The 57,671-nt window shown below is 38.2% G+C and carries 54 protein-coding genes and 1 tRNA gene (1 of these 55 running past the window's edge); 28 read left to right on the top strand and 27 right to left on the bottom strand.

The features are described 5' to 3' along the window. From BLR60_RS18645 to BLR60_RS18630, 4 genes are all read left to right on the top strand, one after another. Nucleotides 1-947, top strand: the 3' portion of a protein-coding gene (locus BLR60_RS18645; protein ID WP_090502581.1) for a glycosyltransferase family 4 protein. 256 nt of this gene lie to the left of the window's left edge; only the last 947 of its 1,203 coding nucleotides appear in the window; its start codon lies off the left edge, out of view; its stop codon occupies nt 945-947. 258 nt (nt 948-1,205) lie between these two features. Beyond that, a complete protein-coding gene (gcvT, locus tag BLR60_RS18640) occupies nt 1,206-2,285 on the top strand; it encodes a glycine cleavage system aminomethyltransferase GcvT (RefSeq protein WP_090502579.1) in 1,080 nt (359 codons plus the stop codon). Between the two features lie 36 nt (nt 2,286-2,321). Next, the gene (locus tag BLR60_RS18635) at nt 2,322-3,386 is read left to right on the top strand and encodes a PDDEXK nuclease domain-containing protein (RefSeq protein WP_090502577.1); all 1,065 of its coding nucleotides are present in this window, start codon (nt 2,322-2,324) and stop codon (nt 3,384-3,386) included. A 9-nt stretch (nt 3,387-3,395) separates the two neighbouring features. Continuing rightward, a complete protein-coding gene (locus tag BLR60_RS18630) occupies nt 3,396-4,112 on the top strand; it encodes a 2-phosphosulfolactate phosphatase (RefSeq protein ID WP_090502575.1) in 717 nt (238 codons plus the stop codon). 111 nt (nt 4,113-4,223) lie between these two features. On the opposite strand, the gene BLR60_RS18625 is transcribed toward BLR60_RS18630, so the two are convergent. Together BLR60_RS18625 and gldB are read right to left on the bottom strand one after the other, a co-directional pair. Then, nucleotides 4,224-4,994, bottom strand: coding sequence for a patatin-like phospholipase family protein (locus BLR60_RS18625; protein ID WP_090502573.1), 771 nt, complete (start codon nt 4,992-4,994; stop codon nt 4,224-4,226). Between the two features lie 59 nt (nt 4,995-5,053). Then, entirely contained in the window at nt 5,054-6,088 is a 1,035-nt protein-coding gene (gldB, locus tag BLR60_RS18620; protein ID WP_090502571.1) for a gliding motility lipoprotein GldB, read from the bottom strand. 30 nt (nt 6,089-6,118) lie between these two features. Between gldB and BLR60_RS18615 the strand changes: the two genes are divergently transcribed. Next, entirely contained in the window at nt 6,119-6,787 is a 669-nt protein-coding gene (locus BLR60_RS18615) for a porin family protein (RefSeq protein WP_090502570.1), read from the top strand. Between the two features lie 49 nt (nt 6,788-6,836). Then, a complete protein-coding gene (locus BLR60_RS18610; RefSeq protein WP_090502567.1) occupies nt 6,837-8,477 on the top strand; it encodes an NAD+ synthase in 1,641 nt (546 codons plus the stop codon). Between the two features lie 125 nt (nt 8,478-8,602). On the opposite strand, the gene BLR60_RS18605 is transcribed toward BLR60_RS18610, so the two are convergent. The 7 genes from BLR60_RS18605 to rsmI form a co-directional block, all read right to left on the bottom strand. Next, nucleotides 8,603-9,019, bottom strand: a complete 417-nt coding sequence (locus BLR60_RS18605; RefSeq protein ID WP_090502565.1) for an OsmC family protein — start codon at nt 9,017-9,019, stop codon at nt 8,603-8,605. 204 nt (nt 9,020-9,223) lie between these two features. Then, a complete protein-coding gene (locus BLR60_RS18600) occupies nt 9,224-9,973 on the bottom strand; it encodes a M57 family metalloprotease (protein WP_090502563.1) in 750 nt (249 codons plus the stop codon). A 129-nt stretch (nt 9,974-10,102) separates the two neighbouring features. After that, on the bottom strand, nt 10,103-10,609 hold the full coding sequence (gene lspA / locus BLR60_RS18595) for a signal peptidase II (RefSeq protein ID WP_090502685.1): 507 nt from the start codon (nt 10,607-10,609) through the stop codon (nt 10,103-10,105). Nucleotides 10,610-10,613: 4 nt separating this feature from the next. Beyond that, entirely contained in the window at nt 10,614-11,075 is a 462-nt protein-coding gene (locus BLR60_RS18590) for a DinB family protein (protein WP_090502561.1), read from the bottom strand. Then, nucleotides 11,068-12,696: an apolipoprotein N-acyltransferase gene (gene lnt, locus BLR60_RS18585; protein ID WP_090502558.1), complete on the bottom strand. Its 1,629-nt coding sequence runs from the start codon at nt 12,694-12,696 to the stop codon at nt 11,068-11,070. Before lnt ends, BLR60_RS18590 begins: the two co-directional genes overlap by 8 nt. A 421-nt stretch (nt 12,697-13,117) precedes the next feature. Continuing rightward, nucleotides 13,118-13,771: a PH domain-containing protein gene (locus tag BLR60_RS18575; RefSeq protein WP_090502556.1), complete on the bottom strand. Its 654-nt coding sequence runs from the start codon at nt 13,769-13,771 to the stop codon at nt 13,118-13,120. A 38-nt stretch (nt 13,772-13,809) separates the two neighbouring features. After that, nucleotides 13,810-14,523, bottom strand: coding sequence for a 16S rRNA (cytidine(1402)-2'-O)-methyltransferase (rsmI, locus tag BLR60_RS18570; protein ID WP_090502554.1), 714 nt, complete (start codon nt 14,521-14,523; stop codon nt 13,810-13,812). Between the two features lie 97 nt (nt 14,524-14,620). On the opposite strand from rsmI, the gene serS reads away from it, so the two are divergent. Further along, the gene (gene serS / locus BLR60_RS18565) at nt 14,621-15,892 is read left to right on the top strand and encodes a serine--tRNA ligase (RefSeq protein WP_090502553.1); all 1,272 of its coding nucleotides are present in this window, start codon (nt 14,621-14,623) and stop codon (nt 15,890-15,892) included. Between the two features lie 183 nt (nt 15,893-16,075). On the opposite strand, the gene BLR60_RS18560 is transcribed toward serS, so the two are convergent. The 5 genes from BLR60_RS18560 to fabV form a co-directional block, all read right to left on the bottom strand. Continuing rightward, entirely contained in the window at nt 16,076-16,390 is a 315-nt protein-coding gene (locus BLR60_RS18560) for a hypothetical protein (RefSeq protein ID WP_090502551.1), read from the bottom strand. A gap of 94 nt (nt 16,391-16,484) precedes the next feature. Next, nucleotides 16,485-17,171: an SIMPL domain-containing protein gene (locus BLR60_RS18555; RefSeq protein WP_090502549.1), complete on the bottom strand. Its 687-nt coding sequence runs from the start codon at nt 17,169-17,171 to the stop codon at nt 16,485-16,487. 510 nt (nt 17,172-17,681) lie between these two features. Continuing rightward, nucleotides 17,682-18,134, bottom strand: coding sequence for a cold-shock protein (locus tag BLR60_RS18550; RefSeq protein WP_029277369.1), 453 nt, complete (start codon nt 18,132-18,134; stop codon nt 17,682-17,684). Between the two features lie 227 nt (nt 18,135-18,361). Continuing rightward, the gene (locus BLR60_RS18545; protein WP_090502547.1) at nt 18,362-18,898 is read right to left on the bottom strand and encodes a GNAT family N-acetyltransferase; all 537 of its coding nucleotides are present in this window, start codon (nt 18,896-18,898) and stop codon (nt 18,362-18,364) included. Nucleotides 18,899-19,014: 116 nt separating this feature from the next. Continuing rightward, on the bottom strand, nt 19,015-20,208 hold the full coding sequence (gene fabV / locus BLR60_RS18540; RefSeq protein ID WP_090502545.1) for an enoyl-ACP reductase FabV: 1,194 nt from the start codon (nt 20,206-20,208) through the stop codon (nt 19,015-19,017). 744 nt (nt 20,209-20,952) lie between these two features. Here fabV and BLR60_RS18535 point away from each other — a divergent pair. Both BLR60_RS18535 and BLR60_RS18530 read left to right on the top strand, forming a co-directional pair. After that, a complete protein-coding gene (locus BLR60_RS18535; RefSeq protein ID WP_090502541.1) occupies nt 20,953-21,660 on the top strand; it encodes a DUF2490 domain-containing protein in 708 nt (235 codons plus the stop codon). An 85-nt stretch (nt 21,661-21,745) separates the two neighbouring features. Continuing rightward, nucleotides 21,746-22,636: a hypothetical protein gene (locus tag BLR60_RS18530; RefSeq protein ID WP_244155699.1), complete on the top strand. Its 891-nt coding sequence runs from the start codon at nt 21,746-21,748 to the stop codon at nt 22,634-22,636. Nucleotides 22,637-22,882: 246 nt separating this feature from the next. Here BLR60_RS18530 and BLR60_RS18525 read toward each other — a convergent pair whose 3' ends face one another. The 6 genes from BLR60_RS18525 to BLR60_RS18500 form a co-directional block, all read right to left on the bottom strand. Continuing rightward, entirely contained in the window at nt 22,883-23,329 is a 447-nt protein-coding gene (locus tag BLR60_RS18525; protein ID WP_090502537.1) for a DUF1572 family protein, read from the bottom strand. Nucleotides 23,330-23,339: 10 nt separating this feature from the next. After that, nucleotides 23,340-24,104, bottom strand: coding sequence for a hypothetical protein (locus BLR60_RS18520; RefSeq protein ID WP_090502535.1), 765 nt, complete (start codon nt 24,102-24,104; stop codon nt 23,340-23,342). Between the two features lie 595 nt (nt 24,105-24,699). Further along, nucleotides 24,700-25,431, bottom strand: coding sequence for a head GIN domain-containing protein (locus BLR60_RS18515; RefSeq protein WP_090502533.1), 732 nt, complete (start codon nt 25,429-25,431; stop codon nt 24,700-24,702). Nucleotides 25,432-25,539: 108 nt separating this feature from the next. Further along, nucleotides 25,540-27,195: a M1 family metallopeptidase gene (locus BLR60_RS18510; protein ID WP_090502683.1), complete on the bottom strand. Its 1,656-nt coding sequence runs from the start codon at nt 27,193-27,195 to the stop codon at nt 25,540-25,542. Nucleotides 27,196-27,314: 119 nt separating this feature from the next. Next, the gene (locus BLR60_RS18505) at nt 27,315-29,180 is read right to left on the bottom strand and encodes a CocE/NonD family hydrolase (RefSeq protein WP_090502531.1); all 1,866 of its coding nucleotides are present in this window, start codon (nt 29,178-29,180) and stop codon (nt 27,315-27,317) included. A 64-nt stretch (nt 29,181-29,244) separates the two neighbouring features. Next, nucleotides 29,245-31,116, bottom strand: coding sequence for a CocE/NonD family hydrolase (locus tag BLR60_RS18500; protein ID WP_090502529.1), 1,872 nt, complete (start codon nt 31,114-31,116; stop codon nt 29,245-29,247). 353 nt (nt 31,117-31,469) lie between these two features. Between BLR60_RS18500 and BLR60_RS18495 the strand changes: the two genes are divergently transcribed. From BLR60_RS18495 to BLR60_RS18450, 11 genes are all read left to right on the top strand, one after another. Further along, nucleotides 31,470-32,282: a DUF6515 family protein gene (locus BLR60_RS18495; RefSeq protein WP_090502526.1), complete on the top strand. Its 813-nt coding sequence runs from the start codon at nt 31,470-31,472 to the stop codon at nt 32,280-32,282. 216 nt (nt 32,283-32,498) lie between these two features. Beyond that, nucleotides 32,499-33,659: an esterase-like activity of phytase family protein gene (locus BLR60_RS18490; protein ID WP_090502523.1), complete on the top strand. Its 1,161-nt coding sequence runs from the start codon at nt 32,499-32,501 to the stop codon at nt 33,657-33,659. Between the two features lie 23 nt (nt 33,660-33,682). Further along, nucleotides 33,683-34,348 carry an HAD family hydrolase gene (locus BLR60_RS18485; RefSeq protein WP_090502521.1) on the top strand — a complete coding sequence of 222 codons (666 nt, stop codon included), beginning with the start codon at nt 33,683-33,685 and terminating at the stop codon, nt 34,346-34,348. A 46-nt stretch (nt 34,349-34,394) separates the two neighbouring features. Further along, the gene (locus tag BLR60_RS18480; RefSeq protein ID WP_090502681.1) at nt 34,395-35,003 is read left to right on the top strand and encodes a DUF2306 domain-containing protein; all 609 of its coding nucleotides are present in this window, start codon (nt 34,395-34,397) and stop codon (nt 35,001-35,003) included. Nucleotides 35,004-35,038: 35 nt separating this feature from the next. Next, nucleotides 35,039-35,224, top strand: a complete 186-nt coding sequence (locus tag BLR60_RS25120) for a cyclic nucleotide-binding domain-containing protein (protein ID WP_208600676.1) — start codon at nt 35,039-35,041, stop codon at nt 35,222-35,224. A 60-nt stretch (nt 35,225-35,284) separates the two neighbouring features. Then, the gene (locus BLR60_RS25115; protein ID WP_208600675.1) at nt 35,285-35,599 is read left to right on the top strand and encodes a cyclic nucleotide-binding domain-containing protein; all 315 of its coding nucleotides are present in this window, start codon (nt 35,285-35,287) and stop codon (nt 35,597-35,599) included. A 53-nt stretch (nt 35,600-35,652) separates the two neighbouring features. Further along, nucleotides 35,653-36,009 (top strand): bleomycin resistance protein, encoded by a 357-nt coding sequence (locus BLR60_RS18470; RefSeq protein ID WP_090502519.1) that lies wholly within the window; start codon nt 35,653-35,655, stop codon nt 36,007-36,009. 361 nt (nt 36,010-36,370) lie between these two features. Next, nucleotides 36,371-37,777, top strand: a complete 1,407-nt coding sequence (lpdA, locus tag BLR60_RS18465) for a dihydrolipoyl dehydrogenase (RefSeq protein WP_090502517.1) — start codon at nt 36,371-36,373, stop codon at nt 37,775-37,777. Between the two features lie 554 nt (nt 37,778-38,331). Continuing rightward, entirely contained in the window at nt 38,332-39,150 is an 819-nt protein-coding gene (gene thiD / locus BLR60_RS18460) for a bifunctional hydroxymethylpyrimidine kinase/phosphomethylpyrimidine kinase (protein ID WP_090502679.1), read from the top strand. Continuing rightward, nucleotides 39,147-39,800: a TenA family protein gene (locus tag BLR60_RS18455; protein ID WP_090502514.1), complete on the top strand. Its 654-nt coding sequence runs from the start codon at nt 39,147-39,149 to the stop codon at nt 39,798-39,800. The genes thiD and BLR60_RS18455 overlap by 4 nt, the downstream gene beginning before the upstream one ends. 108 nt (nt 39,801-39,908) lie before the next feature. Next, nucleotides 39,909-41,114, top strand: coding sequence for an MFS transporter (locus BLR60_RS18450; RefSeq protein ID WP_244155698.1), 1,206 nt, complete (start codon nt 39,909-39,911; stop codon nt 41,112-41,114). 529 nt (nt 41,115-41,643) lie between these two features. On the opposite strand, the gene BLR60_RS18440 is transcribed toward BLR60_RS18450, so the two are convergent. The 5 genes from BLR60_RS18440 to BLR60_RS18420 all read right to left on the bottom strand — a co-directional run bounded on the left by BLR60_RS18440 (nt 41,644) and on the right by BLR60_RS18420 (nt 49,030). Beyond that, nucleotides 41,644-42,447 carry a hypothetical protein gene (locus BLR60_RS18440; protein ID WP_090502510.1) on the bottom strand — a complete coding sequence of 268 codons (804 nt, stop codon included), beginning with the start codon at nt 42,445-42,447 and terminating at the stop codon, nt 41,644-41,646. 214 nt (nt 42,448-42,661) lie between these two features. Beyond that, on the bottom strand, nt 42,662-45,856 hold the full coding sequence (locus BLR60_RS18435; protein ID WP_090502508.1) for an efflux RND transporter permease subunit: 3,195 nt from the start codon (nt 45,854-45,856) through the stop codon (nt 42,662-42,664). 65 nt (nt 45,857-45,921) lie between these two features. Beyond that, nucleotides 45,922-46,989 (bottom strand): efflux RND transporter periplasmic adaptor subunit, encoded by a 1,068-nt coding sequence (locus BLR60_RS18430; RefSeq protein ID WP_090502506.1) that lies wholly within the window; start codon nt 46,987-46,989, stop codon nt 45,922-45,924. Between the two features lie 2 nt (nt 46,990-46,991). Then, nucleotides 46,992-48,332: a TolC family protein gene (locus BLR60_RS18425; RefSeq protein ID WP_090502503.1), complete on the bottom strand. Its 1,341-nt coding sequence runs from the start codon at nt 48,330-48,332 to the stop codon at nt 46,992-46,994. An 86-nt stretch (nt 48,333-48,418) separates the two neighbouring features. Continuing rightward, nucleotides 48,419-49,030 carry a TetR/AcrR family transcriptional regulator gene (locus BLR60_RS18420; RefSeq protein WP_090502501.1) on the bottom strand — a complete coding sequence of 204 codons (612 nt, stop codon included), beginning with the start codon at nt 49,028-49,030 and terminating at the stop codon, nt 48,419-48,421. Between the two features lie 167 nt (nt 49,031-49,197). Between BLR60_RS18420 and BLR60_RS18415 the strand changes: the two genes are divergently transcribed. The 4 genes from BLR60_RS18415 (at nt 49,198) to BLR60_RS18400 (ending at nt 51,813) form a co-directional block, all read left to right on the top strand. Next, nucleotides 49,198-49,629 carry a sterol desaturase family protein gene (locus tag BLR60_RS18415; protein WP_090502499.1) on the top strand — a complete coding sequence of 144 codons (432 nt, stop codon included), beginning with the start codon at nt 49,198-49,200 and terminating at the stop codon, nt 49,627-49,629. Nucleotides 49,630-49,647: 18 nt separating this feature from the next. After that, the gene (locus tag BLR60_RS18410; RefSeq protein WP_090502497.1) at nt 49,648-50,097 is read left to right on the top strand and encodes a hypothetical protein; all 450 of its coding nucleotides are present in this window, start codon (nt 49,648-49,650) and stop codon (nt 50,095-50,097) included. A 41-nt stretch (nt 50,098-50,138) separates the two neighbouring features. Then, nucleotides 50,139-51,155 (top strand): UDP-N-acetylmuramate dehydrogenase, encoded by a 1,017-nt coding sequence (gene murB, locus BLR60_RS18405; RefSeq protein WP_090502495.1) that lies wholly within the window; start codon nt 50,139-50,141, stop codon nt 51,153-51,155. A gap of 127 nt (nt 51,156-51,282) precedes the next feature. After that, nucleotides 51,283-51,813 (top strand): RNA polymerase sigma factor, encoded by a 531-nt coding sequence (locus BLR60_RS18400; RefSeq protein WP_090502493.1) that lies wholly within the window; start codon nt 51,283-51,285, stop codon nt 51,811-51,813. Nucleotides 51,814-52,352: 539 nt separating this feature from the next. On the opposite strand, the gene BLR60_RS18395 is transcribed toward BLR60_RS18400, so the two are convergent. Next, on the bottom strand, nt 52,353-53,834 hold the full coding sequence (locus BLR60_RS18395) for a phytoene desaturase family protein (protein ID WP_090502491.1): 1,482 nt from the start codon (nt 53,832-53,834) through the stop codon (nt 52,353-52,355). Nucleotides 53,835-54,473: 639 nt separating this feature from the next. Here BLR60_RS18395 and BLR60_RS18390 point away from each other — a divergent pair. The 3 genes from BLR60_RS18390 to BLR60_RS18380 all read left to right on the top strand — a co-directional run bounded on the left by BLR60_RS18390 (nt 54,474) and on the right by BLR60_RS18380 (nt 56,227). Next, nucleotides 54,474-55,004 (top strand): hypothetical protein, encoded by a 531-nt coding sequence (locus BLR60_RS18390; protein ID WP_090502489.1) that lies wholly within the window; start codon nt 54,474-54,476, stop codon nt 55,002-55,004. Between the two features lies 1 nt (nt 55,005). Next, nucleotides 55,006-55,695, top strand: coding sequence for a lycopene cyclase domain-containing protein (locus tag BLR60_RS18385; RefSeq protein WP_090502487.1), 690 nt, complete (start codon nt 55,006-55,008; stop codon nt 55,693-55,695). Nucleotides 55,696-55,984: 289 nt separating this feature from the next. Next, complete coding sequence (locus tag BLR60_RS18380; RefSeq protein WP_090502486.1) at nt 55,985-56,227, top strand: cytochrome b5 domain-containing protein; 243 nt, start codon at nt 55,985-55,987, stop codon at nt 56,225-56,227. A 136-nt stretch (nt 56,228-56,363) separates the two neighbouring features. Here BLR60_RS18380 and BLR60_RS18375 read toward each other — a convergent pair whose 3' ends face one another. Continuing rightward, on the bottom strand, nt 56,364-57,284 hold the full coding sequence (locus tag BLR60_RS18375; RefSeq protein WP_090502484.1) for a PfkB family carbohydrate kinase: 921 nt from the start codon (nt 57,282-57,284) through the stop codon (nt 56,364-56,366). Nucleotides 57,285-57,428: 144 nt separating this feature from the next. On the opposite strand from BLR60_RS18375, the gene BLR60_RS18370 reads away from it, so the two are divergent. Then, a tRNA-Asn gene (locus BLR60_RS18370) sits at nt 57,429-57,502 on the top strand. The last annotated feature ends 169 nt before the right edge of the window (nt 57,503-57,671 follow it).

Raw genomic sequence — 57,671 nt, 5'->3', positions numbered from 1 at the left:
CGTACAATGTTTCCCGGTACTACAGCGAAGATGCTGCGCGGCAGCTGGAAAATCTCTTACGGGAAAATGTATTCGATATTATCCAGTTCGAAGGTCTTTTTGTGGTGCCCTATTTAGATGTGGTTAAAGCAAATAGTAATGCAAAGCTGATTTACCGGGCACATAATATCGAATTTACATTGTGGGAACGTCTTTCGCTTTCAGAAAAGTTTCTCATTCGGCGCAAATACTTGGCTTTTTTGGCACAACGGCTTAAAGCTTACGAAACGGATCAGATTAACCGCTTTCACCACATTTTTGCCATTTCCGAACCCGATCGTCAAAGTATATTAAGGTTTGGTTGCGAAATTCCGATGTCGGTTTTTCCCGTTGCCATCGATTTGGAAAAATATAAGGTAGACAAGACCAAAACCAGTTTTCCTACGCTTTTTCATTTGGGTGCAATGGATTGGCGACCCAATCAGGAAGGTTTAGAGTGGTTTTTAGATGATATCTGGCCGGACATTGAAAAGTTAAATAAAGATCTCCGGTTTTATATTGCGGGGAAAAATATGCAGAAACATTTTTTCGAATATGATTCAGAGAACCTGATCGTAGAAGGAGAGGTGTTTGATGCCGTAGAGTTTATGAATTCTAAAGCAATTATGATTGTGCCCTTAATTTCTGGTACCGGAATGCGGGTGAAGATTATTGAAGGCATGGCGATGAAAAAATGTATCATTGCTACAACCACTGCAGCTGAGGGAATTAATTACAGGCATGGACATGATATCTTAATTGCTGATTCTGCAGATGAATTTTACCGGTCAATCTTACAATGTGTCATCAATCCTAAACGTTGGGCAGAAATAGGAGAGAACGCCAGGAAAACAGTCGAAAATGATCATGGCGTGCATTTAATCTCTAGTAAAATGCTGAAGATTTATGAGGAATTGGTGAGTGCATAGGTAGATTTATTGAGTTGACAACTTTTAATAAGCATCAAGAATGAAAGTTGCCAAATCTGGGAATCTTTTTAATAGATGCTGAAACGAGTTCAGCCTTACGGATGAATAGAAAAATCACCTTGAAACGCCCTTAAAATTAACCTCAAAATTTTGTCTTTTTCTTAGTAGTTTTGCCCACGGAGCATAAGAATGAAATCACCATAATCGTGGTTTAAATTATAATCACTTCATTATTCATAAAAAAAATAAAATTTACGGATGAAAAACACCGCATTAACAGAAAAACACATCGCTTTAGGCGCTAAAATGGTTCCATTTGCAGGTTACAATATGCCTGTTACTTACGAAGGTATTAATGCCGAACATGCAACAGTTCGTAATGGAGTAGGTGTTTTTGATGTGAGTCACATGGGTGAATTTATTCTTAAAGGCGAAAATGCATTAGACCTGATTCAAAGCGTGACCAGTAACGATGCTGCCAAGTTGTATGATGGAAAAGTGCAGTACTCTTGTTTGCCAAATAAAGATGGTGGTATTGTTGATGATCTTCTGGTTTATAAGATAGACGATAAAACCTATATGTTGGTGGTAAATGCATCAAATATCGAAAAAGATTGGAGCTGGATACAGCAATTTAATACAGAGGGTGTAGAAATGCACAATATTTCCGATCAAACTTCTCTTTTAGCCATTCAAGGACCAAAGGCGGCGGATGCTTTACAAAGCCTAACCGAGGTTGATCTGGCTTCGATGGAGTATTATACTTTTGTGAAAGGCACTTTTGCTGGTATTGATAATGTGGTGATTTCTGCAACTGGCTATACCGGTGCAGGTGGCTTTGAGATTTATTTCGAAAACCAATATGCTGATCAGATCTGGGATGCCATTTTTGAAGCTGGTGCGCCATATAACATTAAGCCAATTGGTTTAGGTGCACGCGATACTTTACGTTTAGAAATGGGTTTCTGTTTATACGGAAATGATATTGATGATACGACTTCGCCAATTGAGGCCGGTTTAGGTTGGATTACTAAATTTTCCAAATCTTTTACTAATTCAGAAGCTTTGTTAGCACAAAAAGAAGCGGGTATTCAAAAGAAACTAGTGGGCTTTGAAATGATCGATCGTGGCATTCCGCGCCATGATTATGAAATTGCTGATGCCGACGGAAATATTATCGGTAAAGTAACTTCTGGTACGCAGGCCCCTTCTTTGCAAAAAGCAATCGGGATGGGCTACGTTGCAAAAGATTTCGCTAAAGAAGGAACCGAAGTTTTTATTTTAATCCGTAATACGCCAATTAAAGCTAAAGTGGTTAAGTTTCCTTTTTATAAGTAAGAACTATAAGTTAAAGCAGCAATATTTTTTGAAGTAATGGAACTGGAAGAAAATAAATATAATGAGCTGCTTTACCAAATTGGATCAACTTTAAAAACGGCGAGGCAGAATGCGATAAAAGCAATTAATTTTGAACTAATTATTGCCAATTGGAAAATTGGAAGATATATTGTTGATTTTGAACAACACGGCAAACAGAGAGCCGAGTACGGTAAAGAATTGTTGGTAACGCTTTCTGCAGATTTGAAGTTGAAATTTGGCAAAGGATTTAGCCGGTCAAGTTTGCAGCTTATGCGGTTGTTCTATATAAACTATCCCAAATTTCAACCCTTAGCAGATGAAGATTTAATTCGCCAGACACCGTCTGGCGAATTCTCAAAACGCCAAACACCGTCTGGCGTTTTACTAAGCTGGAGTCATTATGCAGAACTTCTAACGGTTTCTGATGAACTCGCCAGAAATTTCTATGAAACCCAGGCCATAAAAGAAAATTGGAGTTTTAGGGAGATGAAACGCCAGATTGATTCAGCTTTATTTCAAAGGCTTGCGCTCAGTAAAGATAAAAGCGGTGTACTTACTTTGGCTAAAAAAGGACATATACTCAATAGTACTGACGATTTGGTACGAGACCCCTATGTGTTCGAATTCTTAAACATCCCGGTGGGAGGTATCATTAAAGAATCTGGACTAGAAAAAAAACTTATTGATAATTTACAGAAATTTTTGCTGGAGCTTGGTAAAGGTTTTTCATTTGTTGCCAGGCAGTTTAAAATAACAGTAGATAACGAGCACATGTTTGTTGATATTGTATTTTATCACAGAATATTAAAATGTTTCGTACTTATCGACCTGAAGACAAAAAAGGTTAAGCATCAGGATATTGGGCAAATGAATTTTTACCTTAACTATTTTAAGGAAGAAGAAAATGTTGAAGGTGATAATGACCCGATCGGGATTATTATTGCTGCAGATAAAAATGAATTTTTGGTTAAATATGCTACAGGAGGACTTTCTAATAAAATATTCGTCTCCAAATATCAACTCTATTTACCTGATCAAAAACTTCTGGAAGAAAAGGTAAAAGAAATAATTAATAAATAATCTCGTCAAATGTCAAAAAAAATAGAAGTTTGTTTAACGCCAGCCTTGATCGATTTATACGATATTGAGCAGAGCATTGTGGTAGTGATCGATATTTTAAGGGCTACTTCTTCTATTACCTATGGGATAGATAATGGTGCTGAAGCAATTATTCCGGTAGCCCAGGTTGAAGATTGTTTAAACTATCGCGACAGCGGATTTTTATTGGCCGCAGAACGAAATGGAGAAGTTGTAGCAGGTTATGATTTCGGTAATTCGCCATTCTCTTATACGCGAGAAAAAGTAAATGGAAAAACGGTTGTTCTAACCACTACAAACGGTACTAAGGCTTTGCATTTGGCACAGAAAAGGGCCTATCAGGTAGTGATAGGATCATTCTTGAACTTAGATTCTCTTTGTCATTATTTGAAAAGCCAGGATAGAAATGTGCTTTTACTTTGTGCAGGCTGGAAAGATCAATTCAATTTAGAAGATACGCTTTTTGCAGGTGCGGTGGTCGGCAATCTTCGCCAGAATTTTGAACATTTTGATGATTCTAGTGTGGCTGCCGAAGATTTATATGGCTTGGCTAAAGGAGATCTGAGGAAATACCTTTACAAATCATCGCATAGCCATCGCCTGGCTCAGTTAAATATAGAAGATGATGTTGTTTTTTGTTTACAGCTAAATCTGTGCAAAACAATTCCGGTATTGGAAGGCGAACGTTTGGTGGCCTTAAAAAATTAAATTCTCTGTAGTATAGTTATTGTTCGCGATAAAATCGCAATTCTCCTCATTCCCGTTACAAACGGGGGACGATAGACTTTTTAGAAAAAAAATATTAGGAAAATCAATTTCTTATTTTGTAATTAATTCAGAAATGGTTGGACTGTTTTTAATGGTAATTAGGGCTTCTTCGTGTGCCAGCCAGTAAATGTCTTCTGCCCGTTTCATGTCGAATGTACTAATGGCCCCTAAACCTTTAGGTTCGATCAATACATTGCAAAATCTCGCTTTTCTCTCCATATCATGATTGATAGACATGATACCTGCACGGCCCATTAGATTGGTGATACCTGTTATTTTATCAACTGGTTTAAGGTGGTTACAGGATGAGCCTATAATAAAATCGCAGTCGTCCATTAAAGGTTCAACCGGAAAATTATTTAAAATGCCGCCATCCACATACATCTGACCATCGATCATAATGGGTTTAAAAATGCCAGGGATACAACTTGAGGCATGAATAGCCCTGATTAGTGGTCCTTTTGTAAAGTAAACCAACCGGCCTTCGCTAAAATTTACAGCAGCAATGGTTAAAGGTATTTTTAGCTTATCAATTGAATCTTCAGGGAAATATTCTTTTAAAATTAAAGCAGTATTTTCAATATTAATTAAGCCCAGCGAACCCACTGCCGGACGTACAAAACGCCAAAGTTTTGTTTTAAGGAAAATACTTAACCCTTCTTCCGGATCTATACCTGCCGCAAAAAAGGCTCCGGCAATGGCTCCTGCACTTGTTCCGCTAATATGACTAAAGGTAATGCCTAAATTACTAAAGGCCTTTAAAACGCCTAAATGCGCTATCCCCCTAATACCTCCGCCTGATAATACAATGCCAACTTTCATTTTTTATGGGTTAATTGTTCGAACTGTTTAATCGGTTAACTGATATTGCTAACTGAAAACTACTTCTGTTGTTTCGGTTTATACTTCGATTGATCTAAAATTTTCTGCGCATCATGATCTGCCATTAACTGTTGCAAAGTAATATCAGGATTCGTTTTCATATATTTTTTAACGATCTGCCACCCCATCCATACGCCCAATTTTGGTGCCGAATCTCTATTTTCGCCTAAACCTGGCGTAAAAGGCCCTTCAGATAAAAATACCTGGATTTTTTGATAGTCGGTTTCATACAGATAATTGTTCTCTAAAAAATATGCCCAAATATCCCCTTCAAAGTTTTGTGCCCAGTCTAACTGCTGTTGGGTATATCCGATTTTGGTAGAATCGCCTACATTTTCGGGCAAAACCTGGTCAAGAAAGTATAAAATCTTTCCCTGAAAAATCATTTTAGCTAACAAAGTTCTATTATCATCAGGCTCTGCGAAAAGCTCTTCATGTGCATAGGTTTCAGTTACACGGGGCACAATATATTCTGGTGTAAATCTCCTGGAAAGATATAACGGCACACTTTGCACAATAGCCCGGTAAAATTTGCTGTCTTTGCCCAGAAACATGTCTAAACCAATTCCCAGATAGTTATCGCCTACTGGCATCTGGTAAGCAAAACCTGAGGTAAAGGAAATGAATTTTGGAATCTTTGCCTTTGGGTAATAATATTTAATGTATTTAAAAGTCTCGTTTAAACCCTCTTCCTGTGCTTTTAAATTTGGAAAAACACTATCAACTTCCTTGCTTAAATCGATGTAGGCCTGATCGTGGTATAAATTAGTCAATGATTCGGTGTTGGAATATTTACTGTCTAAAATCCGATGGATAAAATCATCATAAAACACGCCATATTTTAAAGCAAGTTGTTTATCTATATCAATCACATCTTTGTTTTTTCCATTAAAGAGCTCCTGATCAAATCTTTCAACTTTGATGTTTACCTGTATATTGCTTACATCTGGACGGTTGCGATGTCTGCAGGAAATAAATGTGATGGCAAAAAGAAAAATTAGATAAATTTGCCAGTGTTTTACGTTATACATCATGTATCACAAATATATATAAACACCTATAGCATGAAAAGAATATCAACCATTTTAATTTTATCTGTTTTAAGTTTTGGCGCCTGGGCGCAAAATTCACCTTTAACCAGTTACGGGTTCAGGTTAGGTTTAACTGCTACCCCAACATTTGGTTGGATTAAACCCGAGCAGGGAAAAACAAACGGAATAGGTTTGGGCTTTTCTTATGGATTAATTGGTGATTTTAATTTTGCGCCAAATTATAGTTTTTCTACAGCGCTGACCATTACTTCTATTAATGGTAAAAGTACAGAGGCCAATGTTTTACCTTATTATGCACCCGGTTCTGCACCTAAAGCTTACGATTTAAAATATAAATTACAATACATAGACCTGCCTTTAACCATTAAATTAAAAACTGTAAAAACTGATGGAAAACGTTGGTATGGCCAGTTCGGCTTGTCTAATTCAATCAACATTAGCGCAAAACAAGATGCAGTTACAGGCGGGACAGTTGTTGGCGATAATTTAAACGTATCTGACCACATCAAACTTTACCGTGCCGGGTTAATTATTGGTGGAGGCGGGGAATTTGATATTTCTGGCAATACCAGTATTGTTGCCGGTTTAACTTTTAATAATGGTTTTACTAATATTGTAACAGATAAAGCCAGAGATGTTAGGAGTCATTATTTAGCGCTTAATTTCGGCGTATTCTTTTAATCTGGATAGCTGTCTTGATACTTGATACTCACTACTTGATACATTAAACATGAAAATAGCTTTAGCACAACTTAATTACCACATCGGGAACTTTGAGGCCAACACTAAAAAAATAACCGAAAATATTCAATTGGCGAAAGACAAAGGAGCTGATCTGGTTGTTTTTGCAGAATTAGCTATCTGTGGTTATCCCCCAAGAGATTTTCTGGAATTTGATGAGTTTATAGCCTTGTGCGAAGGCGCAGCTCAGGAAATAGCAAAGCACTGTACGGATATTGCCTGCATTGTTGGCTTGCCGATTAAAAATGAAGTATTACAGGGAAAAGACCTGTATAATGCCGCTTATTTTATGGAGGAAGGAAAAATTAAGGCAATTGTTAAAAAAGCCTTATTGCCAACCTACGATGTGTTTGATGAATATCGCTATTTCGAACCTGCCACACAATTTAACTGTATTGATTTTAAGGGTAAAAAAATTGCTTTAACCATTTGCGAAGACCTTTGGAATATTAATGATAATCCATTATATGTTTCAAATCCAATGGACGAGCTGATTAAAGAGCAGCCCGATGTAATGATTAATATTGCAGCATCACCTTTCTCTTATACCCATGATGATGAACGTATAAAAGTATTGGCTGATAATGCAAAAAAATATCACCTGCCTGTATTTTATGTAAACCAGGTTGGTGCGCAGACTGAGATTATTTTTGATGGCGGTTCTTTGGTCTTCGACGCTGATGGAACCATGAAAGCGGAAATGAAATATTTTGAAGAAGATCTTCAGGTATTTGATCTGGAAGAGGTTGAAAATGTGCGGAATAAACATCCACAATCGGAAAGATTAACGGATATTGAACAAATTCATGATGCGCTGGTTTTAGGGATAAAAGATTATTTTAAGAAATCTGGTTTTAGTAAAGCTGTTTTAGGCCTGTCTGGCGGAATTGATTCGGCTGTGGTTTGTGCACTGGCCTGCCGCGCATTAGGTGCAGAGAATGTAATGGCTGTTTTAATGCCATCTAAATTTTCATCCGACCATTCTGTACAAGATGCTTTAGATCTGGTTAATAATATTGGTTGCATGCACGAAATTGTGCCAATTAAAGACGTTACCGAGGCTTTTGATCATATGCTGGCACCCGCTTTTAAAGGTTTGCCTTTTAACCTGACAGAAGAAAATATCCAGGCTCGGATTCGCGGCATCATAAACATGGCGATGAGTAATAAATTTGGCTATATTTTATTAAATACCTCTAACAAAAGCGAATGTGCGGTAGGCTATGGTACGCTTTATGGCGATATGTGCGGTGCAATTGGCGTTATCGGTGATGTATATAAAATGCAGGTTTTTGAGCTGGCCAAGTACATTAATAAGGAATGCGAGATCATACCCATTAATACGATTGTTAAACCACCTTCGGCAGAATTGAGACCTGATCAGAAAGATTCAGATTCTTTGCCTGAATATGAAATCCTCGATAAAATATTATACCAGCACATCGAAAAAAAACAAGGCTCAAAAGCCATTATTTCGCAGGGTTTTGATGAAGCATTAGTATTGCGAATTTTAAAGATGGTCAATATAGCCGAGTTTAAACGTTACCAAACACCACCTATTTTAAGGGTATCGCCTAAGGCTTTTGGTATGGGAAGAAGGATGCCAATTGTAGGAAAATATATGGCTTAGGTTGTTTCTAAAATTGTAATGTTGGAGGTTCGAAAGTTTTTTTGATTAGTTTAGTCGTTAGTTAACTTGTTTAACAGCAGCTATAAACCTCACAGGTTTTTAAAACCTGTGAGGTTTAAAATTTATTAAGCTAAAGTAGCATCAACGGTAATGCTTGTATTCAATAATTTAGAGATCGGGCAGTTTTTTTCTGCATCTGCTACCAGTTCATCAAATTTTTCCTGTGTTAAATCAGGTACAGAAGCTGTTAAAGTTAAATGCGATTCTACAATTTCACCTTTTGATGGATCAAGGTTAATTTCACATTTAGTTTCCAGTTTATCAGCTGTAAATCCTGCCTCAGTTAAGTTAGCAGATAATTTCATGGTAAAACAACCCGCATGTGCAGCAGCAATTAATTCCTCTGGATTTGTACCCACACCATCTGCAAAGCGAGTGTTGAAAGAATATTGAGTGTTATTTAAAGTAGTGCTTTGTGTAGTAATATTACCACTACCTTCTTTGATAGAACCTTGCCATACGGCTGTTGCATTTCTTTTCATGATCGGATCTTATTTTTAGATTGTTTAACACCTAAAGATAAAAATATGTTTGTGTAAAGCTGCCAATTCTTTGTTAAGAAATCCTTGTTCTAAAAATTATTTCCCAATCTTTTTTAATAAGCACTTTAAAAAAAAGAGGAGCTGTTTCACAGAACAGCTCCTCTTTCATTACGATCTTTTTAGGTTATTTATCTGATTTTTAAATTATAAAGGATACAATACTGCAGTAGCTTGTTTATCTTTAGTAGATAAAACAGTAGCACCACTTCCGCATTGCCCGCCATTCATTAACGATTGTGCATCTGTTCCTCCAACGCCAGGAACATTGGTTGTGGTAGATTGGTTCGTATGCTTAAATGAAATGGTATGACCAAACTCATGGGTAATGGTTCTGGTACGCTGCGCAAAAGAATTATTTTGGATAAGGGCCTGGTTGATCCAAACGGTATTACCAGCTTTACCATTTGATGTTGACAGATATGCTTGTCCACAGGTAGAACTTCCAATTGTATTATCCACTTTAATCAGGATATCATATACCGTTCCGGTTGTGATTACAAATTTTAGCTTAGAATTGGGTACCGTATTCCATTGGTTAATTGCAGAATTGATTTCGCTGGTCATGCTGGTTATCGAAGGATCAATTTTTACGCGGATGTTTGTGCTGTTGGTTACGATATAACCGTTATAATATTGTTCTGTAATCGCTTTTCCATAATCAGCCGGAACTTCCATTTTTTTACTAAATACAATATCTCCATCAACTACATAATTATCGCCGTTATCTACGATCTGCGCATCTGTAAACCCGAGATTTTTAATATAAGCCAGCACTTTTTGATTTTGATTAGTTTGAATTTCCGCTTCAGCAGGGATATCATTTTTTTTGGTACACGAGAGGATAACTGTTGATAGCATGGCAATCAAAGCAGCTTTTTTTAATAAGTTTTTCATTGTTTAGGTTTTTAGTTAGATCGTAATTAAGTATTGCATAGTTAAATATAGTCATAAAAATATGATTTTGTATTTTTACGGCTATCATTTTGTAGTCTTAATTAGTCTTATCGGGTCTAGCCTTTTTCCCTAATTTATATCCTGTTTTAACTGATTACTTCTGATTGATTGTAACAGCAATGTACCTACACCGATCATAATTGAAATATCGGCGAAGTTAAAAACACCTGTTTGAAAGAAGTAAAAATCCATATGCATAAAATCGGTAACCGATCCATGTACAATCCGGTCATATAAATTGCCAATACCACCACCAATCAGAAAACACAGCGCAATTTGCATTGTCATGGTTAAATTACGTTTGGCAAATAGAAAATATAGCCCGTAAACCAAAAATAATAAGGGTAAACCCGTTAAAATAATGAGCCTGAAAATATAGGGCATGTTATCGCCCAGACTTAAAAATGCACCACTGTTTTCTACTTTTGTTAAAGTGAAACGATCTTTTATAATGCTGATATGTTCATAATCACTGATTTCGGTACGCACAATTCTTTTAGAGATCTGATCGCAGCCAAAATTTAGGGTTAATAATAAGAGCAATACCGACCAGCGGAGATTTTTTATTTTTTGCATGATTTTATCTGATAATATCGGCATCAACCGGTGTATAGCCTAAATGCCTGCTTAATGACATGATTTGCCCCTTGTGATGAAACTCGTGGGTAATAACATGAGTAAATAACTGTAATGGATTTACGGTTAAAATTGAGCCGTTTCTATCCAATTCCATTTCATGCAGCTCATTTCCTTTAAATTTTTCGGTAAATAAGCCAATATATTCATCCACCTGGTTAAAATAGGTTTGGCATTCTTGGAAGGTCTGGTAAGTTTCTAAAGGTAAAAAAATCTGTTCAATGCCTAAGGCCCTTTCGCCAATCCATGCACAATAGGTTTGGCAAATATGAACCAACAAATTTTTGATAGAGCCTCTGCCGAATGAACTGTTATCGGTTAAGAAATCCTCCTTTGAAACAGATTCGATATAGGTTAAAAGGGTATTTCTGGAAGATAAAACGAAATCGTATTGTTGTTTAAGCATGGTTTTGTTTCCTGATCCATTTTCTAAAAGGAATAATCAAAGCTAAAAGAATGGCAGTAATGCTTAATAATTTTGCAATAATATCTCCACTTTTTACATAAAAGGTAATCTCATCATTCAGATTGATATTGGCCTTTAATGCAGTTCTGGTCCACCATTTGGTTTTTTGTGTGACATCGCCGCGTTGATTGATGAAGCAGGATATCCCGGTATTAGCCGAGCGCGCTACATCGCGACGGGTTTCAATGGCTCTCAGTTTAGCATACATCATATGCTGGTCTTTCCCTGAAGTATTTCCCCACCAGCCATCGTTTGTGATAATCGCAATAAATTGTGCTCCCTCTTTAACCTGTTCACCAATCCAATCGCCCCACAAGCTTTCATAACAAACCACAGGAGCAACCCCGATACCGCTTTGAGCATACAGTACACTTGGCTTATCTTGCCAGCCCCATCCGCCAACGGTTCCGCCTAATTGAGCAAAAACACCATCTAAAAACGAAAATACTTTTGGAAAAGGCATTTTTTCTACCCCGGGAACCAATTTGGATTTATGGTAAAACTGAACATTGGCAGAATTTTCTACCTGCATGGCGGTGTTAAAATTATCAAAATAAATACCTCGCTGATTATCAAGTTTTGAGGTTATTGTTCTTTTATCCTGATAAATTTTAATGCTTTCTATACCTGTAATCAATGTTCCGTTTTTGTATTTTGATAAAAAGCTTTGCAGCGTGATGAAATCATTGTTGCTTCTGATCCTATCTTCATCTGCGTAATTTGGAATGGCAGTTTCAGGCCAGATAAAATACTCGGTATTGGTTTGTCCAATGGAATCTGATAAGTGAGTCAATATCCTGATCTGTTCGGCTGGTGGAATATTCTCCAGTTTTTGGTAAGGATCAATATTGGGTTGAACCACCACCACATTACTTGGTGTGCCCTTTTGTTCTGCCGTAAAGTATTTGGTTAATGAAATGCTGATGGGAATAATGACTACCAAAGCCCAGATCCCTGCTGTTCTAAACCTTAAATAACCCTTTTGTGATTTAAATTTTTGATAAGCTTCAAAAGCCAGGATATTACTCCCTAAAATCCAAAGCGAACCACCATAAATACCGGTATAATCATACCATTGTGCCAGCTGATGCATTCCTGCTAAACCATTTCCCAAGGTCATCCAGGGGAAAGCTAAATCCCAGGTTTGTTGCAGATATTCTAAAGCAATGTAAAAGGAAATCAAGCCCAGATAAGCGATCTTTTTATTTACATACTTGCCTAATCTATAGTATAACCAAAAAGCAAAGGTCATTAACAATGCACCTAAGCCGTAAGGGATAAGAGAAACTGGTAGCGCTACTGCTGCACCATTATAAGCACTTATTGCATTATACACCCAATAAATCGATCCCGTATTCCAAACTAAAAAAGTTAAACCTGCCGTCAGGAAAATTCTTTTGCCCTGTTTTTTTTCGGGATTGGTTGAAATCGAATCGAGCGCAATAAACAAAGGCACCAAACCGATCAATAACAAAGGTGTAGTAAAAGGCATTGGTGGCCAGGCCAGCCAAAGTAAGAATGCACTTACGAGGGCGAGAAGGTAGGTTTGTTTAGATTTCATTACTAAGCTGTAAAATCGTCGTGCTGAATTTATTTCAGCATCTTAAATGCTGTTTTCTTTTAAGGATTTCAAGGAGAGAAGCATTTATTCGAACGTTAAGGATAAATCATCCCAATTAGGATTTAATTCATTTATTAAGTTTATTTTCGATGCCTTTTTCCAGTTCTTTAACTGTTTTTCTCTTATTATCGCTTTTTCAATACTGTCAAACTGTTTAAAAAACACCAACGGATTACAGTTATATCTTGCGGAAAAACGAATTGGACGATATTTATATTCTTTAATTCTAAACTACAATTCTGATGTCACACCAAAATAAAAAACCATATGTTTAAAATTGGTTAATATATAAACACATCCGCTCTTTCCATCTTTAACAGTCAATTAAGACCCTGAAATAAATTCAGGTGAAGGATTTCGTCTACATACTATCTAAAATATTTGCTTTTTTAGCTTCGTATTCTTCCTGGGTGATCAGGTGTTTATCGTATAGTGTTTTAAGTTTGCGTAATTTTAAAGTGGTTTCATCTTCCGGTTCTTCTACTACTTCTGCAATTTGGATAACTGGTTGTGCCGGCTCTGAAACTGGTTCGTAAGCAGGTATTTCAGTAAGAGGCTGCTCATGTAAATTAATGGGAGAGGCTGTTGCCCGGTTTTCTTCCAGTTTTTGCTGGCGTAACATCTCTTTGTACTCTTCTAATTGTTGGTTTGCTGCCTGGTGTAGTTTACGAGCCTGTACTTTCGGAATAAACTCGGTTACGATATTTTCGCCATGTTGAGGAACACAAATAAATTTAGAACCAAAAAATTCTTCTTTAAATGAAACCTCCTTGATGCTTTTCCAGGAAATATCTTTAAAATTCATCGTTAAGCCTAAATTACCAGGCTCGCAATAAAAAATGCGCTTGTTCGAAATCGCGATGCTATCTGGTAACAAATTTACCGCTGGTTTTTTCTGTACAGCTAAATATAAGAGTTCTTCACCTGTGGTTAAAAGGTCGTTTAATTTTCCAATAACTTTTTCAACCGCTTTTGGGTCTTGTTCGTCACTTAGAAATCTATCTATACTCATCATAATATTTTAAAATTGTGGTGTTGGTTATGTTTTTGATGCTACTCTTCAGCATCGTTATACTTGTTTTTGCTTTTAATACTCGGTTTTCCCGCTATGCAAATTACAAATTCTCCTTTTAAAGTATTGTTCTCAAAATGTGATTTTATTTCTGCCAAAGTTCCGCGAACAGTTTCTTCGAACATCTTCGTGAGCTCTCTACTTACTGACGCCTGCCTGTCTGCACCCAAATACTGTGCAAACTCTTCTAAAGTTTTTAATAAACGGTGCGGACTTTCGTAAAGTATAATGGTGCGGTCTTCTTCAGCCAATTTTTTAAATTTGGTTTGTCTGCCTTTTTTAACCGGCAAAAAACCTTCAAAACAGAATGCATCAGCAGGTAAGCCCGAATTAACCAAAGCAGGTACAAAAGCTGTTGCGCCAGGTAGACATTCTACAGCAATATCATTTTTAATGGCTTCGCGTACCAGGAAAAAACCCGGATCGGAAATAGCAGGTGTTCCGGCATCAGATATCAGGGCAATTTTTTGCCCTTCGTTTAAAAACCTGATAATTTCTGACGTAGCCTTGTGCTCATTGTGCTGGTGGTGTGAGAAAACTCTTTTATCAATCCCAAAATGTTTGAGCATCGGGGCACTGGTACGAGTGTCTTCAGCGAGGATCAGATCGCATTCTTTTAATATACGGATTGCCCTAAAGGTCATATCCTCCAAATTGCCTATGGGCGTTGGTACGAGAAAGAGTTTGCCATCCATATTTCAGTTTTCAGTTTAAAGTTAACGGTTTGCAGTTTTTTCCAAACTCCTTACCCCAAACTCCAAACTCTTGTTATCTTTGCTAAAAAATTAAATAATGCTGCAAGTTAACTATATCCGCGAAAATAGAGAGAAAGTTTTAGAACGTTTAAGTATCCGTAATTTTAAACAGCCGGAACTGGTAGATGAAATCATTAAAATTGATGAAGACCGCCGTTCTACCCAAACTTCCCTGGATAATATTTCTGCTGAGGCTAATGCAGCTGCCAAACAGATTGGCGATTTAATGCGTACCGGTAAAAAAGAAGAAGCTGAAGCCATTAAGGCCCAAACGGCTTCTCACAAAGAAAATATCAAAAACCTGAGTGATAAATTGAATGAACTGGAAACTGCTCAGCACAATTTAATTGTTCAATTGCCTAATTTGCCTTATCATCTGGTAAAACAGGGGTCTACTGCAGAAGAAAATGAAGTTGTTTTAACGCATGGCGAGCCTGTTCAATTACCAAGTAAAGCTTTACCACATTGGGAGCTTGCTGCTAAATATGATATCATTGATTTTGAGCTGGGGGTAAAAATTACCGGTGCCGGTTTCCCGGTGTATAAAGGAAAAGGAGCAAGGTTACAGCGTGCCCTGATCAATTTCTTTTTAGATCATGCTACTGCAGCAGGTTATAAAGAAATGCAGGTGCCCCATTTGGTTAATGCGGCTTCGGGTTTTGGTACCGGCCAATTACCTGATAAAGAAGGACAGATGTATCATTCAACTGTTGATGATTTGTATTTAATCCCAACAGCGGAAGTTCCGGTAACCAATTTATACCGCGATGTTATTGTTAAGGAAGAAGATCTCCCGATTAAAAATACCGCTTATACCCCATGTTTCCGGAGGGAAGCAGGTTCATATGGAGCCCATGTGCGTGGTTTAAACCGCTTACACCAGTTTGATAAGGTTGAGGTTGTTCAGATTACACATCCGGATAAATCTTACGAAACTTTAGAAGAGATGAGCCAGTATGTACAGTCTTTACTGAAAGAATTGGGGTTACACTATCGCGTATTGCGTTTATGTGGTGGCGATATGGGCTTTACTTCTGCCATGACTTATGATATGGAAGTATGGAGTGCCGCCCAGGAGCGCTGGTTGGAAGTTTCTTCTGTTTCAAACTTCGAAACCTACCAAAGTAACCGTTTGAAATTACGCTTTAAAGGAAAAGAAGGGAAGGCACAGCTTGCGCACTCTTTAAATGGAAGCGCATTGGCCTTACCGCGTATCGTGGCTTCGATTTTAGAAAACTATCAGACCGAGAATGGAATTAAAATTCCAGAAGCTTTGGTGAAGTATACTGGGTTTGATATGATTGATTAATCAGGGAAATTAATGAAGTTTCAATGGGCCTGTGCAGTGAACTGCGTTAGTTTGCTAGGCCGTGTGGAGACTTGCGAAGTTCTCTTCCGCACAATGATGAGCAAACTTCGCGAGACGGGCATAAAAAAAGCTTTGCAACATTGCAAAGCTTTTTGTTTTTATAGATAGATGTGTTTTTTGCAATTATAAAATCAGGATCAATAATAAAATGATGATGATGATTGCACCAACTGAAAGGTAAACACCTCCAGAAACTGCACGGGCCTGACCTTTTAATTCTCTTAACTCGCTACGTAAAGCTTTACGTTCTGCTCTCGTTAAGTTAGATTTGTCCATGTCTCTGATTTCTTCAACACGGGTTTTAATTCTTTCCAGTTTTACTGCTTGTTCTGCAGTTAATTCCGTTGGATTTTTCGCAGGTTTATCAGCTGCCTGAACAGAATTAAAACTAATGCCTAAAGAGAAAACCAGCGCTAGTGTGTAAATGAATTTTTTCATAATTTCTATTTTTTAGTGTTCGATCTCTATGTAACAAAAAACCTACCAAAATGTTCTGGTAGGTTTGAAAAGCATTAATTTACTGTTAAAATTCTTATTTGATTTCGAAAATGGCATTTACTGTGAAATTCAGTTTAATTTTTTTAAAATCAATTTCAGGTGCAGTAGAAGCATCAGCCATTTCAGCTTTCATCGCAAAATTTCTGTAAACAGGCTGCATTACATTGTCTCCGCCATCTTGTATCTCGATCACACTTCCTAGTTTATCACCTAGTGCTTCTACCATATATGCTGCTTTCTCTTTTGCCGATAATAAAGCTTTAACTTTAAGCTCTTTTTTTAAGCTTTCGATTTTAGAATAATCATAGCTTTCGATATTTGTATTGGCGATTCCTTTGGCATCTATCGATTCTAGTATAGCGTTGAATTTGTTCAGATCGCTAACTTTTAAACGATATTGTTTGCTGGCTAAAAAATCGGGGTTTTTCTTTTTCTCTGTTTCATAATTCCAGCTGCTCAAGTTGCTGATGGTTAAGTTTTCTTTCGCAATACCTGCTTTTTGTACAGCGGCATACAATTGTTTTTCCAATTCTGTGATGTCTACTTTTTTCTTTCCGTTCAGGTATTCTTTAAGCGAAATGCCGATGTAAATGATATCAGGAGTAACTTCTGTTTCTGCGGTGCCGCTTACGCTAATTTTTCTGCGCAAATCTACTTGTTGAGCCATCGCTGACGATAAACCTAAAAATGCAACCAGTGCTAGTGCTATTAACTTTTTCATAATCTGTAGTGTTTTTAATTGTTATGAAGCTTGCATAAGCTTTTTTATATTTAGCTTTTGTTTGCTTATGCAGGTTTCATATCTATTTTTCTTTGTGTGTACTGTAATGATGTAAACGATATGCAAATTCCACACCGAGATTTTATTTTTTTTAACTCATAAACGATTATTAGGAGTTAAAGGCTACAACTTTTCCCTTTAATAGTCCTATATGATTTATTTACAGTATGATAAATTATTCCCTGATTGGTGAGGAAAAATTAGATAGCATGCATTTTTGGATGAATAAATGCCCGAATAATTTAGACGTCCTGTTCTTTTGAAGCTAAATTCCTTCAAAATTACTTTATACTTCCTAGGAAGAATACCAGATGAATAAAATTATGCGCAAGGTTTTATGCTTAAATAGACGGAATTATATATGGTTATAAAACCTAGCGCAGCAGAATTCTCTGCAGAATTTTAATCATGTTTTGCAATTGGGAATTGCAAAAAATAGAATGGCGGTTGTTAAACCTTTGATACTTTAACTGCCGTTGGTCCTTTTTGACCCATTTCTACTTCAAACGTAACTTTATCACCTTCTTTAATCTGGGTGATTAAACCGTTTGCGTGAACGAAAATACTGTCTTGTGTTTCAGTGTTTTTAATAAAACCGTAACCCTTACTATCGTTGAAGAAAGTAACTGTTCCTTTTTTAACAGGGTTTTCATCAATGATGTCCTCTTGTCTTGAAATACCGATCTGAATATCTTCTGTATTGATAACTTTCTTTTTCTTCGGATCTGGTGGAGTAGAAGAGATGTTTCCGTTTTCATCAACGTAAGCCATCATATCTTCAAGTGCTAAACCTTTTTTGGCATTAGCCTGACGCTCTTCTTTTTTCTCTTGTTTATCTTTTTGTTTTTTTAATCGTTTTTTTTCGTTCTCTTTTTTACTGTATGTTGCCTGAGATTTAGCCATATTTTATTTAATTGTTTTGTTTTTGAAAGATGAGTGGAATGGAGAATTATACAAAGATAACAATACTTAAGCATAAACACGATTTTATTCGGTCACGCGCTCTTTCATTATGGTTAATAACAAATAACTATGGCAAGATGTTTTTGCCGGTAGACTTACTGGGTATCAACTCCGCTATAACTTTTCACTATTATCATAAATAACAACTGTGTGCCCATAGCTAAACTTTAATGCAATTTTTTCCAGTTTACTTTATCAATCTGGTACACAAAATTCCATTTTAATGGTTCACCATAATAGGCAACCTCTAATTCAGCAATTTTAACCGCCCCCAATTTGTCGATTGCTTTTTGCGAACGAAAGTTAGTAGTGCCAATATGTAAAATCACTTTATCTACAAATTGAAAAGCATGATTAAACATTAAGGTTTTTAAGGCCTGATTATGTCCCTTGCCCCAAAACTCACGTGCAATAAAAGTGTAGCCTACGGTAACTGAGGAGTCACTTTCATCCAAATCATAATACCTTGAACTGCCCACAATCTTTTTAGTTTCATTTTCATAAACGATAAAAGCACCCTTAGATTCGATTGCACCTTTAAAGAAATTTTCGAAAACCGCTCTTTTATAGCGGTCTTTATTGGGGTGCTGCTCCCAGATTAAAGGATCGGAAGCTACTGCAAAAAGGGCTTCAAAATCTTCTTCTTTTAAGGGAACTACCGTAATTAAATCGTTTGCTAACGTAGGTTGTAAATTGAAATTCATATTATTTGTAATGAAAACGGCCGGTTTAAGGCCAGCCGTTTATTGTGATTGCATTATTCAGGCAAGGTAATAGATTTCTCCATTCCGTTGCACTTCAGTCGAAATGACGTGATGAGTTACTTTACTAAGCCTTCAATTTCTACCACTTCCTGAGCATCTTTCTGATAATCAACTTTATCAATTTCAAAGCCAAATAAGCTTAAGAAATCAGCTCTGTAGCCTGGTAAATCGCCTATTGCAGGCAAGGTTTCAGTTGTAGCTTCTTCCCAAAGTTTGGCAACTTTAGTCTGGATATCCTCACGCATTTCCCAATCGTCTATCCTGATTCTTCCTTTCTCATCAACAGGAACAGCGTTGCCGGTATATAAGCGATCAGCATATAACCTTTGGATCTGCTCGATAGTGCCCTCATGAACACCTTCTGCTTTCATCACTTTATATAATAAAGAGATGTATAAAGGAATTACCGGAATGGCAGAACTGGCCTGTGTTACCAGTGCTTTGTTAACCGATACATAAGCTTTGCCATCAATATCTTTTAATTTATCAGCAATTTTAAAAGCAGTGGCTTCCAGATCGTCTTTAGCTCTTCCAATAGTTCCTTTGCGGTATACTGGTTCGGTTAAAGCTGGGCCTATGTATGAATAAGCTACAGTTGTTGCGCCTTCAGCAAGCAGATTCTCTGCTTTTAAGGCGTCGATCCACATAGACCAATCCTCGCCACCCATTACAGCAACGGTGTTGGCAATATCTTCTTCAGTAGCTTGCTCAATGGATATTTCACTTACATTACCGGTGTGGAAATCGACAGTTTTATTGGTGTAAGTGCCACCGATAGGTTTTAAGGTAGAGCGGTGCAATACCTCGGTATCAGGGTGTTTCCTAACCGGAGAAGCCAGGCTATAGATGACCAGATCTACCTGACCAAGGTCAGCTTTGATCAGTTCAATGGTTTTTTCTTTAATTTCTTTAGAGAATGCATCGCCATTTATACTTTTTGCATATAAACCGGCAGCATGGGCTTCTTTTTCAAAAGCTGCGGTATTGTACCAGCCTGGAGATGCTGTTTTGCCTTCTGAAGGTGCTTTTTCAAAAAATACGCCAATGGTAGAAGCACCGGAGCCGTAAGCAGCAGCAATACGCGAAGCTAAACCGAAACCTGTTGATGCGCCGATCACCAATACTTTTTTAGGACCGTTTATAGCACCTTTAGATTTTACATATTCAATTTGATTCTTTACGTTTTGTGCGCAACCATCTGGATGTGCAGTTAAACAGATAAAGCCCCTCATTCTAGGTTCGATAATCATTTTTGTTCTTTTTTACGTTTGTAATATTAAAATAAGCACAGTTTTAAGGTTTTTGAAAATGCCTTCATGTCCAAATCTTTAACGAAGATATATTTTTAATTGTTTAACATTAAATGAAATTTGTTTTTAACTCAAAGTGGGCAAAGGTTTTCGCGGAGCACGCAAAGCTGGAGGTATGGCTTAGCCGATCAAACTTCTGACCTCCGTCCCCTTACCTCCGACTTTTTTAACCACCGAGTACGCAGAGTTTTGCACTGAGTACACAAAGCATTTACTTTTTTAATGCACACTTTAGAACAGGGAAGTAGATATTGTTTGGGCGATTAGATATCCAATTCTGACCCTCTGGCCTCCGACTTTTTAACCGCAAAGAACGCATAGATTTTCGCAAAAAATGCAAAGCTGAACTATAGTTTGGGCGGTTAAACCGCTGACCTCCGTCCCCTTACCTCCGACTTTTTTAACCACCGAGTACGCAGAGTTTTGCACTGAGTACACAAAGCATTTACTTTTTTAATGCACACTTTAGAACAGGGAAGTAGATATTGTTTGGGCGATTAGATATCCAATTCTGACCCTCTGGCCTCCGACTTTTTAACCGCAAAGAACGCATAGATTTTCGCAAAAAGTGCAGAGTTGAACTATAGTTTGGGCGATTAAACCGCTGACCTCCGACCCCTGACTTCCGACTTTAATATATTTCTGCTAATTTAGCGCCACACAGGTAAAACCGGTTTATCTATTATGAAAAAAATATTATTATCTGCCGTGATGGTACTCATCATGGCCGCTGGAAAGCTATATGCACAAACCCAACATCAAAATTCTGGTTGGTTTATGTTTTTAAATAACACCAAATTTAACGATAAATGGGGATTACAGTTTGATTTTCAGGCTCGTTCAGCTGATGATTGGGGTTATGTGCGGAATACTTTGGTGAGGCCTGCGGTTCAATATTTCATTAATAACAAAAGTAATGTTGCCCTGGGTTATCTGTGGCAGACCACAACAACCGAAGTGATGGGAAGCAACGATCTTACCCTTCACGAACACCGCATTTTTGAACAGTATATCTACAATCATAAAATCAGCTCGGTATTTGCCAGTCACAGGGTTAGGTTAGAACAACGTTTTATCGGACGTACAGATGAAGATGTGTTTTCGCAGCGTTTCCGTTATTTTGTAAGGTTAATCCAGCCATTGCAAAAAACTCAGCCAAAGTTTACAAAGGGGGCATTTGTGGCTTTACAGAACGAGGTGTTTTTAAATCTTCAGAATAAGGCCAAAATTAATAATAGTGTCTTTGATCAGAACAGGTTATACCTTGCTGCGGGTTATCGTTTTTCAAAGCAGTTTGACCTGGAAGCCGGGTACATGAACCAAGTTACACATGGTGTTTCAAATAATACGGTAAATAACATTATTCAACTTGCTGTTTATACCAGGTTTTAATGTTTTAAAGTCATTTTTTGTATAACAACTCTTACGAAATGTTAAACCTGTTGTAAATGATTGGTCTTTTTGCTCAATTTGCCGCGTGAAAAGATTTACCATTCTATTTTTAGCACTCTTGTTTGGCAGGCGGATGCAGGCACAAGAGATTAAAACCTCTTCAACCAATAATACACCAACTTCTAAAAGCTTATTCAATCCTGAACACAAAAGAAATTTTTCGCGTAAAGGCGATTTCTTTTTCCACTGGGGTTATAACAGTTCGTGGTACGGTAAAAGTGATATCAGGTTTCAGGGACCGAACTACGATTTTACCATGAAAGATGTAGTTGCACATGATCGTCAATCAAAATTAAGCTGGGCCTACTTAAATCCTGGTTTAATTACAGTACCTCAATATAATATTCGTGTGGGGTATTTCATTAAAGATAATTACAGTATTTCTATTGGCTGGGACCACATGAAATATGTAATGGATATTCCACAAACTGTTGCCATTACCGGACATATCGGAACAAATATTACACCTGAAAATGTGGCTACTGGCACATTGGCAGGCGATTATCATGGGCAACTTGTAAATGTTAAAGAAAGCATGCTCACTTATGAGCATACCGATGGTTTTAATTATGCCAATATCGAAGTAGAACGTTATGATGATATTTGGGTGGCGCCCGGTGGAAATACTTCATTAACTTTAGAAACCGGTTTAGGCGGTGGAATTATGGTGCCGCGTTCTGATGTACGTTTGTTTGGCCTAGGTAGAAACAACCACTGGAATATTTCTGGTTATGGTGTTTCGGCTAAAATCGGACTTAAGTTTTATGTTTGGAAAAATGTTTATCTGCAGAATACCACAAAATTTGGTGCCACTAATTTAACAAACGTACATACCACAGGTTGGGATGAATTTGATCACGCCAGTCAGAAAATTAACTATATTGAAAATATGTGGCTGATCGGCGTTCAGTTTTAAAACATGTAAAGGAGGCTTATTCTCTTTTTTTTGAGGTGCCATTTAATACGGCCGCGGAAACACAAAAGGCGCGGAGAATTCACTTGGCTAATGTTGATATTGCAAAGATTATTTCATCAAATAAAAATTGGCTTATAATGATAATCAGTCCAATTATTAACGGTGATTTTTGTTGCCGTCTTTAAAAAAAGGATTGCTTCACGCTTGCGCTTAGTCCCAAGCTGCTGTTCGCAATCACGTATTAAATTATTTATCCAATAACCTCCGGTGATAATTAATCTGCCCCAGGTGGTAAGCTAAATGTGTACTGAGGTGAACGAGGAAAAATTCGGTAGTCGTTTTTTCTTCCAATACCATTATCGGATACTCGTTATCCATCTGCTCCTGGCTTACCTGATCTAAAGTTTTGCTAACAACATTTATGGTTGCTTCAATCATATTGATCAGCTCTTGCTTTGGAATATCTTTTAAGGAGAATTCCAGTTCGCGGTTCCGGATATAATCGGTGCCACCTAAAACAGCGCCGATGTAAGTATTCAGGTTACCCACAAGGTGCAGGCAAAGGTTCCCGGCCGGATTTGCAATGCCATGGTCTATCCGCCATAGATTCTCTTCTTTCTGGTAAGCTTCAATTTCGGATTTCAGCTTGCTCAGATCTCGGTTAAAAAGTTTTTTTAGTGTTTCGGTAAGCATCTTTCAATAATTAAAGATTGATTTTTTTCGCAGGTTGAGATAATATTTCTTTTCCGGCCTTACTAATTACCAATTGTGCGGGTGGAGCATCTTTCTCGCCTATTACAATGATGAAGCAGGTATATAAATTGTCGCCGCTTTTAAATTGGTAATTGTGGTTGCCTCCGCTACCATCAGGTGTAAATTTACCATTGGTTAAAATTAATTTAGGCTTATCGCTCATTTTGCTTTTTATCGGCCATGAGGCATAGCGGTAATTGTTATTGCCAAGATCATCAATCCTGATCCGGTACTGAGCGGTTTCGAAAACGAGAACCGGTTGCGCAAAATTGCTGATTGAGGAGTGAAGGCTATTTTTATCAACATTTATCAACCTGGCCTGTTCTTTGGCTTCTAACCTCGATTGGTGATTAACGGCAATTAATTTCCCGTCGGTATCAAGCCATAACTCGCCGTTTAACAACATGATCCCGCGCCAACCAACGGCGTCCCAATCGGTTTCAACCTTGGAGTTAATGATCTTTTTGGTTAAATTATCATCAAAAACTTCTTTGTACCGTTTAACAAATTCCTGTTTATTTTTAATGGGTGGGATAGGATAGGTCCTGTTTAAAGGATATTTAATTTTACTGCTCAGCTTTTCTATATTTCCGCTTTTAACAACTTTGATAAAGCTGGTAACTACCGGGCGGTATTTTTTGTCGAGTGTTTGATCCTGCGCATTTACAAGGTAATTTGTGCAGATTAATAAAAAGGCTAAAAATATTTTTTTCATTAGATGGAGCTTGTTAAGCAAATATAATTTTTTGATCTGAATACCGTTTCGTATCCTGTGTTTTTGCATCATAATAAATCTTTTTTGTATGGAGTACCAACAGTTGTTTTGTTGAAATACAATTTTCTTTTTTTGAAAAGCAGGTTCCTGGGGGCATCGGTTCCGAAAGTCCTGCCATCCGCTTTACTTCACTGCGTTCGTGCCCGCTCCTGTCAGGTTTAAATTACTTGGGCAGACCTTTCTATCCTGAACCCGATAGCAGCGGCAGTTCCTCATTCTTCATCAGGGCTAAAGCAAATGGCGGGACTGCTATAAACCCAAGGGCTTCTGTATTTGATTTCCGAAAAAATAAGATAGGTTGCTGAGCACAGGGCTTGTGTACAACATTATTTCTGTTTCCGTTTTACGCTTGCACGCTTCACTTCCTCGGTCATTACAGGTATCACTTCAACCTGAGTTAGGTGGGCAGGGCGGTAATTCATTTTTAAGGTTCGCAATTGTGGTTCGAGAAGATACGAACCATGGAAGAGATTAAAGAGACAAAAAAATGCCCCGAATTTCTCCGGGGCGTTCCTTCAAGATGATGAATCTGATCTTATACTTTTCTTACGCCACCTGAGCCAATAACCGTTTTATCAACAGTTGGATTGCCTGAATAATTTACGTTTCCTGATCCGCTGATGACTGCTTTAATACTATCGCTTACGGCAATGTTCACCGTTCCTGAACCGCTAATGGTGCTGGTTAACGTTTTTGTAGAAAAAGATTTACCTGCAAAAGTGCCTGAGCTGCTGATCACTACTTTCGCATGGTCTGCACCTCCAGTAATGTTAATCGCGCCTGATCCGCTGATTACACCGCTATAATTATCTACATCTGCTGTAGCTTTAATATTTCCTGAACCGCTCACAGTTGTGGTAAGGTTCCCTGTGCTGATTTTTCCGTTTACGGTTAAGCTTCCATCACCGCTAACCGTTAAACTCGCTAATTCTTTTGCCGATACATAGGCTGTAATTTTTTTACCTTCGTATTTTCTGGACCAGCTGGTAATGCTGGTTTGCGGACGGATGACCAGAACACGGCCTTTTACTTCAGTAACGATTGAAGCAATTGCCTCTGCATCACCTTCTAAACGACAGCTTTCGCTATTCCCGAGTGTTACAATTACATTGATAGGGCCTGCGGCTGCAACGCCGTTGAAATTTTTTACCTCTCTGTCATCCCCATTATTTTTAGAAGTGGCGATGTTGATCTGATCTTTTGCAACGGCATTAATGCTAAAGCTTAAGGTTAGGGAGGCTAATAATATGGCAAATACTTTTTTCATGGTTATAGATTTTGTTTTTTTAGATAAATAATGAGCTTTTTCTATAAGACGTTGGTTTTTTCAAAAAGTTGCGTATCATAAAATTTAATTTTCTTTATTATTAATTTTCTACTGTAACCTTTTTGTAAGGATGTAAAACAATGGATCGTGTTTAAAGTTATCAGCATTTATGCTGGCATCTACAGCAATGGTTTTCCAATCATTTGTCGGTTTGATCAAAGTATAAGCGCCGGTTTTTAAGGTTACGCGTACGGGCATATCAAATCCTTTAGCATCCGTTAACCAACGATAGGATAGGATGCCGTTGTTGATCTTATATTCCAGAACCGGCGGCTTGGAATAACGGAGATACTGATCAAAAACTTTATCTAATTTTAGCCCACTTTGTTTGGTTATGTAGTTTTCGATTTCGGCGGTGGTTACGGTTTTATGATAGAATGTTTTGCCTAATCCACGTAGAATCTGCCTGAATTTTTCATCGTTATTAATAAGTTGACGAATGATATTAACCAGATTTGCACCCTTTGGATACATATCGCCAGAGCCTTCTTTGTTTACCCCATAAGGACCAATTACAGGCACGTCGTTACGGATGATTTGCTGTAATCCAATTACATACTCATCAGCGGCTGCTTTACCCTCAGTACATTCGGTAAAAAGGACCTCCGAATAATTGGTAAAACCTTCGTGGATCCACATATCGGCGATATCTTTTGCGGTAATGCTATTGCCGAACCATTCGTGGCCACTCTCGTGGATGGTGATAAAATCCCATTTTAAGCCATGGCCGGTGCCACTTAAATCTTTACCTAAATAACCTGGCTTAAACTGATTGCCGTAAGCTACTGCACTTTGATGTTCCATCCCTAAATGTGGTGCCTGAACCAGTTTATAACCGTCTTTGTACCATGGGTATGGGCCAAACCAATATTCGAAACATTTTAACATGGGTTTAACATCGGCTTCCCAATGTGGACGGGCTTTGGCACTGTCGGTTTGTAAAGCCCAGTAATCGATGCTCAGTTTGCCGTTTTCGCCATTATAACTATCCTGCCAGTGAGCATATTTGCCGATATAAAAAGTAACATCATAGTTGTTGATGGGATTAGCAACAAACCAATTGTATTGTTTGTAACCATCAGGTTTATCTACCGTATTTCTCAATCTACCATTCGATATTTCCTGTAAAGTTTTAGGAACAGTAATGCTGATTAACATACTGTCTACTTCATCGCTCTGATGATCTTTATTGGGCCACCAAACACTGGCTCCTAAACCCTGGCAGGCCACAGAAACAAAAGGATTGCCTGCGGCATCTTTTTTAAAGATAAAACCGCCATCCCAGGGTGGTGTTTTTGCTACTAAAGGATTACCGGAATAGAAAACGGTAAATTTATCTTTGCTTCCTCTTTTTATGGCTTTAGGGAAGGTTACAAAAACAGCATTATTTGCTCTGGTAAAAGGTAAATCAGCGCCCTTATACACCACTTTCTCTACTTTAAGGTTATCGAAAAGATCAAATTGTAGTTTAGTGAAATCTTGGGTAGCCGTAAATACAAATTCGTTGCATCCAACGATGGATTTCTGATCAATATCGATTTTTACGTCTAAATGGTAATAGTTAATGTCGTAACAGGTACGTAATGGAGTGAGGGTTCCACGTAGGCTATCGGCCCGGGAGTTCATCTGGTTTTTGCCAAGCATCTGTGCCTGTGCAGCCGGAATGCTGAAAGCAAGTGCAAAGAGGATGAATAATTTTTTCATTTGTTTATTGATTGACCGACGCTTTCGGTTCATGGAGACACGAACCGAGGTTTTAGGGTTATTTATTGAATTGTTAAAAACGACTAATTATTACACGCTCGTTGGAAACGAGCATGAGCTTATTTTATCACGTCAACTTCGATAAAACTATCATTAAAAACCGTTTGTGTAGCTTTAATGTAATCTGCTTCAGTTGCTTTATAGGGGTTTTCTACAAATTTTTGTGGGTTACGGGCAAATAAGGGGAAAGCTGTGCTCTGCACCTGGATCATAATCCTGTGGCCTTTTTTAAAGGTGTGCAATACATCCTGCAACTGGAAGTTTACAGCTGTTTTTTGATTGGCCACCAAAGCCTCCGGTTTTTCAAAACTATTGCGGAAACGGGCCGGCATTACTTCCGAACGCACCATTTGCCAGTAATTGCTCAGGGTAATGTTCTTGTTTGGCATGTAAGGATTGTTCGGCTCATCGGCTGGATATACATCGATTAGTTTTATAATAAAATCGGCATCGGTGCCGGTAGTGGCAATTTTAAGGTGCGACATGATTTCGCCACCTAATGTAATGTCGTTATCCAATACATCAGTTTGGTACACCAAAACATCTGGTCTTCTGCCTGCAAAACGCTGATCTTCACTCATGTAATTATGCGGGGTAAAACCCAGTGTAGTAGTTAAATCTTCTGTATAGGGAACCGGTTTTAAGGGATCGCTGATGTAATTTGCTGAGCCAGGTGCTGATGGGGCGGTCATGCTTAATTTACCATCTGCTCCTAAATATAATTTTTGTTTGCTTGCTTTTTCCGTTGGCCATTTGCTAAAGGTTTCCCATTGTTTTTTACCGGTATCGAACATATACGCTTCGGGCAAGCCTGAGTTTTTATCTCCATTGCCCTTTAAGAAATGGTTAAAAAATTTAGCTTCAATTTCTTTTTGATAAAAAGTGGCAATGCTATCACCGAAATAAACATTACTGTGCATGGTATGGCCGGTTTCGCGACTCCATCTGCCATGTCCGAATGGCCCCATAACGATGGTGTTATAAGCATTGGGATTTTTCTTTTCGATGGTTTTGTAAATATTCAACGGTCCGGATAAATCTTCTGCATCGTACCACCCACCTACTACCATTACTGCTGGTTTGACAGTGTTATAATGTTTCAGCAATCCACGTTTTTGCCAAAACTCATCGTAATTGGGATGGTTAACGGTTTCCTGCCAGAAGAAATTATTCTTGTAATATTTGTCGGCATTGCTTAAAGGACCTAAGTCTAAAGCAAACTGATAACCATCTTTTGTTTTTGGCAAAATCATTTGGTTGTTATACCAGGCTTTAGAAGTTGTATCGGTTTTCTGCACGCCAAATACTGGAAAGGTCATGAAATAACTTTGCAAAAATGATCCGTTGTGATGGAAATCATCAAAAAAGAAATCAGAAATTGGTGCCTGCGGAGAGGATGCTTTTAGTGCAGGGTGATTGCTTAAAATCCCGGCTGCGGTATAAAAGCCTGGATAAGAAATTCCCCACTGCCCAATTTTACCATTATTATTGGCTACATTTTTTACTAACCAATCGATGGTATCATAAGTGTCAGAGCCTTCATCAACATCCTTCTTCGATTTTTTATTGTCGATTACGGGAGTCATATTAGTCCAGGTACCTTCGCTTTTCCAGCGGCCGCGAACATCCTGCATTACCACGATATACCCTTCTTTCATCATCAGTTCGGATGGGCCTAAACGTGCCGGAAATTGATTTTCACCATAAGGGGCAACACTATAACAGGTACGCTGCATCATCATCGGATATTTTTTATCTTTTGAGGCATCTTTTGGAGTATAAATGGCCGTAAAAAGTTTGGTGCCATCACGCATGGGGATGTACACTTCTTTTTTTATGTAATTTGTTTTTGGATATCCTGTATCGCTTTGCGCAAAAGCTGAAGAGGCTGAAAGCAGGATGATGATGAATTTAAAGTATTTCATTTTTAAGAATAAGCAAGTTATTTATGTATTCGGTTCGTGGCGACACGAACCGGGGTGGAAGGGTTTATTTCAATACCGAAACGGAAAGGAACGAACTGTTATTTACATCATGATAAATTCTATGCGTTGCTTTTTGAAAATCCTGTGGTTCTGCCTGATAGATATCCATAAATTTTTGTGGGTTACGATCGGCTAAAGGAAACCATGAATTTTGAATCTGGATCATGATTTTATGCCCTTTTTTAAAAGTATGCGCTATATCTGGGAGTGGATAATTTACTTTGGTAATGGCACCGGGAACAAACGCTTCGGGTTTTTCGAAACTGTTGCGGTATTTTCCGCGCATAATTTCTCCGCGCACCAACATTTCGTAACCGCCCATCATTAAATCTTTTGGATTTGGTACCGGGTTTGGTGCATCTTCAGGGTAAACATCAATCAATTTAACTACATAATCAGCATCTGTTCCGGTGGTAGAAACTACCAGATTGGCCAGCACGGGTCCGGTTAGGGTGATATCTTCAGTTAAGGCATCAGTCTGATAAGTTTTAACATCCGGGCGGCGGGCTGCAAAACGCTGATCGTCTATCATGTACTCGCGGGTACGTCTGGCCTGAACACCGTCCTGATAAGGTACAGGATTATTCGGGTCGCTAACATATTCATCCCAGCTATCGGTTCTGCCAACTTTATCGAAACTGAGCTTTCCGTTAGGTTGTAAATACAGATTTTTACTTTCTACCTCTTGTGGTGGCCAGTTGCTGAATTTTTTCCATTCATTACTCCCGGTTACAAAAATATTGGCCTCAGCGGCATTAAAATCTCCTTCGCCTTTTAAATAATGTTTAAAGAAAGGAAGCTCGTATTGCTGTTGATAATCGATACTGGTAGTTTTACCAAAGTTGATATCCCCGAGAAAAGAACCATCACTGCGTACCCAGCCGCCATGAAACCAGGGCCCTGCAACCAGGATATTGTTGGCACCGGGATTTTGTTTTTCAATAGCTTTGTAGGTGTCGAAAGTTCCATAGGCATCTTCGGCATCGAAAAAGCCACCCACCACCATTACAGCAGGTTTTACATTGGTTAAATGAGGGGTAATTAAACGTGCTTTCCAGAAAGTATCTAAATTTGGATGTTTAAATAAATCGTTCCAGAATTTAATACTATCAGCAAAATAACGGTCTTTTAAATTTTTAACTGATCCGGCTTCTAAATAAAAACGATAATTATCCTGAATAGGAAACTGAAAACCTTTAGGCCCTTTATCTGGTGTAATCGGTTTAGGTCTCGGTACACCAAAACTGCTCATAAAACTGAAGGCATCCATCAGAAATAATGTGCCGCGGTGGTGGAAATCGTCACCCATAAACCAATCGGTAACGGGTGCCTGAGGAGAAACAGCCTTTAATGCCGGGTGAGCATTTGGCAATGAGGTGGTAGAATAAAAACCCGGATAAGAAATACCATAAATACCAGCATTTCCATTGTTTCCTTTTACGTTTTTAACCAACCAATCGATAGTATCATAAGTATCCGTACTTTCATCAATTGCTGTTTTAGATTTTTTACCAGTCAGTTGTGGGCGGATATCAGTAAATGTACCTTCACTCATCCAACGACCGCGCACATCCTGATAAACAAAAATAAATCCTTCGCGCATCATGGCGGGGAAATTGCCCAGGCTAAGCTTGTATTTATCTTCACCGTAAGGGGCAACAGTGTAAGGCGTACGGTTAATTAAAAATGGATATTTTTTGGATTGATTTTTCGGTATGTAAATGGAAGTGAATAACTTAATCCCATCGCGCATGGGAATCTGCCGTTCTATTTTGGTGTAGTTTTCTCTCACATAAGCCGAGTCGGTTTGTTGAGCCATTAATTCATTAGAAAGAAACAGACAAAATAGAAGGCTGAAAATTCTGTTAAGGTTCATTTAAGCTGGTTTTAGGAATAAAATTTAAATATAGGTGATTAATGATTGATAAGAAAAATATAGCGGGTAAAAGGTTTGTTAGCATGAGGAATGACGGGGCGATCGAAGATATATGGTGGAAAATGGAAGAACCGAAAGTCGGAAAACCGGGGTCAGCGGTCTGGTATGAAAAAATGCGCCTTTGTGGTCGATAATCTAAACGGATGAGACATTGTGTTTTTACTATACGTATTTTCAAGCAGCTTAATCCGCTATTCGTCATCATTTTATCAAAATTTAGTTAAATAGCGTTAAGGGGTAATCTTTTAAGCGTTTTTACCGTCTGATAGATAATTGACTTAAACACAAAAACAATGAACAGGTTAATAAATAAAGCATTGGTTGTTTTCGCTGCAGCAGCGATGATGGCAACCTTGAGTATAGAAAGTGTTTCTGCACAACGGCCAAGTAGGAGTGGAGGTGGTGGAGGCAGATCAGGCTCAATTGGTGCATCAAGAGGTGGTGGATTTTCCCATCAGCCGACTATGCGTGGACCAGGCAGAAGTAGTTTTTCTACCAGTGTCCGTTCTAGCAGATCAAGCTACAATTATTACAGGCCAGGCTACAGGACGGCATATGGCAGGCCTTATGGCAACAGATTTGGTTTTGGAAGGCCTTATCACAGACCATACTATAGTTATTACAGTTTTTACAGACCATTTTTAGGTGTCAGGATTAATGTGCTGCCATTTGGCTATTATCCATTCTGGTACGGCCCAACACAATTTTATTATTCTGGCGGATTGTTTTATCAACAAAATAATGATCAATATGAAGTGGTAACACCACCAGTTGGCGCTGAAGTTCCAAAATTACCATCAGATGCAAACCGGGTAACGATTAACGGCGTTGATTATTACGAATATAAAGGTGTTTATTACACCCAAAAAGAAAATCCTGATGGTAAAACGGTCTATGTAGTGGCTGGAAAGGACGGCGTTTTAAATACAACAGATGGCTTAGCTGATACGCATAACATTGGTGATATCATTAACCAGTTACCTGAAGGATGCAGAGAAGTGACCATTAAAAACGAAAAGTATTTTGTTTCTCCTGATGATGTTTATTATGAAGAGGTAGTTGACGGAACGAATATTACTTACCGTGTTATTGGTAAACTGTTTTAGTTATTTGGGTTTAGCGTGTAGTCGGATGTTACCATCCGACTATTTTTATCTTGAAAAGATTGCTTAATTGTAAGGTTTCTAAAGTTATATTGATGTGTGTCAGATGATAACATCTAACACCACAAAATAGATTATTCCGTGCTCATCTCAGCCTCCGCGACAAAAACTATATTGTTGCATTAAAAAAACATATTTTTGCCACCTAAATATTTCGATGTGAAATCCGTAAGCCCATTTTTCATTATTTATGCGCTCTTGGCTATTGTTTTCTCCTCGTGTTCAGTAGCTAAATATGCTGCGGTTAAGCAGGATGAGACCAGTGTTTCAGCTATCAGGTTTCTAGATGAATACGTTATGCCCTTAAACCCTGTTTTTCAGAATACGGTTGTTGGTGGTTTATCGGGGATTGATTATGATGTAAAACAGAACCAGTATTATATAATCAGTGATGATCCTTCGCAATTTAGCCCGGCAAGGATTTACACCGCAAAGATTGTGCTTAAAGAAAATAAAATCGATACCATCCGGATTACCGGAGTTAATTTTCTTATACAGGAAAATGGAAAACAATATCCCAAATATGGAACCGATAAAAGTGTGAAGCCGGATGGAGAGTCCGTTCGTTATAATCCAATTACCAATCAACTGATCTGGAGCAGCGAAGGCGAAAGGTTGTTTAAAAATGGCGATACGACCATTGTTCAACCCAGTTTAACTTTTATATCTACAACTGGAAAATTTTTAGATACCATTCCGCTGCCAAAAGGTTTTCACTTTACCAAAACAGAGAACGGTCCACGGAAAAATGCATTGTTTGAGGGATTAACTTATGCTGATAATTACAAAACTTTATATGCCGGTTTAGAAGAACCACTTTACCAGGATGGTCCGCAAGCAGCTTTTGAATATGATAAAGCTTTAACACGGATTTTAAAGTTTGATGTGGCCACTAAAAAGAATGTGGCACAATATGCTTATCACCTTGGCGCCTTACCGGTTAAACCTACTGTAGATAATGACTGGAATGTAAATGGAATTTCAGAAATATTGGCCGTTGACGATCACCTGCTTCTGGTAATGGAGCGGGCCTGGGCGAAAGGTCATGATGACCATACTTTTTTAAAACTTTACCTGGTTGATCTGAATGGTGCAGAAAATGAAATCAATAATGCATCTTTTACGAAAAACCCACCTAAGCCCCTCAGCAAAAAACTACTTTTCGACTTTGATACCTTAAACAGGCACATCGATAATTTTGAAGGCGTAACTTTTGGACCAAAACTTGCCAACGGGCACCATTCTTTAATATTTTGTGTAGATAATAATTTCGGTAAATCTCAGGTGCAACAGTTTTTTCTTTTCGAGATAATCCCATAAACCAATTCAGTTAAAAATTTATAATGAGTAAAATAAAAGCCCTGCTTTTCGATTTAGATGGTACATTGATTGATTCTGAAAAATTTCATTTCGATTGTTGGAATACTTTCTTGCAACCCTACAATGTGCATATCGAATTTAAAGATTGGCTAATTAATTATGCAGGCATTCCGCTGCCAATAAATGCAAAAACCATTATAGACCGCTATAAAATTGATGAAGATTTAGCAGACTTTATTGATAGAAGAGAAAAGATAACTTTTGAAGGTTTTAGAACTACTGATATAGCACTAATGCCGTATGCCTTAGAATTTGTACAATTTGCTTACGAAAAAGGACTTACACTAGCAGTGGTTACAGCCAGTCCGAAAATTGATGTTGAAGCTGTTTTTGAACGCAATGGTTTAGCTAAATATTTCAGTTTGTTTATCACCCGTACAGATGTAAGCAAATCTAAACCCGATCCGGAGAGTTATAACCTTTGTATAGAACGCCTGGGCTTATCCAAAGAAGAATGCATCGTTTTTGAAGATACCTTAAATGGGGTTAAATCGGCACTGGCTGCTGGTATTACCTGTTACGCTATTCAGAGCAATGTGCGGGCACATCAAAAACTGAAAATTGCTGATGAGCTGTTCCTCAGTTTTGCCAATGCCAAAACATTTATGTTACAAAAAGAACTGATTTAGTTATTGAAAATTAATTAGCTTAGTATGAAGTAACATGACGCTCAGTATGGTAAAAAAAGGATTATGGATTTTATTGGCAACTTTCGCATTGCTGATTGGGCTTTATCCAATGATTTACTTTTTAATCGATAGAAAATTTGGATTGTTAGGTTCGAAGTCGGTATCGTTGTTAAGCAACACTTGCTGGAACATTGGTTTTTATACGCATATCATTTTTGGAGGAATTGCTTTATTTATCGGTTGGACACAATTTAGTCCGCAGATGAGGAATAGGCGCATGACATTACACCGAAAACTAGGTAAAGTTTATGTGGTTGCTGTACTGCTCAGTGCACTAGCGGGTATTTGTATTGGTTTTTTTGCGACCGGCGGGTGGATTTCTTCCGCAGGATTTATTTGTTTGGGCATCATTTGGTTTTACACTACTTTAAAAGCTTATTTACACATTAAACACGGAGAAATTGCAGCACATCAAAAAATGATGGTTTATAGTTATGCTGCCTGTTTTGCTGCCGTAACATTGAGGATTTGGCTACCGATTCTGACAATAATGTATGGCGATTTTATAAAAGCGTACCTGCTTGTTGCCTGGTTATGCTGGCTCCCGAACATAGTTGTTGCTTATTTAATCACGAGAAAAATAGCGCATCAATAATTGCTTGATACTCTATCTTCCGAATAATATAGTTTATGATGTCTGCTCAGGAAATTTTAGCCGGCGTAGGAACATTTTCACCCCACGATCTGCTGTTGTTTGAAGAAAAAGCGCTGCGAAAAATAGTTAAGAAAAATGATAAGGTCTTGCGCCAGGGTGAGGTTTGCCAATCTGTTTATTTCATTCTTTCTGGGTCTTTCGTTCAATTTCAGTCTGATTAAGAAACTGAAACCATCATCGACCTGCATCTACCCAAAGAATGGATGTTTAATCACCCAAGTTTGATTGATCAAATACCTTCGGGTACAACCATTAAAGCATTTAAGGATGCGGAGGTAATCGAATTGAGTTTAATTAACCTGCACGAGTTAATTGGCAATTCGCAATCTTTCTTAAACCTGGGAAGAATTTTTGGTCAAGCGAATCACCGGACTTACCTTTTCGATAATGCATTAAGTCCCGCACAAAAATATGATTATATTAAAAATGTTAAACCCCTTATTGTACAGGTTTTTCCAGTTAAACTTATCGCTTCGTATCTTAAAATAACCCCCGAAACATTAAGCAGAGTTAGGGCAAACTATCGAATTTCCTGATTTCGATCAAGTGCTGCTTTTGAGAAAATTGCTCATTTTTGAAATAAAAAAATATGCTGACAGAGATTAACCCAAAACTTCCAATGCGTGATAAAGAAATCACCAAAGATTTTTATGTAAATAAATTAGGATTTAAAGACATTGGCGCAGACAATTTTAAGGATTATCTAATGGTCAAACAAGACCATATTCAGATTCACTTTTTTTTATTTGAAGCACTTGATCCGAAAGAAAACTACGGACAGGTTTACATCCGTACAGATGATATAGAGGGTTTGTACAATTCGATGCTGGAAACTAAACAAAGCATCCACCCAAATGGGCATTTGCAATCAAAACCATGGGGGCAGAAAGAGTTTTCCATGCTGGATCCGGATAACAATTTACTTACTTTCGGGCAATCGGTTTAAGAGGGCATTTGTCAATAGTTCATTAGTCAATGGTTGATTGGTGAATAGTTTATGGTTTAGGAGGTGTATAGTGAATTAGGGTTAAATGTCAAATACTTAGCCCCAGCTTATTTACTTTATGTATCGGGATAAACCAAATATTTTATAGTCTTAAAGTAAAATATTGTTATGCTCATAGACTTATACACATTGAACTTTGTGGGATTATCCTGTTTGACCTCAGTAATGAAGCGTCAGTTATGCCCTATAGGCTATTAATTTGTGGTCTAACGCCTAAAAGATTGCAAGACTATTGCCCATTCTACTTTTAGCTTTCCGCCTTTTTTCCATACATTTGGCTAATTAAAATACTTAAGAAATTATGCAATACGATGTCGTTGTTATCGGTTCAGGTCCGGGCGGTTATGTAGGCGCAATCCGTTGTGCTCAGTTAGGTTTAAAAACTGCAGTAATAGAAAAATATAAAACTTTTGGAGGTACTTGCTTAAACGTAGGTTGTATTCCATCAAAAGCTTTGTTAGATTCATCAGAGCATTTTCACAACGCTGCCCATACATTTACTACTCACGGTATCGATTTAAAGAACCTTAAAGTAAATATGCCACAAATGATCGCCCGTAAAGACGATGTTGTTGCGCAAAATACGGCTGGTATTACTTATTTGTTCAAGAAAAATAAAATCGATTCTTACGAAGGTGTTGGTTCATTTGTAGATAAAAACACAGTTTTAATCACAAAGGCTGATGGTTCTACCGAGACCTTAACCGCTAAAAATGTTATCATTGCTACGGGCTCTAAGCCTACAGTTCTGCCATTTTTGCCAATCGATAAAAAACGCATTATTACCTCAACAGAGGCTTTAAATATTAAAGAAGTTCCAAAGTCGATGGTTGTAATTGGGGGCGGTGTTATCGGTTTGGAGTTAGGTTCTGTTTACGCCCGTTTAGGCACAAAAGTTTCAGTAATTGAGTTTTTACCATCCATCATTGCAACAATGGATGCAAGTTTAGGAAAAGAACTTCAACGCGTACTGAAGAAAAACCTGGGCATGGAATTCTTTATGAATCATAAAGTTACCGGTGCTACAAATAATGGTGAAACGGTAACGGTTACTGCCGAAAATGCGAAGGGTGAAGCCGTAAATTTCGACGCTGATTATTGCATCGTAGCTGTTGGTCGTACGGCTTATACCGAAGGTCTGGGTTTAGATAAAATCGGTATTACTGTTGAAGAAAGAGGAAAAAAAGTCCCTGTAAATGAGCATTTAGAAACTTCGGTTGCTGGTGTTTACGCCATTGGAGATGTAATTACCGGTGCGATGCTGGCACACAAAGCAGAAGATGAAGGTACTTACGTTGCCGAAACCATTGCCGGTCAGAAACCACATATCAATTATAACTTAATTCCAGGGGTAGTTTATACCTGGCCAGAAGTTGCTTCTGTAGGTTTAACTGAAGAGCAGTTAAAAGAAAAAGGTGTGAAATATAAAGCAGGTTCATTCCCTTTCAAAGCCAGCGGACGTGCGAAAGCGAGTATGGATACCGATGGTTTTATTAAAGTTTTGGCCGATGCTGCAACTGATGAGGTTTTAGGTGTACACATGATTGGTCCGCGTGCTGCAGATATGATTGCTGAAGCCGTTATTGCAATGGAATTCCGCGCATCTGCTGAAGATATTGCACGTACCTGCCATGCGCATCCAACCTATACAGAAGCGCTAAAAGAGGCGGCACTTGCTGCAACTGATAACAGAGCGATACACATTTAATTATTATCCGATCAGATACTGAAACAAATTCAGTATCTGATCGGTAAATTGCATATATCATTCTTTCAGAGTTGTCAATTTAAATAGGTATTTCACTATTAGTTGACCACTCTTCTTAACCTTCGATTATTAATATTCTTTGAAAGTTCTCCTATCTAGCAGTAAAGATGCTGAAATAAATTCAGCATGACGATAGCACTGAAAAAAGGAGGCTGAATCTAATCAAAATACATAATATTAATCGACTCGGTTCTTATTTAATTCATTTCGATAAACAAAGAATTAAAATTAAGCCCTATATTGCATGCAATAAAACTTTAGGGGTGCCTTCAAATAAGTTGGCTGAGAATATACCCTTTTTGAGGTTAACGGTAGAAGATGAAAAGGTAGAGGTTTAGTTTCCTTCAGCCGTAAAACCCTCCAGCCATCAACCTCAAATGGACCTGATCCGGATCATGCCGGCGTAGGAAATTAGTTTGTCTGCAATAATTGCATAAAATGCCTTCGGCATTTGAAGACTCCTGAAGTTGTACAACAAAATGAAGTCTTTAACCATGAATTATATTCAGGTATTAACAATAGCTGGCTCAGATAGCGGCGGCGGTGCGGGCATTCAGGCAGATTTGAAGACCTTTTCAGCTCTGGGCTGTTTTGGTACCTCGGTAATTACGGCAGTAACAGCACAAAATACACTAGGGGTGCGGTCCGTTCATGGAATTCCAGTTACGATAATTAAAGATCAGTTACAGGCCGTGTTGGATGATATAACACCATTGGCGATTAAAATCGGCATGATTAACCGGGCAGAAGTGGTTGATGTAATTGAAACAGAACTTAAAAATTACGCTGTGAATGTTCCTGTTATTTTAGATCCTGTAATGGTTGCTACCAGTGGGCACCGCTTAATCGAATCCGATACCGTTAATCAATTGGTAGAAAAATTATTTCCCATCGTTAGTTTGGTTACACCAAATATAGATGAGGCCATAATCCTTTCGGGACAAGAAATCAATAACCTTTATGATATGGTCGCCGCAGGGAAGAAAATCATCGAAAAAGGTGCAAAAGCAGTCTTGGTTAAAGGTGGCCATTTGGCTGGACCGATTATTTACGATGTACTCATTTCTGGTGCCGAAATTCCTTTGGTTTTAGAAAGTGTCTTTATTGCTTCTAAAAATTTGCACGGAACGGGTTGCACACTCTCATCGGCTATAGCCGCCGAAATGGCAAAGGGCAACAATTTATTATCTGCAATAAAAAATGCAAAAAACTACATCAGCCGGGCCTTACAGGCAGGTAGCGAAGTAAAAACAGGGGAAGGTAACGGACCGCTAAACCACTTTTTCGAACCTTTAAAATTAATTATCCAATGAAGTGGAGCGACAATGCCTGGGAACGGGTTAAACCCATCTATAATAAAATTTTAACCATGCCCTTTAATACGGAGCTGAGCAATGGCACCTTGCCAAAAGAAAAATTTATCTTCTATTTAGCACAGGATGCCTATTACCTTTTAGAATTCGGGCGGACACTAAGCACGATTAGTGGACGGATGCAAAATGCAGATTTGGTGATGACTTTTGCGGGGTTTTCTACAGGGGCTATTTTTGCCGAGCGCAGTCTGCACCAAAGCTATTTTGTAGAATTTGGTTTAGCAAGCGAAGTGCGGGCCACTCCATCTACACTTTTGTATACCAGTTATATCCTTAGTCAAGCAGCCTATGCCAATGTAGAAGTAGCGGTAGCGGCTGTTTTGCCCTGTTTTTGGATTTATAAGGCTGTAGGCGATCATATTTTTACTCAGCAAAATGGAAACGAAAATCCTTACAAAAGGTGGATTGATATGTATGCAGGTGTAGAATTTGCAACTGCAGTAGAAAAAGCCATTGATATTACAGATGAACTGGCAGCACAAACAAATGCTGTAACTCAACAAAAAATGCTGGATGCTTTTGAAATGGCTACCCGCTTAGAGTGGATGTTCTGGGATAGTGCCTATGAATTGGAAAAATGGAAAATCTAATATTTTAACCTCATAGACGGCAAAATATTTTGATAAAATGTTAAAAACCTGTCGATATTTCCAATAGATTTAAAGAACTTTGTCGTTTTATCATTTTAAAACATCACATTGGAAGAGCGCACGCAAGAACAGGAATTTTTAATTAAACCAGAAGATAAACCTCCATTAGCGCAAAGTTCTCCAAAACAAGTACGTTTAGCTATATCTGCCTTTTACTTTATGCAAGGGGTCTGCTTTGCCAGTTGGGCCAGCAGGATCCCAACTTTTAAGGCCTCCATGGGTTTAAATGATGCAGAATTAGGTTCTATACTTTTTGCATTGCCGGCAGGACAGATTATAACCATGTTTTTTTCTGCAAAACTGACCACACATTTTGGCAGTAAGAAAATGTTAAGGGCAACAGCGCCACTTTATGCTATTGCATTAACTTTTTTAGCATTAGCTAACACAGGTTGGCAATTGGCGGCTTTTTTGGTTTTGTTTGGTATTACAGGTAATTTATGTAATATCGCTTTAAATACTCAGGGTGTTGCTGGTGAAAACTATTATGGCAAACCCATTATGAGTTCATTTCATGGCGCCTGGAGTATCGGGAATTTAACAGGTGCATTAATTGCGCTTGGTTTGGTTAACCTAAAATTAGGTATGTATACCCATTTCTGGATTATTGCCTGCATATCTCTAACCAATGTGTTATTTAATTCCAAAAAACTACTCAGTTACAATAAACCAGATACCGTAGTGGAGAAAACGAAATTTTTTACCATGCCTCAGGGTATTTTGGTGTTATTGGGCGTTATTGCATTTTGTAGTATGGCTACCGAAGGTACCATGTTCGATTGGAGTGCTATTTACTTCGAAGATGTAGTAAAATTGCCGCACAATAAGGCCATTATTGGTTATGCATCATTCATGTTTATGATGGCCAGCGGAAGGTTTATGGGCGTATTTTTGATCGGTAAATTCGGGCGAAAAAATCTGTTACAGATTAGCGGTGCTATTATATCTGTAGGTATGGCGCTTGCGGTGATATTCCCGAACCTGTTTATTGCTATTGTTGGTTTTATGCTTATTGGTTTGGGTGTTTCGAGTATTGTGCCCATGGTATATAGCATAGCGGGAAACAATAAGAAAGTACCAGCCGGTAAAGCCATAACCATGGTTTCGAGCATCGGTTATTTTGCTTTTTTGTTCGGCCCACCGTTAATCGGTTATGTTTCGCAATTGTCCAGCCTTCGCTATTCTTTCGGGATTATTTCTGTGTTCGGTATGCTGATTATTTTTTTGGTTGCGAAAATTAAAGAGATAAATTAGGGTGCATTTCATATAGAAATATATCGGTTATTTGTAGTGCAGTGTCTATGGGAAAAATAGCGTTTCTTCCCGTTTTTTGCTTGTACTTCGCATCCTCATGCCACGTTGCTGCAGGGTGCCGCTGCAAACCGCTCACCCGCAAAGAACAGGGGCAAATTGGCCAAACCAGCTTTTCATTTTTGGGGTGGCAAGGCGCACAAACCATCATTCCTAAACCCGATTGAAGCGAACACGAAGTGCAACGAAGTAAAGCAAAAAAGCGGGTCTGCAAACCGCCAAGAATAACAGTCTGCTCATTTTCAAGCCTTAAGATACTAAATGTGTCTTATTTCGGTGGTTAAGACACCAACCAATAGGATAAAAAATTAATGCACTTTATTAGGAAGACTTGGCTAGCCGTTTCGTCATGCTGATCCGATAGCTCGGATTTATTTAAGCATCTTTCCCGTTAAACCACCTTGCTATAAAGACCCTGAAACAAGTTCAGGGTGACGATTAGTAGAGCTGAGCCTCTGCTAAATTTAACATGTCACTCTTTCTTTACCAATCCATGCTCCTTTAAGGCTGCTACCGCAAGCTCAATCAACCTTAGGTTTTCTTCCAGGTGCCCATGCTGTACTTCTACGTTGATATATGGAATGTTATTTTGCATGGCATAAACCGAAAGGGAGCCATCGTTCGAAGCAAATTTAGATTGAAGAATAACATTTACATTGGCCTTTTTTAAACTGCTAAACAATCTTGGCTCGGTTACATAAATCAGATCGTCGCCATCCATTTGGAAGTTAATGTGGACCGAATCGGCAGTGCTGGCTAAATCGTAACCTGGTAAATAAGAAGAAATACCAAAACCGCCATCGGCATTGTTATGAAGGGTTAAAAAATAACCCGTAGTTTTTGGGTCGTAAAAATCTACAATTTGTTTCCCTGTTTTTAATATGGCTTTTTCCACTTCGTTAGAGCTGAATGGGTTTTTCTTCAATCTGGTATTAACCCCCACTTCGGTGTATATCGCATTTGGATCTATACGGTATTGGTCGTCCATATAAGTGAAATAATAATCCCTCACCGCTCCATATTGACTATCGATCAGCTCACCACCATACCAGCGGATATAATCAAAACCAGCTTTTACACCGGTATCTTCATTGTCATGTACCACTAAAAACTTTACGCCATTGGGTTTGTAACTGTATTTTACCAATGTGATATTCAGATCGCAGAGTTTAACGAAGCTCGAATCCGTACGCATAGCCGCAAAAACGGGTGGATGTTGAGCTTTTACCAGAAATGTAGAACAGATTAAGGACAGACTAAAGAAAATTTTGAACATAATCACTAATATACAATGTGATTAACAATTTGTTTGAATACAGTATAGTAGAATTATCTTCTCGTGAAATTAAGGGGCTAATGGTTCGTGGTGATACAAACCATGGTATTTGAGATTTCTTATAGTGAATACAAAAATCATGATCATGAGTTTAAACTTCACAAAAAAAGCCCCGATTTGGGGTCGGGGCTAATTGATTGTTAATTTGGAGAGATTAATGTCCGTGATCTAAATCGTATTCATTTACATCTTTATGGTCATATGGTTCAACCATTAACTCATCTATAGTTTTTCCTTTTTTATTGAAACCAAAGCGTTCTAACATTCTGTCGAACATCAAGTATACCACCGGTACTACAATTAAGGTTAAGAATAAGGAACTGGTTAATCCACCTACAATTACCCATGCCAAGCCATTTTTCCACTCTGCACCTGCACCACTTGCCAAAGCAATTGGAAGCATCCCGAATACCATGGCAATGGTTGTCATTAAGATTGGTCGTAAACGTGCATGGTTGGCCAATACAAGCGCTTCTTTGGTTTCTTTACCTTCAGCCTTTAAATGGTTGGTAAAATCGACCAGGATGATCGCGTTTTTCGCTACCAGACCCATTAACATAATTAAACCTAAAATGGTGAAGATACCGATTGAGTTATTGGTTAATGCGAGTGCCAACAGGGCTCCGATTACCGCTAGCGGAAGTGAAAACATTACCACTAATGGATAAATAAAACTATCGTAAAGGGCAACCATAATTAGGTAAACCAAAATAATTGAGGCTAATAAAGCAATACCTAAAGTACCAAAACCTTCGCTCTGATTCTCCTGATCACCCGCCCAGCTATAACTTACACCAACCGGTGCTTTGAGTTTGCCGTTTTTTTGCAGTTCTTCCAGTTTTGCCTGGAACTCTGCAACCACGGTTCCTGTTGGTCTACCGATAGATTGTGCCTTAACGGATACGGAAGTCGATTTATTTAAACGCTCTAACTGACTTGGACCTGAACCTTCAGTAATAGTTGCAAACTGCGATAATTTGATCTGTTTGCCATCATTATTTACAAAAATAAGGTTACGTACGTCGTCAATGTTCTGGCGGTTAAAGTTTTGATACTGGATGTTAATATCATACTCGTACTCCCCTTTACGGTATTTACCATCGGTATTACCTGCAAAAGCAGTCTGCATGGTCGAACCTACGGTTTGTAAGGTTAAGCCTACTGCCGACATCTTATCGCGGTCTACCTGAACGTTAATCTCCGGTGTACCTTTCTCTACCGATAATTTAATCTCCGTAGCACCAGGAATAGAAGCGAGCACTTTTTGTGCACCTTCAGCATATTTCAAGGCACTATCTAAATCAGAACCCATTACCACCAACTGGATCGGTGCATTTTCTGCAATACCCAGAATACTGATTGGAACGGTTTTTACTTTTGCACCAATTAATTCTTTAGCCAGTGCACGGCTCATTTTGGTTGCGAAGATATCTGAAGAAACGCCTTTACGCTCATCGCGTTCAACCAGTTTAACGTTAATTTCTGATTTGTAAGCAGTTGCCTGTGTACCACCAAAATCACCGGTCGATTGTCCAACAGTAGTAATTAACTGCGTAATTTCAGGTTGTTTATCTAAGAAAGCTTCTGCTTTTTGAGTGAGGAAGTTCGTTTGCTCTAAAGAAGCATCTTTTGGTAATTCTAATTGCACCAAGAACTCACCTTTATCTGATTTAGGGAAGAATTCCGATCCGATAAAACCTCCAGCCAATAATCCACATGAACTTAAGAACATCACCACCACGGCAACTAAAGTTAATGCTTTATGATTTAAAGACCATGTTAAAATGCTGGTAATCCAAAGTGTAAATTTCTTCAACTGTTTTTCGAACCAGAGGATAAAACGGCCAAATATATTTTTGCCTTCAATGTGTTCTAACTTACCGAAACGGGAGAAGATAAGCGGTACAATGGTAAATGAAGCTAACAATGATAGCAATGTTGCAATAATTACCACGATACAGAACTGGCGTAAAATATTAGATACTAAACCGGTACTTACTGCGATTGGGAAGAACACCACCACAATTACGAAAGTAATGGATACTACCGTAAAACCAATCTCTCTTGTTGCATCAGAAGCTGCCCGCACTTTATTTTTACCCATCTCCATGTGCCGCTGGATATTTTCCAGTACCACAATCGCATCATCTACCAGGATACCTACCACGAGTGATAGTCCGAGCAGCGACATTAGGTTTAAAGTAAAGCCAAATAAGCTGATGCCAATAAATGTAGCGATTAATGAAACCGGAATGGATACCATTACAATTAACGCATTACGTAAACTGTGCAGGAAGAAAAGCATCACGAAGGCCACTAAGATAACCGCCAAGATTAAATCGTGGATTACCGCATCAGCAGATTCTAAGGTAAAGATCGAACTATCGTTTACGATCCTCATATCCAGCTTATTGTCTGCGTATTCTGTTTTAAGTTTGGCAATAATGGCGTGTACACCTTTACTCACCTCTACGGCATTTGCATCACTTTGTTTAATGATCTGGATGGCAATAGATGCTTTACGATCGATACGAGCCAGTTTCTCCGTTTCTTTTTGCGAATCCTGAACATCTGCCACATCGCCTAAGCGGATCTGTGCGCCATCTTTGCTTGTGGTTAAAACCAGGTTTCTCAATTCATCAATGCTTCTGTATTTACCCGATAAACGAATTAATACATCCTGGTTCTGCGTTTTTACACTTCCGGTAGGGAAATCCAGGTTCGAAGAAAGAATCATCTGTTGTACCTGAGGGACCGCAAGACCATAGCCCTGTAATTTATCGGCATCAAGCGAAACCTGAATTTCGCGTTCAGAGCCACCCACTAAGTTTACCTGTGCAATACCACTTACCCTCGAAATTACCGGGGCAATACGTTTGTCAATTAAATCGTAAAAGCTTACGTCGTCCATATTGGCAGAGGCCGTCATGGTAATTACCGGTAAATCATCAAGCGAGAATTTACTCAATGATGGTGTTTTTACATCTTCCGGTAATTCAGAAAGAACGGCGTTAACCTTTCTTTGCGCATCATTTAACGAGATATCGATATTCGCGGCATCTGTTAGCGTAATGGTTACGGTAGATAAACTCTCAAATGATACAGAGTTGATTTTTTTGATGTTTTCCATCGATGATACCGCATCCTCGATTTTTTTGGTTACGGTATTTTCAACCTCATTTGGCGAAGCGCCAGGGTAGATGGTCGAAATAGATACTACGTTGTTGGAGAATTTTGGAAGTAATTCATAACCCAACGAAAAGTAACTTAATAAGCCAAGCAAGGTAAGTGCGGTAAATACCACAATAACCAGCGAAGGCCTTTTTATAGATATGTCTGTTATCTTCATTTTAATTCGTATTGCGTTTTTGCGATTGGCATATCGCGTTTCTAAAAGCTGAAAATTCCGATAACTTACTTCACGATACTAACCGGAGTACCTTCAGTTAAGTTAATCTGTCCACTGGTAATCACAGTTTCACCCTCTTTTAAGCCATCAAGAATTTCAACATTATCTCCTAAAATACGGCCTGCTACCACATTACGGGTTTTAGCAGTATTGCTGGCTTTATCCAATACAAAAACCTGGTTGCTGCTTACACTACCCACAAATGAGGTACGTGGAATAAGGATGCTTGGCGCCTGTTTAGGGAACTTAAATACTGCAGTTCCATACATGCCGGCTTTTAAAGTGTTTTTATGGCTGTTTTCCACTTCTATTTCGATAGGGAAGTTCAAAGTTCCGTCAGCTTTAGCTGCGATGAAGGTTACTTTTCCAGAAAAATTATCAGTCGGGAAAACCGAAGATTTGATCTCGATTTTATCGCCTATTTTAAGGTTGGCCACCTGTGATTCGTTAACATTTACCTTAAGCTTTAATTTGGAAACATCAACCAATTCGAATAACTGTGTACCCTGAGCCGTTACAAATGCACCAACTTCGATGTATCTTTTGTTTACAATACCGTTAATTGGCGATTTAATGTTCGCATCGCTTAACCTTCTTTGCGAAGCCTGTAAACGCAGTTTCGCATTTTTTGTGGCCAATTTAGCCTGGTCTAACTGTTGTTGTGTAACGCCACCGGTTTGGAATGAGCTTTGATATCTGGCTTCATCTCTTACCGCATTCTGGTAGGTCGCTTCAGCGGTTTCCCTGTCTGTATTAATGATTTCGGCATCAACCCGGGCCAAAATCTGTCCCTTGCTTACCCGGTCACCTTCATCTACATAAATAGCTTTAACCCGACCAGCATTTTCAGATAAGAAGTTAAGTTCCTGTTTAGGTATAAAGTTTCCGTTCGCACTGAAATCTAAATCCACAGCTTTCCGCTCCACTTGTGAAACCCGAACGGCAACAGCACCACCACCTTTAGCAATGAAAGCAGTTTTTTCTTCGTTCTTCTTTTTATTGTTGCTTAAAACATAAGCTATTGCACCAACGGCAACAACAACTACGATGATTATGGTAATTACTCTTTTCATTTCTATTGTACTAGCGATTTAATATTTCCGTTTGATTTGATTAATTGTATTTCGGCTATTTTATAATTTAATAAAGCCTGGGTATAACTGTTTTGTGCCGAAGTAAGTGCGTTTTCAGTATCTAAAAGATCGGTTAACGAAGCTAAACCGTTATTATAATTATTTTGGGTGCTGCTGTAAATCTCTTGCGCTAAATCGGCATTTTTGCGTTGTGCCTTAATGGTGTTTAAGTTATTGCGCAACTGTATTTTTGCATTTTCGTAAGCGAGATTTAGTGCATTGTTGGTTTCTTTTCTGCTTTCCTGAGCTTTTTTAATCTCTACATCAGCCTGGCGGATTTTAGAGCGGGTTAAGAAACCGTTAAAAATGGGTACTCTTAAAGTTAAACCGATTGCCGATGCACCATATCCGATAGCAGCAGCATTTGATTTAAGAAAATCAAAACTGTCGCTCTGGCTCGAATAGGTATAGTTACCTGTTAAAGCCAAACTAGGGTAATATTCCGCCACATAAGCTTTTCTTTGTAGAGATAAAAGTTTATCCTGGTTATTTAACAGTTTAACTTCTGTTCTGTTGGCCAGATCGATAGAATCTGTAAACATAGGTAATGTGGTTACTTCCGTTAATTCGGTAGGAGGTAGGCTAATTGGGGTAGCAACCGGCATTCCCATCGAATATTTCAACTGGTTTTCCAATTGGGTAATGGCATTGATGACCTGCTCGCGTTGCGTGTTCAGGTTGGTTAAGTTTACACTGATCCGGTCTACATCGATTTTTCTGGCCAAACCATTTTTATACTGGGTACCCACAATTTTTTCAACTATCTTAACATTTTTAATGTTGGTATCGATCACGTTAAGTTGTTGCCTGTTTACCAAAACCTGGTAGTAATTGTTAGCTACCAGTTCAATAATCTGTTCCTCAGTTAACTGCGAAGTAAGATTGTAATATTCTTCACTCGATTTTGCAGCCTGCAAACCGGTAAAAACCTGTTGGTTGAATAACTGTTGTGAAAGCTGAACACCTGCGGTCGAATTCCAGTTCTGACCTAGTTTAATTGCCTGTGTTTGTCCGCCGAAATTTGCAACTAACTGGCCAATAATAGGGTTGTAAGTTAAACCTACATTTCCGGTAAGTTGTGGTAAAGCCTGTGCCCTTACTTCCTGTACCTTGTATCTTCCACCCTCAATGTCTAATTTAGCATTGCGTACTTTAGTGTTGTTTTGGAGCGCAAAGGTGAGCGCCTCTTTCAAGGTAATTTGCTGCTGTGCAATTGCCAGCTGCGGTAAAACCGAGCCGATAATCACAATGAGCATTAATTTTACCATTTTTATTCTAAGCATAATGTATTGTTTTTTGTTTTTGGGTTCTTCTCTGTTTATTTAGCCTGTAAAGTTGAGGCCTGTTTATTTATGCCAACGTTAAACTTTTAGTCTGTACACCTTAAGCCTCTTACAAATATCGAAGTCAGGTTTTTTTGCTTTACCGTCATTTTATTTAATGATTTTTTATCCGGGAAAAGGTCTTTGCCAGTTTCCATAATACACATGGTACAAAGGCCCATCAAACTTTCCAGGTATAACTCGGCAACATGCGTGGTGTCATCATGTTCAATTTCTCCTTTTGCTTTAGCCTGACTAAAAATTTCTGCGAAAAAATCTTTTTCTGATTCTTTTAGCGTATGCAATTTACCTTTAATCACTTCGTCGTTCAGCAAGTCCGGAATGCCTTCGGTAATGCGGAGCATGTAATATTTCTGGAAAAATGTGTTCCGTACATCAATGGTGTTAAAAAGAATTTCCTGTACCGGTAAATCAGGGTTATGTTTCTTTTTGATCAGTTCAAAGAAGTCATTAAACACTTTTTCTATTACGCCTAAAATTAAATGTTTTTTATCGGGGAAATAATAATAAAGAGATGGTTTGGATACGGATAGATCTTCGGCAATATCATTCATCGTGGTTTTACCAATACCAAAATGAATAAAGCGTTTTATAGCACCATCAATAATTTGCTCTCTCTTTTTATCAGCTACAATCATTTTACTTTTCTACTTTCTGACTTTTTTAATATTTTAGTCAAAAATAGTGCTAAAAAATGATTTGTCGTAAAGAGTTGGTTTGAAACAGCATTAAGCTTACAATTTTATGACATAATTTTACTTCTTAAGATGTTTATATATCTTTACAAACCAATTATTTAGAAAATTTGTCAGTATCTATCAACATCCTCATTGTACTATCTACCATTATTGCTATGGAGTGTTTGTCTTGGATTATACACAAATACCTATTCCATGGGCCACTTTGGTTTATGCATAAAAGCCATCACCAGAAAGCAAAATCATTTTTTGAATGGAACGATCTGTTTGCGTTACTGTTTGCGGGAATCTCCCTGTATTTAATGTACGTTGACCGCAATGGCTTTGGTTACCGCTTTTTTATAGGTTTAGGTATTTCCCTATACGGCCTGATTTATTTTGTGGTACACGATTGGTTTGTGCACCGCAGGTTTAAAACCTTTAAAAGCAATAATTCTTATCTGCAGGCAGTACGGAAAGCGCATAAAATCCACCATAAAAACAGGGGAAAGGAAAAAGGGAGAGCTTTTGGTTTGTTGTTTGTGCGAAAGCAGTATTAAAAAGCTAAATCGCACGATATGAAAAATTATTACCTGGTATTTTTGATTGGAATTATTTCTTTAACCTTATATTCATGTGGCAAAACAACTGATAAAGACCGGGCCATTGCACTCGTTGAATCGGAATATGAAAGCAGTAGTCGGGATTTGAATTTCAATGAAGCAAAATTGGATACTTTATACAATATTTCGCCGCAGGCCTATATCGATAGTGTTAAAAAAGGGAATGAGTTAGATATTACCCTGGCTGAGCTGGAGAGCCAGATTAAACATTTGAGTCAGGCAGAATCGGACAGTGTAGGATTGATTAGTGCTAAACTCACTAAAGAAAGGTACCGCCTTTTGAACCTTAAGAAAATTAAACCACAATTTATCGGTTGGAAACTTTCTGGTGTGTCCGTAAGAGGTAATAAGCAAAAAGTTCTAAGCTTTAATTTTGATCAGGAGATTACCAAAATCGTTCCTTAACTATTTTTTATTTTACTTTTGCAGCATCATACAAAATCACTATGCTTCAAATTCAGGAAAATATTTCACTAAAACCATACAACTCTTTTGGTATAGATGTTAAGGCCAGTTACTTTGCTGAAGTATTTTCTGAAGCAGATCTGACCAGTTTATTTAAGAACGAGATCGTAAAATCTAAGCGGCTTCTCGTAATAGGTGGGGGGAGTAATGTTTTATTTACAGAAGATTATGGCGGATTGGTTGTTAAAATCAGCATCAAGGGCATTCAGTCTAAAGAGATCGATGATAAGGTTTTAGTAACTGCAGGTGCGGGTGAGGTTTGGAACGATTTTGTAAATTATTGTGTTGAACACCATTTTGCGGGTGTAGAAAATTTAAGCCTGATTCCGGGAACGGTAGGCGCTTCGCCCATACAGAACATTGGCGCATATGGCGTAGAGCTGAAAGATGTTTTCGATAGCTGCACAGCATTTGAAATTCAAAGCGGAGAAATTAAAACTTTTACCTTTAATGATTGTCAGTTTGGCTATCGTGAAAGTATTTTTAAAAGAGCGCTAAAGGGACAGTATATCATTACATCTGTTACTTTCCGTTTATCATCAGCGGCTAAAATTAATACATCTTATGGTGCAATTGAAACTGAACTATTGAACAGGGGAATCGAAAATCCAAACATTGCAGATGTTTCAGCTGCGGTATCTCATATCCGCGTGAGCAAACTGCCTGATCCGTCGACTATCGGAAATGCAGGTAGCTTCTTCAAAAATCCGGTGATCGACAAACATGAATTTGCAGATATTGTAGCAAAGCATCCCGATGTGGTACATTATCCTACAGCTGATGGTAAAATTAAATTAGCAGCCGGCTGGTTAATTGAGCAATGTGGCTGGAAAGGTAAAGTGGTTGGACAAACGGGTACATGGAAAAACCAGGCGTTGGTTTTAGTGAATCACGGACATGCAACCGGTACAGAAGTGTATAATTTTTCTGAACAAATAATAGACAGTGTGAAGTCTACTTTTGGAGTCACTTTAGAAAGAGAAGTAAATATTCTGTGACGAAAGTTGACTATGAGGTAGTTATGCACTTTTAGTGCCGTGCCACAAAATTTTGGTATTAAGTTTGTTTGAGTTTAAACGAATGAACAATAATTGATTTGTTTTTAATCTCCTAAAGCTAAATATCATGACAAAATTTGAATTCAATCATCTGGTTAATCATCACTCGGTATCACTTAGATCTTATGCTTTAAATTTTACAAAAGACGCAGAAGACGCAAATGATCTGGTTCAGGATACTATGCTGAAAGCAATCACTTATTATAATAAATTTAAAGAGGGTACTAATTTAAAAGGTTGGTTGTTTACCATCATGAAAAATACCTTTATTAACAATTATCGCCGATTGGTTAAAACAAATACTTTAATTACACAGAGCGAGGATATTTCTTCTGCGAACCTATCATATAGTGCAACCAAAAACCAGGCAGAAAGTAAATTTGTGTTAGGTGATATTGATAAAGCACTATCTCAATTACCTGAAGAGTATTATGTGCCGTTTATCCGTTATTTCGAAGGTTATAAATACCATGAAATTGCTGATATGTTAGAAATTCCAATTGGAACAGTGAAAACACGTATCCACGTAGCAAGAGGAATTTTGAAAAAATACCTTAAAACGTACTCAAAAGAGATTGCCGTTTCAGAATTGGTTTAAAATACATCTATTATAGAATTACGGGCTCAGATTTATCTGGGCCTTTTTTGTTCTTGGTCGTCATGCTGATCCGGTGGCTATCGGATTTATTTGCAAGTAGCGCTAGCATTTTTCAATTGCCTTGTAGCTACTGTGTGGTCAGCATCTTTTAAAAGTGGCGTGATTGATATTATGCTGTCCGTTAAGAAAACCAGATTTCTCCATTCCGTGTTCCTTCGGTCGAAATAAAATGTAAAATCTTCTTACCCAGATTAACTAAATTTATGCCTGGAATTATCTCCGACTTTTACGCTAATCCGAAATGACGGCTTGATATTGAGGCGGGTTATTTCCAAAAACACTAAAAAGCAAAAGGCCCGGAAAATCCAGGCCTTTTTGCTTATCATATATTTGGTTAGTTGATTCTTATGTTTTCTTTCAACAATTCGCCTTCTCTCTTATTTCGAAACAAATGCAAACCTCAAACAATTGTGTGTTTTGTAGTATTATTGCAATGTTTTTGTTTTGTGGTTATAAAGATAGGGGAAATTTTAAATTTGTCAAGCTTTTTTTAACTTTTTTTTTATTTCTTTTGCTACCACTTGTCCGGAGATGATTGCAGGTGGCACACCAGGCCCCGGAACGGTTAATTGTCCGGTATATAAAAAATTTGTTACTTTACTTTTCATTTTAGGTTTTAGAAAAGCGGTCTGTTTCAAAGTGTTTGCTAATCCGTATGCATTTCCTTTAAAAGCGTGGTAGTCTTCTACAAAATCTTTCATCGCATAACTTCGTTTAAATAAAATGCTGCCGCTAATGTCGTTTCCTGTTAAATTTTTAAAGCGTTCTATCAATACGTTAAAGTATTCTTCTCTTTTGCTTTCGTTATCTTCCAAATCGGGTGCAAGCGGAATTAAAAAGAAAAGATTTTCACAACCTTCTGGTGCCACGCTTTTATCCGTTACAGAAGGGCAGCAGGCATAAAACAAAGGCTTTGATGGCCATTGTGGGTTGCTGTATATTTCTTTGGCATGTTGATCAAAATTCTCGTCGAAGAATAAGTTATGGTGTAATATATTGTCTAGTTTTTTATTTAGGCCGATATAAAATAAAAGGCAGGAAGGCGCCATTGTTCTGTTATCCCAATACTTTTTGTCGTAATTACGGTACGGCGGGTCGAAGAGATGTTGATCGATGTGGTGATAATCTGCATTACCCACTACAAAGTCGCTTTTAAAATTTCCCTGATTCGTAATTACGTACTCTGCAAGGTTGTTTTTTACTTCAATTTTGGTGACCTCCGTGTCGAAAATAAATTTTACTCCTTCGCTTTCTGCAATGTTTTGCATAGCGGCCACAATTTGGTGCATGCCGCCCATGGGGTACCAGGTACCTAAAACAAGGTCAGCATAGTTCATTAGGCTGTATAATGCAGGTGTGTTTTGTGGCGTGGCACCTAAAAATAAAACGGGGAATTCCAAAAGCTTCCGCAGCCGCTCGTTTTTAAACAGCTTGTGCACATGTTTTCGCATGTTGCCCAGGAGCTGTAGTTTAATGCCGCTAATAGCTAATCTCGGGTCGAAATATTCCATTACGCTGTGTGAAGGCTTAAAAACATACTCGTTCATGCCTACATCATATTTATACTTGGCCTGATCAAGAAAATATTTTAGGTTGCCGCTGCTGCCCGGCTCAAGTTTTTCAAATAAAGCATATAAATCATGCAATGTTGACGGAACATCAACAGTATCTTTTTTGCCAAAATAAATGCGGTAAGAGGGGTTTAGTCTTTTTAAGGAATAGAAATCAGAAGCAGTTTTGCCAAATAGATTATAATAGTTTTCGAATACATCTGGCATCCAGTACCAACTGGGGCCCATATCGAAAAGAAAGCCATCTTTTTGCCAGGTTCTGGCCCTGCCACCAGCCATTTCATTTTTTTCGATAACCGTAACATCACAGCCATCTTTGGCCAATAAGGCTGCTGCAGCCATGCCTGCAAAACCGGCACCGATAATGGTAACCGCGGGTTTTTTCTCCATGGTGTAAATAAAGGAATTTTATTGCGTTTTGTTTTGGTTTTTTCTCATTCTGCGTCTGTCATTCTGAATGCAATGAAGAATCTTTTGTTGTTGATCGCATAATCAGTTTAGTTGATCAGTAGTTTGAGGTATAACGTTTCTTCAGTTAAAGATTCTTTGCTGCGCTACTATTGACGGATTTGGTATCCATGAAAATCTAACGGGAAATTCTTCTACTTCATGCGATCTGCTCCCTGCTAACTGGCCTGACAGATTTCCACCGAAAAAAGCACGGGAATCTTTGCAGTTTCTTTCATGCCCCATTGCCTAAGGCAGGATCAAAGCGGGAGTGGTAGGTTAAGCAGGATAAGCGCTTCGATGCTGCCGCAATCAAGATTTCCGTAGCTTTTTACAAGGAAGGATGCAAGCCTTGATCTTTTGTTACCTTTGGATCAAGCCAAAAGTAAAAGCCCTCTCGGCGGCGAGCCGGGCCAAGACCGGGCTGTATGAAAACAAGAAATCAATTACATCACTCATATTGGTTTTATACCTAATTTATTCCTCAGGATTGATATTGGGGGATTTGGTATTCTGAATGCTGCACTCAGAAATACAAAGCAAACAAATGCGCTCAGCTTTTATTACATTTGCCAACAACATATGATTAAACTAAGTATTATATTTTTTCTGCTTTTTACGGCAGTCAACGTTACCTATGCACAACTCTCCACCCCAGAATTTGCGGTATTGAAAGCCAATTTGGTTAAGGCGGTAGAAAATGCTAAGCTTACCGATTCCTTGTTTACCAAGCTGACCCAACTGCCTAATAAAACGGCATTGGTTACTGGTTACATAGGTACTTTAGAAGCACTTAAAGCCAAGCACGCCTGGAATCCATATAATAAGATCAAATATGTGGGCCAGTCGCTTAAAACGATGCAAAAGGCAATAGACATGGATAAGGAAAATATGGAAATCCGGTTTATGCGGTTTTCGATCGAATTTTATACGCCATCCTTTCTAGGTTTGAGTAAAGATTTGGCGAAGGATAAAAAAGAGATCGTTAAACATTATCAAAACGGCAATTTTGGCCTGGCCGATGCAGAGCTGGTTAAAAACGTAGCTAAATTTATGATCGACAGTAAAAAATGCAATACTGCTGAAGTTAAAATTTTAACAAAATACCTTTAGGATGAATTATACCTATCTGCTTATTAATATCGCCGTAATATTTTTTCCGCTGGTTTTATCATTCGATAAAAAGGTTCATTTTTTTAGCAAATGGAAGTTTATATTTCCCGCCATATTACTTACCGGTATTGTTTTCTTAATATGGGACATCTTATTCACCAAGCTCAATGTATGGTCTTTTAATCCCGATTACCTGGTCGGGATAAATCTTTTGGGCCTACCTCTAGAAGAGATTCTGTTCTTTTTAACAGTCCCCTATGCCTGTGTGTTTATTTACGAGTGTTTAAATGCTTATTTCCCAAAGAATCATCTGCAAAAATATAGCCTGGCATTGAGTAATCTTTTCCTTGGGATTAGTATAGCCATTTTATTTTTCGGTTATAACAGGTGGTACACGCTCATTAATTTTGGCTTTTTGTTAATCGTGCTGGCTTATGTAGAATATGTGAACGTGAAACTCCGGTTTATGTACAGGTTTTACAGGGCTTACCTGGTTTCACTCATTCCTTTTTATATCGTGAACGGTTTTTTAACTGCTATTCCGGTGGTAATGTATAATAATAAAGAAAACATAGGTTTTAGGGTAGGCACGATACCTTTCGAAGATCATTTTTATTTAATGAGTTTGTTATTAATGAACGTTTTTCTGTATGAGCTTTTCAAAAGCAGGGCAGGTAAAAACCAGGCGTAAAAGATAAATATCGATTTTTTTATTAGGAAACGAACGTGCTGTGTTTCTTGGCGGTTCTCAGTCCCGCCATTCGCTGTAGCTCCGATAGAAGAATCGGAGGCTGTCGCTTTTGTCGGGTTTAAGCACAATGGTTTCTGCATCCTGCGTGGTTAGCAACGAGGGGGTTGCGACAAGCACCCAAAAAAGGCTACTGCTCTCCTTAAAAAATAGTTTTATTTAGAAATATAGGTAAAACCGTTTTATTTTTGCAGATTAATACTTAGAAACCTAGAAAAAGTACATTATTTAAATGGATTTACCAAGCTATACCAAACAACAACTTGCTTTGCGGAATGGGCAGGATAAACCTCAGATCTGGGTAGCTTATAAAGGTTTAATCTATGATATGACAGATAGCAGATTGTGGAGGAATGGGAAACATTATGAGCATTGGGCAGGGCAGGATTTGACTGATGAACTGCCAGATGCACCACACACCGAAGCTGTTTTTGAAAAGTTTGTACCGATAGCTATACTCGTTCAGCCCAATTAATTTTGGTAGCTGCCTTTGCGGCGTAAAGATTTAACCCCATAAAAAGCCGCATTATTTAAGCACTACGCTTAAATAATGCGGCTTAATTGATTGGTATGATGAAACTGGGAACTGGCTACTAAAAACTGTTAACTGATTACGCTTCTATTGTAAAAGAACTTAAGCTCACAAATTCCTGAATTCTTCCGGCAACGTCTTCATCTGTTAAATTCAATAACTTTTCTGTTCCAAATTTTTCTACACAGAAAGAAGCCAGTGCAGAGCCGTAAATAATTGCATTTTTCATGTTGTTAAAGTTAATGGTACCCACTTTAGCCAAGTAACCAATAAAACCCCCTGCAAATGTATCTCCAGCACCTGTCGGGTCGAATACTTCTGCTAAAGGCAGGGCCGGAGCAGAGAAAATCTGATCTTCGTGGAATAACAATGCGCCATGTTCGCCTTTTTTAATGATCAAATATTTCGGACCCATGGTAAGTATTTTTTTAGCTGCTTTTACCAATGAATATTCGCCAGATAGCTGACGTGCTTCAGCATCATTAATGGTTAATACATCTACCATTTTAATGGTTTCCAATAAATCATCCATCATAATATCCATCCAGAAGTTCATGGTGTCCATTACGATTAATTTAGGGCGGTTTTTAAGACGTTTGATTACCGTTTGCTGTACTTGTGGTGTAAGGTTTCCTAACATCAGATATTCGCAGTCCTGATAACTCTCTGGGATAATCGGGTCGAAATTTTCCAACACATTCAATTCGGTAATCAAAGTATCACGGCTGTTCATGTCGTTATGGTATTTACCTGACCAGAAAAATGATTTTTCACCAGCTTTGATCTGCAATCCCTCAGTATCAATACCGTGTTTGGTGAAAGTGTCGATGTCTGATTGATGAAAGTCATCACCCACCACAGCTACAATTTTTGCTTTACTATAAAAGTAAGAAGCGGCTAAACTTGCGTAAGTTGCTGCACCACCTACAATTTTATCTGTTTTTCCGAAAGGAGTTTCAATAGCATCAAAAGCTACAGTACCTATGATTATCAGGCTCATATATATGTATTAAATTTTTTTAAAATTTTTTCACTGCAAATATTGCATAAATAATTTAAAAGCCCTAATATTGCATTCCCAAAACGAACAAGGGTGCTTGTGCTGCAAAGTACAAAGAACCTCGTTTTAGGAAACGACCAGCACTCCTTCTTAGCTCAGCTGGTTAGAGCATCTGACTGTTAATCAGAGGGTCGCTGGTTCGAGCCCAGCAGAGGGAGCTTAAACCCGCAACGAAAGTTGTGGGTTTTTTTATTTAAAGTCCATTTTGGACTAAAAATGAGAAGCACAATAGGGATCAATACCAAAAGTTGTGTGATAAACGTATTAAGCATATAATTGCGTTAGTCTATAGAGGAAAAACTTAACGCATTTAACACCACGGAACTG

Source organism: Pedobacter terrae (assembly GCF_900100705.1).
Taxonomy (GTDB): Bacteria; Bacteroidota; Bacteroidia; order Sphingobacteriales; family Sphingobacteriaceae; genus Pedobacter; species Pedobacter terrae.
This window is presented reverse-complemented; position numbering and strand designations above follow the sequence as displayed.

Bases quoted from the DNA above. Each gene is read 5' to 3' on its own strand.
- gcvT (WP_090502579.1), top strand. From the start codon at position 1,206: ATGAAAAACACCGCATTAACAGAAAAACACATCGCTTTAGGCGCTAAA.
- BLR60_RS18635 (WP_090502577.1), top strand. From the start codon at position 2,322: ATGGAACTGGAAGAAAATAAATATAATGAGCTGCTTTACCAAATTGGA.
- BLR60_RS18630 (WP_090502575.1), top strand. From the start codon at position 3,396: ATGTCAAAAAAAATAGAAGTTTGTTTAACGCCAGCCTTGATCGATTTA.
- BLR60_RS18625 (WP_090502573.1), bottom strand. From the start codon at position 4,994: ATGAAAGTTGGCATTGTATTATCAGGCGGAGGTATTAGGGGGATAGCG.
- gldB (WP_090502571.1), bottom strand. From the start codon at position 6,088: ATGATGTATAACGTAAAACACTGGCAAATTTATCTAATTTTTCTTTTT.
- BLR60_RS18615 (WP_090502570.1), top strand. From the start codon at position 6,119: ATGAAAAGAATATCAACCATTTTAATTTTATCTGTTTTAAGTTTTGGC.
- BLR60_RS18610 (WP_090502567.1), top strand. From the start codon at position 6,837: ATGAAAATAGCTTTAGCACAACTTAATTACCACATCGGGAACTTTGAG.
- BLR60_RS18605 (WP_090502565.1), bottom strand. From the start codon at position 9,019: ATGAAAAGAAATGCAACAGCCGTATGGCAAGGTTCTATCAAAGAAGGT.
- BLR60_RS18600 (WP_090502563.1), bottom strand. From the start codon at position 9,973: ATGAAAAACTTATTAAAAAAAGCTGCTTTGATTGCCATGCTATCAACA.
- lspA (WP_090502685.1), bottom strand. From the start codon at position 10,609: ATGCAAAAAATAAAAAATCTCCGCTGGTCGGTATTGCTCTTATTATTA.
- BLR60_RS18590 (WP_090502561.1), bottom strand. From the start codon at position 11,075: ATGCTTAAACAACAATACGATTTCGTTTTATCTTCCAGAAATACCCTT.
- lnt (WP_090502558.1), bottom strand. From the start codon at position 12,696: ATGAAATCTAAACAAACCTACCTTCTCGCCCTCGTAAGTGCATTCTTA.
- BLR60_RS18575 (WP_090502556.1), bottom strand. From the start codon at position 13,771: ATGATGAGTATAGATAGATTTCTAAGTGACGAACAAGACCCAAAAGCG.
- rsmI (WP_090502554.1), bottom strand. From the start codon at position 14,523: ATGGATGGCAAACTCTTTCTCGTACCAACGCCCATAGGCAATTTGGAG.
- serS (WP_090502553.1), top strand. From the start codon at position 14,621: ATGCTGCAAGTTAACTATATCCGCGAAAATAGAGAGAAAGTTTTAGAA.
- BLR60_RS18560 (WP_090502551.1), bottom strand. From the start codon at position 16,390: ATGAAAAAATTCATTTACACACTAGCGCTGGTTTTCTCTTTAGGCATT.
- BLR60_RS18555 (WP_090502549.1), bottom strand. From the start codon at position 17,171: ATGAAAAAGTTAATAGCACTAGCACTGGTTGCATTTTTAGGTTTATCG.
- BLR60_RS18550 (WP_029277369.1), bottom strand. From the start codon at position 18,134: ATGGCTAAATCTCAGGCAACATACAGTAAAAAAGAGAACGAAAAAAAA.
- BLR60_RS18545 (WP_090502547.1), bottom strand. From the start codon at position 18,898: ATGAATTTCAATTTACAACCTACGTTAGCAAACGATTTAATTACGGTA.
- fabV (WP_090502545.1), bottom strand. From the start codon at position 20,208: ATGATTATCGAACCTAGAATGAGGGGCTTTATCTGTTTAACTGCACAT.
- BLR60_RS18535 (WP_090502541.1), top strand. From the start codon at position 20,953: ATGAAAAAAATATTATTATCTGCCGTGATGGTACTCATCATGGCCGCT.
- BLR60_RS18525 (WP_090502537.1), bottom strand. From the start codon at position 23,329: ATGCTTACCGAAACACTAAAAAAACTTTTTAACCGAGATCTGAGCAAG.
- BLR60_RS18520 (WP_090502535.1), bottom strand. From the start codon at position 24,104: ATGAAAAAAATATTTTTAGCCTTTTTATTAATCTGCACAAATTACCTT.
- BLR60_RS18515 (WP_090502533.1), bottom strand. From the start codon at position 25,431: ATGAAAAAAGTATTTGCCATATTATTAGCCTCCCTAACCTTAAGCTTT.
- BLR60_RS18510 (WP_090502683.1), bottom strand. From the start codon at position 27,195: ATGAAAAAATTATTCATCCTCTTTGCACTTGCTTTCAGCATTCCGGCT.
- BLR60_RS18505 (WP_090502531.1), bottom strand. From the start codon at position 29,180: ATGAAATACTTTAAATTCATCATCATCCTGCTTTCAGCCTCTTCAGCT.
- BLR60_RS18500 (WP_090502529.1), bottom strand. From the start codon at position 31,116: ATGAACCTTAACAGAATTTTCAGCCTTCTATTTTGTCTGTTTCTTTCT.
- BLR60_RS18495 (WP_090502526.1), top strand. From the start codon at position 31,470: ATGAACAGGTTAATAAATAAAGCATTGGTTGTTTTCGCTGCAGCAGCG.
- BLR60_RS18485 (WP_090502521.1), top strand. From the start codon at position 33,683: ATGAGTAAAATAAAAGCCCTGCTTTTCGATTTAGATGGTACATTGATT.
- BLR60_RS18480 (WP_090502681.1), top strand. From the start codon at position 34,395: ATGGTAAAAAAAGGATTATGGATTTTATTGGCAACTTTCGCATTGCTG.
- BLR60_RS25120 (WP_208600676.1), top strand. From the start codon at position 35,039: ATGATGTCTGCTCAGGAAATTTTAGCCGGCGTAGGAACATTTTCACCC.
- BLR60_RS18470 (WP_090502519.1), top strand. From the start codon at position 35,653: ATGCTGACAGAGATTAACCCAAAACTTCCAATGCGTGATAAAGAAATC.
- lpdA (WP_090502517.1), top strand. From the start codon at position 36,371: ATGCAATACGATGTCGTTGTTATCGGTTCAGGTCCGGGCGGTTATGTA.
- thiD (WP_090502679.1), top strand. From the start codon at position 38,332: ATGAATTATATTCAGGTATTAACAATAGCTGGCTCAGATAGCGGCGGC.
- BLR60_RS18455 (WP_090502514.1), top strand. From the start codon at position 39,147: ATGAAGTGGAGCGACAATGCCTGGGAACGGGTTAAACCCATCTATAAT.
- BLR60_RS18440 (WP_090502510.1), bottom strand. From the start codon at position 42,447: ATGTTCAAAATTTTCTTTAGTCTGTCCTTAATCTGTTCTACATTTCTG.
- BLR60_RS18435 (WP_090502508.1), bottom strand. From the start codon at position 45,856: ATGAAGATAACAGACATATCTATAAAAAGGCCTTCGCTGGTTATTGTG.
- BLR60_RS18430 (WP_090502506.1), bottom strand. From the start codon at position 46,989: ATGAAAAGAGTAATTACCATAATCATCGTAGTTGTTGTTGCCGTTGGT.
- BLR60_RS18425 (WP_090502503.1), bottom strand. From the start codon at position 48,332: ATGCTTAGAATAAAAATGGTAAAATTAATGCTCATTGTGATTATCGGC.
- BLR60_RS18420 (WP_090502501.1), bottom strand. From the start codon at position 49,030: ATGATTGTAGCTGATAAAAAGAGAGAGCAAATTATTGATGGTGCTATA.
- BLR60_RS18410 (WP_090502497.1), top strand. From the start codon at position 49,648: ATGAAAAATTATTACCTGGTATTTTTGATTGGAATTATTTCTTTAACC.
- murB (WP_090502495.1), top strand. From the start codon at position 50,139: ATGCTTCAAATTCAGGAAAATATTTCACTAAAACCATACAACTCTTTT.
- BLR60_RS18400 (WP_090502493.1), top strand. From the start codon at position 51,283: ATGACAAAATTTGAATTCAATCATCTGGTTAATCATCACTCGGTATCA.
- BLR60_RS18395 (WP_090502491.1), bottom strand. From the start codon at position 53,834: ATGGAGAAAAAACCCGCGGTTACCATTATCGGTGCCGGTTTTGCAGGC.
- BLR60_RS18390 (WP_090502489.1), top strand. From the start codon at position 54,474: ATGATTAAACTAAGTATTATATTTTTTCTGCTTTTTACGGCAGTCAAC.
- BLR60_RS18385 (WP_090502487.1), top strand. From the start codon at position 55,006: ATGAATTATACCTATCTGCTTATTAATATCGCCGTAATATTTTTTCCG.
- BLR60_RS18380 (WP_090502486.1), top strand. From the start codon at position 55,985: ATGGATTTACCAAGCTATACCAAACAACAACTTGCTTTGCGGAATGGG.
- BLR60_RS18375 (WP_090502484.1), bottom strand. From the start codon at position 57,284: ATGAGCCTGATAATCATAGGTACTGTAGCTTTTGATGCTATTGAAACT.